Genomic DNA, 55,106 nt, shown 5'->3' on the forward strand with positions numbered 1-55,106 from the left:
GGCCACCTGTTGGTACAGGCCGATGGCTGTGGCGTTGGTTTCGTGGGTCAGCCAGTGCACCTTGATGCAGCCGGCGGCCTTGGCCGTGGCACAGACATGCTCGATCAACTGACGACCGATGCCCAGGCCGCGCTGCTGTGGGTCGACGTACAGATCCTGCAAGTAGCAGGCGTTCTCGATGCTCCAGTTGGAACGATGGTAGATGAAGTTGACCATGCCCACCGCCTTGCCATCGACCCAGGCCAGTGTCGAATGGGTGGGTTCGCTGGGGTCGAGCAGCCGCTGCCAGCTGTTGGCGCTGACCTCCTCGGCCAGGGTGGTTTCGTAGAAGCGCAGGTAGGCCTGCCACAGCGGCAGCCAGGCGGCGTGATCTTCGGCGCGGACAGGCCGCAGCGTGACGGTGGACATGGGCATTCTCCTTTAGAGCGAGCGCATATGCGCGGCAAGTGATTGGTCGAGTGGGTCGCGGCTGTCGGCCAGGCCGGCGTGAACGCCCTGGATGTCCGCCGCGCTGCGGTTCTGGCTGAGCTTGCGCGCGCCCTGTAGGCGGGCGATCGGCAGGCGGATGCCGACGATGGCGCGCAGCATGCCGTCGATGTAGTCGGCTGGCGCATCGGCCACCGCCCAGGGCTCGCTGCGGCCCTGCTCGTGCAGGTCGGTCAGGCGGCTGACGATCTGCAGCAGCGACTCGGCGTCGTGCATGACATCGACCGCACCGTAGGCATGCACCGCGACGTAGTTCCAGGTCGGCACCACCTTGGGATCGTCGTGCTTGCTCGGGTAATAGCTGGGGCTGACGTAGGCATCCGCACCTGCAAACACCAGCAGCGCCTCGCCGCCGCGCTGCAGGTCCTGCCACTGGCGATTGGCTCGCGCCAGGTGGCCGTAGACCGTGCCGAACTCGCCCTCATCGGTGTCCAGCAGTACCGGCAGGTGAGTGGCCAGCAGGCCGTGGTCGCCGTGGCTGATCAAGGTGGCGAGGCGGGCGCTCTGCATGTGCTGGTGCAGACGCTGAAGGTCGTGATCCTGGAAGGGTTTGGCGATGTGCATGATGAAAGTCCTTGTTCGATGGGGACCATCCTAGGCAGGCTATTGGTCTGCTGTAAGAGCCATTGAAGTCTATTTTCATAGGTCCAATTTCATGACTGAGCGCGCACTCGTATCGTCTTTCGACCCAGCCGGAATCGTTTTGGACCGGCGCCGCGGGCTCAGCCAGCAGCTGTATCAGGCGCTGCGCGCAAGGGTGCTGGATGGCCGCCTGAGCAGTGGTACGCGCCTGCCGGCCACCCGTGACCTGGCTTCGATGCTGGCGCTGTCGCGCAACAGCGTGGTGCGTGCCTACGATCAGCTGTATGCCGAAGGCTTCATTGAAAGCCGAGTCGGCGATGGCACGTATGTGAGTCGGCTGGAAAAACTGTCCACACAGTTATCAACAAGGTTATCCCAGGGGTTATCAACAGGTTTATCCACATTTTCGTCTTCTGATACTGAGTATTTATCCAGCTCGACGCGTTCCACTGCGCCGCTCGAGCGCCTTGCCAGCCATCATCTTTCACTGCCTCGAACCGATGCACCGCGGGCATTTCGACTGGGCATGCCGGCAGTCGATCTGTTTCCGTTCGAGGTCTGGGCCAAGCTACAGGCGGGTTTCTGGCGAAATCCCGATCCCGCTGTGCTCGGCTATGGTGATCCGGCGGGCGAGCCATTGCTGCGCGAACTGATCGCCGCCTACATGCGTCGCTCGCGCGGGCTGTCGTGCACCGCTGAACAAATTGTGATCACCAGTGGTGCACAGCAGGCCATCAGCCTTTGTGCACAGCTGCTGTTGCAGCCGGGCGATGAGGTGGCTGTGGAAAACCCAGGCTATCGTGCGGCTCGGCATGCGTTTGCCCTGGCCGGTGCTTCGCTGCGCGGCGTGCCGGTGGACGAGCAGGGGCTGGAATGCGAGCGGCTGGCGGATTGGCCTGATTGTCGATTGGTCTATGTGACGCCCGCGCACCAGTACCCGACCGGCGTCACCCTGAGCCTGGCGCGGCGCCTGGCGTTGCTGGCTTGGGCCGAGCGCCACGACGGTTGGATCGTCGAGGACGACTACGACGGCGAGTACCGCTACAGCGGCGCGCCGTTGGCCCCGCTGGCGGCGCTGGACAGGCAGCAGCGGGTGATCTACGTCGGCACCTTCGGCAAGATCGCCTTTCCGGCCATGCGCTTGGGCTACCTGGTACTGCCGCCGCGACTGGTCGAGCCGTTCAGCCAGGCACGCGCGCTGGCAGTGCGACACTCCGAGGTCGGTACTCAGTGTGTGATGGCGCAATTCATGGCTCAGGGACACTTTCAGCGTCACATTCGACGCATGCGCCGGGCGGCCCTGGCCCGTCGCGACGTGCTCAAGTCGGGCTGGCCCAAGGATGTTTCTGGGTTGGGCACCATGCCGGAAGTGGCGGCAGGCCTGCATGTGAAGGTGGATGTGGATAGCGTTGCCCGGGAAACGCAACTGGTGGCGCAGGCCGAGGCGGTGGGGGTGGAAGTGCAGGCGCTTAGCCCGTATTGGCTTGAGAACGGCGAAGCGCCTGTGGATAAGTGCGCGGGTCTGGTGCTGGGTTTCGCCGCGGTACCCGAGCCGGAGATCGCCGAGGCCTTGCTGCGGTTGCGCAAGGCCTGGCGCTAGTCACCGGCGTTGGTACGACTCAGGTTCCCGACTTGATCCGCGTCCAGGCGCGGGTGCGTGCCCGCTCTGCCTCTCGGCTCAGCGGCTTGAGGGTGTACAGCTTGGTCATCGCCTCGGCCGTTGGGTACAGGTTCGGGTTGTTGCGAATGTCCGGGCTTACCTTGTCGGTAGCGTCCTTGTTCGGGTTCGGGTAACCGACGAAGTCGCTGATCGGCGCGATCACCTCAGGCCGCAGCAGGTAGTTGATGAAGGTGTGGGCATCTTCTGGGTTTGCCGCGTTTTTCGGAATCGCCAGCATGTCGAACCAGATTGGCGCGCCTTCCTTGGGCAGGCGCATGTCCACCACCACACCGTTCTTGGCTTCGCGAGCGCGGTTGGCCGCCTGGGAGAAGCTGCCGGAGTAACCCACGGCCACGCAGATATCGCCATTAGCGATGTCGGCCATGTACTTGGACGAGTGGAAGTAGGTGACGTACGGACGAATCTTCAGCAGCAGCGCCTCGGCCTTCTTGTAATCGGCCGGGTTATCGCTGTTGGGCGGCAGGCCCAGGTACTGCAGCGCCAGCGGCAGGATCTCCGAGGGGGAATCGAGCAACGCCACGCCGCATTGCTTGAGCTTGGCGATGTTTTCTTCCTTGAAGATCAGGTCCCAGCTGTCCACAGGCGCGTTGTCGCCTAGCGCAGCCTTGACCTTGGCTGGGTTGAAGCCGATCAGGATGGTGCCGTACATGTAGGGCACCGCGAAGCGGTTGCCGGGATCGTTGGCCTCGATCAGCTTCATCAGCGCCGGGTCCAGGTGCTGCCAGTTCGGCAGCTTGCTGCGGTCCAGCGGCTGGAACACCCCGGCTTCGATCTGCTTGGCGAGGAACACATTGGACGGCACCACCACGTCATACCCGGAGTTGCCGGTCAGCAGCTTGGCTTCCAGTGCTTCGTTGGTGTCGAAAATGTCGTAGACCAGCTTGACCTGGGCATCCTTCTGGAAGTCCACCAGGGTCTGCGGGGTGATGTAGTCGAACCAGTTGTAGACGCGCAGGGTGCGCTGTTCGGCCTGGGCCGCAGCACCGCCGACCAGCAGGCCGACAGCGATGAGTGGGGCAAGCAGACGCTTGAATGGACGCATGATCAGGCTCCTGTCTGGACGCGCTGGAAACCTTCCAGCACGTTGACCGCGTTGATACCGATTTCCTCGACGGCGTAGCCACCTTCCATCACGAACAGCGTCGGCTTGCCGAGCCGAGCGATGCGCTCGCCCATGGCCAGGTAGTCCGGGCTGTCCAGCTTGAACTGGGAAATCGGGTCGTCCTTGAAGGTGTCCACGCCCAGCGACACCACGATGACCTCGGCGTCGAAAGCGGCGATGCGCTGGCAGGCGTCTTCCAGTGCCGCGCTCCAGGCCGTCCAGTCGCTGCCCGCTGGCAAGGGATAGTTGACGTTGCAGCCCTCGCCGGCGCCTTCGCCGATTTCGTCGGCATAGCCCAGGAAGAACGGGAATTCATCGGTCGGATCGCCGTGGATCGAGGCGAAGAATACGTCGTTGCGGGCATAGAAGATGTCTTGGGTGCCGTTGCCATGGTGGTAGTCCACATCGAGGATGGCGACCTTGCCCTTGCCCTGATCGAGGAAGGCCTGGGCAGCGATGGCGGCGTTGTTCAGGTAGCAGTAGCCGCCCATCACCTCGGCGGCGGCATGGTGCCCTGGCGGACGGCACAGGGCGAAGGCCGAGTGAGCGCCGTTGTGGATGGCGGCTTGAGCCGTCAGAGCCACTTGGGCTGCGCTGTAGGCGGCCTGCCAGGTGCCGGCGGTAATGGGCGCGCCGCCGTCGAAGCTGTAGTAGCCCAGTTCGCCATGCAGGCCGCGTGGCTTGATGGGGCGCAAGGTGCGTGCCGGCCAGGTGAAGGGCAGCAGGTCGCCCTCCTGGTTCATCGCCGCCCAGCGGGCCCAGGCACCTTCGAAGAAGTCCAGGTAGGCGGCGCTGTGGACGCGCAGCAGGGGTTCACGGCCGAAGTCGGTGGGCGCCTGGATCGGACCCAATTCGCGCTGCTTGACGCGGTCGAGTACATGATCGGCGCGTGATGGCATCTCGAAGCATGGCATCAGCTTGCCGTCGATCAGCTCGCAGCGGCCGTGGTGCAGGCGGTGATCGTCGGAATAGATCGTCAGCATTTGTTGTTCTCCGCAGGGACTGGCGTGAATTCATTGTGGTGGGCAAGCCAGAGGGGGTGAACGTCGCAAACGGCCAAAAGGGGATCGATGTGGCCACTGTCGATGGCCGGATCGGGGCCATGGGGGATCATTCAGGCCGCGTCCAGCGGTTTGGATCAGCCGCGAAAATGACTGGGCGCCACGCCGCTCCAACGCTGGAAGGCATGCCGGAAGCTGGCCGTCTCGCTGAAACCGAGCGTCTCGGCGATGCGGTAGATGGGCATGTGATCCTCGGCCAACAGCTGTTTGGCGCGCTCGAAACGCAGTTCGTCGAGCAACTGCTGGTAACTGCTGCCCAGCGCCTGCAAGTGGCGGCGCAGGGTACGCGAGGAGCAGTTCATCTGCTGCGCCAGGCCCTCCAGCCCAGGCGCCGCGTCGAGTTGCTTGAGCAGCAACTGGCGGATGCGCCCGAGCCAGGCCTGGCGTCCGGTGAACTCCAGGTTCAGGCGGCGGCATCGTTCGGCCATGGCCTTGTGGGTAATGGGGTCGGCGAGTGGCAAGGGCATGTCGAGCCAGCGCCGTTCGAAGGCGACGGCGTTGTCTTGCGCGCGGAATTCCAGGGGGCACTGGAATGCACCGGCATAGAGCGGATGATAGGCCGGGCGCGCGTGTTCGAAGCGGGCGGCCAGCAGGGGCAGTGGCCGGCCGAGCAGGTCATCGCAGATGACCTTGAGCGACACCATGCAGAATTCGGCGTTGAACGCTGCCAGGGCTGGCGGCTCGCGATAATCGCTGGCGCTGAGCCAGACGCGCTGGCCGTCGTCGACCAGGCGCAGTTGGAAGATTGTTCCCAGCAGTGCCGGAAAGCGCAGTGCCAGACGCAGGGCGTCACCCAAAGTGGCACTGGAGAGCAGCGCGTAACCGAGCATGCCATAGCAGGACACATGCATGCGCCGGCCCAGTTCCAGGCCGATTTCCGCGCGTCGCGCCACGGCGTTTGCGCAGACCTGCAGCTCCTGCTGGGTGGTGATGCGCGCGTCGGGATGCCCCAGGTCCGCCGGGCCTATGCCGCTGCCATCGAGCAGTTGCGTCGCGTTGCAGCCCTCTTCCTGGAACAGGTTGAGGATCAGCGAAACGGCGTTGAGGGTAGTGAGGTGACTGTGCAGCATGCTCGGCATCCCGGTGCGGTGAGGGCTATTGGCGAGCAAGTTGTGTGCCGCAGGACGCCGACGGGTCGGTGGAGGTGCGAAGCGTGGATAAAAAAAGGGCCCGGCGCTGTGCGCTCGGGCCCTGGAAAGGTTGAGAGGTGTCTAGTCCCTCGACCTGGTGAGACGGTTGCAGCGGTCGGGTTACGCTTTGAGCGGAACCAGACGGGGAGCGATCATGTTTTCCGGACGCAGGATGTCATCGAGCATGGCGTCGTCCAGCAGCTTCTCCTCGCGAACCAGTTCCAGCACGCCACGCCCGGTTTCCAGAGCGACGCGGGCAATGCGGGTGGCGTTCTCGTAGCCGATGTACGGGTTCAGCGCGGTGACCAGGCCGATGGAGTGCTCGACCAGTTCGCGGCAGCGTTGTTCGTTGGCAGTGATGCCGACGATGCAGTGCTCGCGCAGCATGTCCATGGCGCGCTGCAGCAGGCGGATCGAGTCGAAGATCTTGTAGGCGATCAGCGGCTCCATCACGTTGAGCTGCAACTGGCCGCCTTCGGCCGCGACGGTCAGGGCCAGGTCGTTGCCCATGATGGCGAAGGCCACCTGGTTGACCGCTTCGGGGATCACTGGGTTGACCTTGCCCGGCATGATCGAGCTGCCCGGCTGGCGCGCCGGCAGGTTGATTTCGTTGATGCCGGTGCGCGGGCCGCTGGACAGCAGGCGCAGGTCGTTGCAGATCTTCGACAGCTTGACCGCGGTGCGCTTGAGCATGCCGGAGAACAGCACGAAGGCGCCCATGTCGGAGGTGGCTTCGATCAGGTCGGCCGCCGGTACCAGTGGCTGGCCGCTGATGGTGGCCAGGCGCTGCACGGCCAGGGCCTGATAGCCCGGGTCGGCGTTGATGCCGGTGCCGATGGCGGTGCCGCCCAGGTTGATTTCGGTGAGCAGCTCAGGCGCCAGCGAACGCAGACGGTTGAGGTCTTCGGTCATGGTGGTGGCGAAGGCGTGGAATTCCTGGCCGAGGGTCATCGGGACGGCGTCTTGCAGCTGGGTGCGGCCCATCTTCAGGACGTGGTCGAATTCCTTGCCCTTGGCCGCGAAGGCCTGGATCAGGCTGTCGAGGCTGGCCAGCAGGGCGTCGTGACCCAGCAGCAGGCCCAGGCGGATGGCAGTCGGGTAGGCGTCGTTGGTCGACTGCGCCATGTTCACGTCGTTGTTCGGGTGCAGGTACTGATACTCACCCTTCTGGTGGCCCATGGCCTCCAGCGCAACGTTGGCGATGACCTCGTTGGCGTTCATGTTGGTGGAGGTGCCTGCACCGCCCTGGATCATGTCGACCACGAACTGCTCGTGATAATCGCCTTTGATCAGGCGGGCGCAGGCTGCGCTGATGGCAGCGTGCTTGGCATCGCTCAGGTGGCCCAGCTCACGGTTGGCGTCGGCAGCGGCCTGCTTGACCATGGCCAGGGCCACGACCAGCTTCGGGTAGTGCGACAGCGGAACGCCGGAGAGGTGGAAGTTGTTGGCAGCGCGCAGGGTCTGGATGCCGTAGTAGGCATCGGCAGGGACTTCAAGGGTACCAAGCAGGTCTTTTTCGACACGGAACGATGCAGCGGAGGACATGACGGATATCATCTCGGGTTGGCCCCGGCACTAGCCGGAATGCCGCCAATCCTAGGGATCGACGGGTTTTGCGGCCAATGCTGATGCACGCTAACCTATGCACAAACGGCATACGGTTTGATGTGACGCCGATTGACAATCGAACGTGTCCCATTTTGGTGCACGCCTGCGGAGCTTCTCGATGAACCTTGAAAGCAAGTGGCTGGAAGACTTCAGTGCCCTGGCCTCGACGCGTAGCTTCTCTCAGGCGGCAGAGCGCCGTTTCGTCACCCAGCCGGCCTTCAGCCGCCGCATCCGCAGCCTGGAAGCTGCGCTCGGGCTGACCCTGGTGAACCGCTCGCGCACGCCCATCGAACTGACCGAGGCCGGACAGCTTTTTCTGGTCACCGCTCGAACCGTTGTCGACCAGTTGAGCGAAGTTCTCCGCCACTTGCACCATTTGGAGGGCGGACAGGGCGAGGTCATCCAGGTGGCCGCCGCGCATTCCCTGGCCTCCGGCTTCTTCCCGCGTTGGGTGGCGCAGTTGCGCAACGACGGGCTGAACATCGCCACCCGGCTGGTGGCCACCAACGTCGGCGACGCCGTGCATGCCCTGCGTGAAGGCGGTTGCGACCTGATGCTGGCGTTCTATGACCCGGATGCCGCCTTGCAGATGGATGCGGAGATCTTTCCGTCCTTGCACATGGGCACCACCGAGATGCTGCCGGTGTGTGCGGTGGGGGCGGATGGCAAGCCGCTGTTCGACCTGGAAGGCGAGGCCAGCGTGCCGCTGCTGGCCTACAGTGCCGGTGCGTTCCTCGGGCGTTCGGTGAGCCTGCTGCTGCGCCAGCGCAACCTGCGCTACACCACGGTGTACGAGACGGCGATGGCCGACAGCCTCAAGAGCATGGCGCTCGAAGGCATGGGCATCGCCTGGGTGCCGCGCCTGTCGATGCGCGGCGAGCTGGAGCGCGGGGAACTGGTGATCTGCGGCCCCAGCCAGTGGCATGTGCCGCTGGAGATTCGCCTGTACCGCTGCGCGCTGGTGCGCAAGGCCAATGTGCGGTTGCTGTGGCGCAAGCTCGAAGGTGTCGCACAGGGCGTGGCAATTGACTCGAAAGTCAGCGCAACCCCCGAAAAATAAGGCCGACAGATGGTCGGCAGGGGTGCCTGTGCGGCGCTGGGTTACGGTATACTGCGCGGCCCCTGGACCGGTTGGATCCGGTCATGAACAGCAAACAAGCCACGCCGTCCCGCGTGGCTTGTTGTTTTTTGACGGCGCCCCCGGGCGCACAAGCGAAGAGGCTCGACGATGAGTGCACTGGTTGGCGTGATCATGGGCTCCAAGTCCGATTGGTCCACCCTTAGCCACACCGCCGATATGCTGGAAAAACTCGGCATTCCCTACGAGGTGAAGGTGGTGTCCGCCCACCGCACCCCCGACCTGCTGTTCCAGTACGCCGAACAGGCCGAAGGCCGCGGCATCGAGGTGATCATCGCTGGCGCTGGCGGTGCTGCGCACCTGCCCGGCATGTGCGCCGCCAAGACCCACCTGCCGGTGCTCGGCGTGCCGGTCCAGTCGTCGATGCTGTCGGGTGTCGATTCGCTGCTGTCGATCGTGCAGATGCCGGCCGGTGTGCCGGTCGCGACCCTGGCCATCGGCAAGGCCGGCGCGATCAACGCGGCGCTGCTGTCGGCGAGCATCCTGGGCGCCAAGTACCCGCAGTACCATGCGGCGCTCAAGCAGTTCCGCACCGAGCAGACCGACACCGTTCTGGACAACCCGGACCCACGCCAGGCTTGAGGCTGACGATATGAAGATCGGTGTAATCGGTGGCGGCCAACTGGGCCGCATGCTGGCTCTGGCGGGTACGCCGCTGGGCATGAACTTCGCTTTCCTCGACCCGGCGCCGGATGCCTGCGCGGCACCGCTGGGCGAACACCTGCGCGCCGACTACGGCGACCAGGACCACCTGCGTCAGTTGGCCGACGAAGTCGATCTGGTCACCTTCGAGTTCGAAAGCGTCCCGGCCGAAACCGTCGCCTTCCTCTCGCAGTTCGTGCCGGTCTACCCGAGCGCCGAGGCGCTGCGCATCGCGCGCGATCGCCTGTTCGAGAAGAGCCTGTTCCGCGACCTGGGTATTCCCACCCCGGCCTTCGCCGACATCCTCTCGCAGGCCGACCTCGACGCTGCCGTGGCCAGCATCGGCCTGCCGGCCGTGCTCAAGACTCGCACCCTGGGCTACGACGGCAAGGGCCAGAAAGTCCTGCGCACGGCGCAGGACGTGGCAGGCACGTTCGCCGAGTTGGGCAGCGTGCCCTGCCTGCTGGAAGGTTTCGTGCCGTTCACCGGCGAAGTCTCGCTGGTGGCCGTGCGGGGCCGTGACGGCGAGACGCGCTTCTATCCCCTGGTGCATAACACCCACGACAGCGGCATCCTGCGCCTGTCGGTGGCCAGTGTCGCGCACCCGTTGCAGGCCCTGGCCGAAGACTACGTCGCACGCGTGCTCGAGAAACTCGACTACGTCGGGGTCATGGCTTTCGAGTTCTTCGAGGTGGACGGCGGTCTGAAGGCCAACGAGATCGCCCCGCGGGTGCACAACTCCGGGCACTGGACCATCGAGGGCGCCGAGTGCAGTCAGTTCGAGAACCACCTGCGCGCCGTCGCCGGCCTGCCGCTGGGCTCGACCGCCAAGGTCGGTGAGAGCGCCATGCTCAACTTCATCGGCGAGGTGCCGGCCGTGGACAAGGTGGCGGCCATCGACGATTGCCACCTGCACCACTATGGCAAAGCGTTCAAGGTCGGTCGTAAAGTCGGCCACGCCACGCTGCGCTGCAAGGACATGGCTACCCTCCAGGCGAAGATCGCCGAAGTCGAGCAACTGATCGGCGGCTGATCGAACTTCGCCGGGCGCTCGCCCTCTGAAATGGCAACACGCCAAAGCGCTGCACGGGCTTTGGCCTGTTCCATCTTTATTGCGGAGGGATTGCCATGGGCATCATCGGAACTATCTTCATCGGCCTGATCGTCGGCCTGCTCGCGCGTTTCCTCAAACCGGGCGACGACAGCATGGGCCTGATCATGACCATCCTGCTCGGCATCGCCGGCTCGCTGGTGGCCACCTACGGCGGCCAGGCGCTGGGTATCTATCATGCCGGCCAGGCGGCGGGCTTCTTCGGCGCGCTGGTCGGCGCCATCGTGCTGCTGGTGATCTACGGATTCATCAAGAAGCGTTGAACACAGGCTAGAATGCGCGGCAATTCATCCGAGTTGCCGAGCATTGCCATGCGTGCGTCATTCCTGTTTTCCCTGTTGCTGGCCAGCACCCTGGCCCATGCCGAGCTGCCCGAGACCGATTGGCTTGAACTGATGCCCAAGTCGGACCAGAAGGCCCTCGAGCAGATGCCTGAAATCGACCACAACTCGCCTGAAGCGCTCGGCACCTTCACCGCCAAGGGTGGCCTGAAGCAGAGCAAGGGCCTGCCTGCGGTGATGTACTCGACCAAGACCGTGGCGGCGATGAATGGCCGGCAGATCCGCCTGGGCGGTTATCCGGTGCCGCTGGAAAGCGACGCCAAGGGCAACAGCACGTTGTTCTTCCTGGTCCCGTATCCGGGCGCCTGCATCCACGTGCCGCCGCCACCACCGAACCAGTTGGTGCTGGTGCGCTATCCCAAAGGCCTGAAGATCACCGATATCTACACGCCGCTGTGGGTCAGCGGCGCGTTGAAGATCGAGAAGGTGAGCAACGACCTGGCCGACGCGGCCTACGCGCTGGACGCGGCGAAGGTGCGGGTGGTGGAAGACGCCGACCTCTGAGTCGCCGTAGGGCTCAGAGCGCTTCGCTGATCAGTTCCACTTGCAGCACATGGCCCGCGCCGGGCGCCAGGGTGACCACGTCGTCCCACACGTTCGCCGTCTCGATGCACAGCATGCGCTGCCAGCCATCGTCGGCCATGTCCGGCAACTCGCGGGCTCGGTCGGTCCAGGGGTTCCAGATCACGGCGCTGCGCGAGCCGCTGGCACGCAAGATGACACGGCGGTTCCAGCGCGGATCGACGATCGCCAGTTGCTGCGGCGTGTTCAGGTAGATACGGTCGGTTTCGCCCGCAAAGCGCAGCACGCTGTGCTGGGTGCGCGGCTCCCAGTTCTCCAGGGTTTCGATGTAGGTCAGGCCCTCGACGCCCTCCACCTGCACCTCGCGCACGTCACTCACGGCGAAGTAGCTGTGCAGCGCCTGGCTCAGGGTGACGGGCGCCTCGCCCAGGTTGCGACTGGACAGTGCGACGCGCAATTGCGTGCCCAATTCGATCACCAGGCGCAATTCGACGGTGTGCGGCCAGTCGGGCAGTTGGCCCTGGGCCTCGGGCAAGTCGAATTCGATACGCAGCGTTTCATCACGCTCCTCGACACCCAGCAGTTGCCAGTCGCGGCCACGCACCAGGCCGTGGGCCGGTGCTTCGCTGCCTTGGTACATCGCGCGGACCGAGTCAGGATTGCGCTGGAAGTTGCTGAACCAGGGCCAGCACACCGGCACCCCGGCGCGCACCGACTTGCCTGGACGGAACAAAGCCTGGTCGCTCAGCCACAGCAGCGGCGGCTCGCCGAGGCGCTGGTAGCTGAGGATCTGCGCGCCCTGCTGGGCGATGAGAAGTTCGGCGTGCTGGCTGACGATGCGCCAGCAGCTGAGTTCGCCGTGTTGCTCGGTGTCGACCGTGAAGGTTGCCATGCGGCCCTCATTCAATGCGGGTGAGGCCGTTGGACCTCGATGCCGACGTCGAGTTTACCGCGCGGCGGGCTTCAGCAGCGCGGTACGGAGCGGGTGCGGCCGCTGCCGTCGATGGCGACGAAGACGAATACCGCTTCGGTGACCTTGCGCCATTCGCTGGACAGCGGGTCGTCGCTCCACACCTCGACCATCATGCGGATGGAGCTGCGCCCGATTTCCAGGGTCTGGGTGTAGAACGACAGTTGCGCGCCCACTGCCACCGGCACCAGAAAGGCCATGCGGTCGATGGACACGGTGGCCACGCGTCCGCTCGCGACGCGGCTGGCCATGGCGGTGCCAGCCAAGTCCATCTGCGCGACCAGCCAGCCGCCGAAGATGTCGCCGAAGCCGTTGGTTTCACGCGGCAGCGCGGTGATCTGCAAGGCCAGGTCGCCCTGCGGGATGGGATCTTCTTGTTCGAGCTCAATCATGCCGTGGGGCCTCTGACCCGTGAAGCTTCATTGGTTGGCGCGGTGGTGGACGCCCTGAAAACGATTCAGCGCGAAACATACTACGCTGATCTGGCTGTCGGCGGCGGCCAAAGGAAAACGCTGAGGAACCGTCTGTCCAGTGTGACCGGCGTTTTCGCACAACGTCCCACATCGTAGCCAACCTTTTCCTACAACGGGCCAGTATATAGACGGGATTGGCCAGCGACGACAGCGCAATGGTGAATAACTGTAGGGTTTTTGTATCGCTATGAGCAGCGCTTAGCAATTTGCTATCTTCGCCCTTCCCGCACCAGCAGCCGCGCCACAAGCGGCCTGTCCTATAAAAGAGAATCTCCATGACCGCCGTGCCCAACCCCCTCGACCAGCCTTCCCGGCCGCTGACCCGCAGCGACTACAAGACCCTTTCGCTGTCGGCGCTGGGCGGCGCGTTGGAGTTCTATGACTTCATCATTTTCGTGTTCTTCGCCACGGTGGTCGGCAAACTGTTCTTCCCTGCCGACATGCCCGAATGGCTGCGCCTGATGCAGACCTTCGGCATCTTCGCTGCCGGCTACCTGGCGCGGCCACTGGGCGGCATCGTCATGGCCCACTTTGGTGACCTGCTCGGGCGCAAGAAGATGTTTACCTTGAGCATCTTCATGATGGCGCTGCCGACGCTGATCATGGGCCTGCTGCCGACCTATGCGCAGATCGGCCTGTGGGCACCGATCCTGCTACTGCTGATGCGCGTGGTGCAGGGCGCGGCGATTGGAGGCGAAGTGCCGGGGGCCTGGGTGTTCGTCTCCGAGCACGTGCCCGAGCGCAACACCGGGTATGCCTGCGGCACGCTCACGGCGGGGCTGACGGCGGGCATCTTGCTGGGCTCGCTGGTGGCCACCCTGATCAACACCCTGTACACCCCAGAGCAAGTGGCCGACTACGCCTGGCGTATTCCTTTCCTGCTCGGCGGCGTGTTCGGCCTGTTCGCGGTGTACCTGCGGCGTTGGCTGCATGAAACCCCGGTGTTCGCCGAAATGCAGCAGCGCAAGGCCTTGGCCGAGGAACTGCCACTGCGTGCGGTCCTGCGCGATCACCAGGGCGCGATCGTTCTGTCGATGTTGCTGACCTGGCTGCTGTCGGCGGGCATCGTGGTGGTGATCCTGATGACCCCGGCATTGCTGCAGAGCCTGTACCACATCAGCCCCACCGATGCGCTCAAGGCCAACAGCGTGGCCATCGTTCTGCTCAGCCTGGGTTGCATCGGTGCGGGTAGTCTGGCGGATCGCTTCGGCGCCGGGCGGGTGTTCGTGCTCGGCAGCCTGGGGCTGCTGGCCTCGTCCTGGGTCTTCTACCACAGCCTGCCGACGCGCCCGGACCTGCTGTTTCCACTGTATGCCGTCACCGGTCTGTTCGTCGGCCTGGTCGGCGCGGTGCCCTACGTGATGGTCAAGGCGTTCCCGGCAGCGGTGCGGTTCAGTGGGCTGTCGTTCTCCTACAACGTTGCCTACGCCATCTTCGGCGGCCTCACGCCCATGGTGGTGACCGGGCTGCTCAAAGTCAGCCCCATGGCGCCGGCCTACTATGTGGCGGGGCTGTGTGCGGTGGGCCTGGGGGTAGGGCTGTACCTGCTCGCACGAAAACGCTGACGACCCGACATGATGAAGGGCCTTCGCAATGATGGCCTTTCATCCATTTGTCACAATTAGGTCATATCGTGTTCATGCGGCGTGCCGATACTGGGCCCCGTTCCATCCGACATCCCCCATTCCTGCTAGGAGTAAGGCATGAAATTGAAGCGTTTGATGGCGGCCCTCACCTTTGCCGCCGCTGGCGTCGCAGCCGCCACCGCGGTCGCCGCTGTCGATCCTGCTATCCCGACCTACACCAAGACCACGGGTGTGTCGGGCAACCTCTCCAGCGTCGGTTCCGATACCCTCGCGAACCTGATGACTCTGTGGGCCGAGGCCTACAAGAAGGAATATCCGAACGTCAACATCCAGATCCAGGCTGCTGGCTCGTCCACCGCACCACCTGCGCTGACCGAGGGCACCGCCAACCTCGGCCCGATGAGCCGCAAGATGAAGGACGTCGAGCTGCAGGCCTTCGAGCAGAAGTACGGTTACAAGCCGACCGCCATTCCGGTCGCTGTCGATGCCTTGGCCGTGTTCGTGCACAAGGACAACCCGATCCAGCACCTGACCATGGAACAGGTCGATGCCATTTTCTCTTCCACCCGCCTGTGCGGTGGCAAGACCGAGGTCAAGACCTGGGGCGACGTGGGCGTGACCGGCGACCTGGCCAGCAAGCCCATCCAGCTGTTCGGGCGCAACTCGGTGTCCGGCACCTATGGCTACTTCAAGGAAGAGGCACTGTGCAAAGGCGACTTCAAGCCTAACGTCAACGAACAGCCCGGCTCGGCGTCGGTGGTGCAGTCGATCAGTTCCTCGCTGAACAGCATCGGCTACTCGGGCATCGGCTACAAAACCGCCAGCGTGAAGACCGTTGCCCTGGCCAAGAAAGGCAGCAGCGAGTTCATCGAAGACACCGAAGAGAACGCCCTGAACGGCAAGTATCCGCTGTCGCGCTTCCTCTATGTGTACGTGAACAAGGCGCCGAACAAGCCGCTGGCACCGCTGGAAGCCGAGTTCGTCAAGCTGGTGCTGTCCCAGGCCGGCCAGCAGGTGGTGGTGAAGGATGGCTACATCCCGCTGCCGGCCAAAGTCGTCGAGAAGACCCTGAACGACCTGGGCCTGGCCCACAAGTAAGACGATGACCCGGAAGCGATCGGTCTTCAGCCGCCGATCGTTTCCACCGCCTTTTCAGTCCGGCGCCAGATACCTGAGCGGCGGGCTTTTTTGCGTCATTGTGTTGTCATGTTTCTGTAATACGGTGCCACTAGGGTGTGCCCATGAACGATCTGGCCAATTCTGCGATGACCCCCAATTCCCCTCCCGTGCGCATTGATTTCAATACGCCCGAGCTGCAACGCAAACGCCGTCTGCGCGCGTTGAAGGACCGCCTGACCCGTTGGTATGTGCTGGTGGGCGGGCTCGCCGTGCTGGCCGCCATCACCCTCATCTTCTTCTACCTGGCTTACGTGGTGTTGCCGCTGTTCCAGGGCGCCGAGCTGACCCGCAAGCCAGCCTTGCAGCCTGCCTGGCTGCAGCAGGATGCCAGCAAGCCGCTCGCGCTTGCCCTCGAGGAGCAGAATCTGGTGGGCATGCGGGTGTCCGATAACGGCCAGGCGCTGTTCTTCGATAGCCGTACGGGTGCCGAGCTCAAGCGCGTCGAGTTGCCGGTCCCGGCCGGCGCCAGCGTCAGCTCGATCGGCAGCGACCAGCCGGGCAGCGCGCTGATGGTACTGGGCCTGTCGGACGGCCGCGCGCTGGTGTTCCATCACAGCTACAAGATCACCTACCCGGACAACAAGAAGACCATCACCCCCGATATCGACTATCCGTATGGTCAGGAGCCGATCCTGCTCGACGAGCAGGGTCGCGCGCTGGAGCACGTCACCCTGAACCGCAACGGCGACACCCTGTTGTTGGCCGGTTCGACCGGTGCGCAGTTGCAGGTGCTGTCGCTGTCGAGCAGCGAGAACATGATGACCGGCGAGGTCACCCATGAGCAGACCCGCATCGTGCTGCCGCAGATGACCGAGACGGTGAAGAACCTCTTCATCGACCCTCGTCAGCAGTGGCTGTACGTGATCAACGGGCGGGCCACGGCGGACGTCTTCAGCTTGCGCGACAAGAGCCTGAACGGCCGCTACACCCTGCTCGACGATGGCAACGCCGCCATCACTGCCAGCGGTCAGCTGGTCGGTGGCATTTCGCTGATCCTCGGCGACTCCAAGGGCGGCCTGAGCCAGTGGTTCATGGCCCGTGACCCGGATGGCGAGTCGCGCCTGAAGCTGATCCGCAGCTTCCAGCTGGGCAAGGCGCCGATCGTGCAGATTGATGCCGAAGAGCGGCGCAAGGGCTTCATCGCCCTGGACAGCGACGGCAAGCTCGGCGTGTTCCATAGCACCGCGCACCGCACCTTGCTGGTGGAGCCGGTGGCCGAGGGCGCCGGGCTGCTGGCGCTGTCGCCGCGGGCCAACCGCATCATGATCGAGCAAGGGGGCAAACTGCTGCCGCTGAGCCTGCGCAACCCGCACCCGGAGGTGTCCTTCAGCGCGCTGTGGGGCAAGGTGTGGTACGAGAACTACGACGCGCCGAAATACGTCTGGCAGTCCACGGCTTCCAACACCGACTTCGAGCCCAAGCTGAGCCTGTCGCCGCTGACCTTCGGCACGCTCAAGGCGGCGTTCTACGCGATGATCCTGGCCGCGCCGCTGGCCATCGCCGCTGCCATCTACACCGCCTACTTCATGGCGCCGGGCATGCGCCGCAAGGTCAAGCCGGTGATCGAGCTGATGGAGGCGATGCCGACGGTGATTCTCGGCTTCTTCGCCGGCCTGTTCCTGGCCCCGTATCTGGAAGGCCATCTGCCGGGCGTATTCAGCTTGTTGCTGATCCTGCCCATCGGCATCCTGGTCACCGGCTTCGCCTGGAGTCGCCTGCCCGAATCAATCCGCCTGCGCGTGCCGGACGGCTGGGAGGCGGCGATTCTGATCCCGGTGATCCTGGCGATCGGCTGGCTCGCACTGCACCTGAGCCCGGCAGTGGAAAGCGCGTTCTTCGGCGGCGACATGCGCCTGTGGATCCGCGAAGAGCTCAAGCTCAACTACGACCAGCGCAACGCCCTGGTGGTGGGAATCGCCATGGGCTTTGCCGTCATCCCCAACATCTATTCCATTGCCGAGGACGCTGTGTTCAGCGTGCCGCGCAGCCTCACCTTGGGTTCGCTGGCCCTGGGCGCGACGCCTTGGCAAACGCTGACCCGCGTGGTCATTCTGACCGCCAGCCCCGGCATCTTCTCGGCGCTGATGATCGGCATGGGCCGGGCAGTGGGCGAGACCATGATCGTGCTGATGGCCACCGGCAACACCCCGGTGATGGAGCTGAACCTGTTCGACGGCATGCGCACCCTGGCCGCCAACGTGGCGGTGGAAATGCCCGAATCGGAAGTCGGTGGCAGCCACTACCGTGTGCTGTTCCTCGCCGCCCTCGTGCTGCTGCTGTTCACGTTCGTGATGAACACCTTGGCCGAGCTGATTCGCCAGCGTCTGCGCAAGAAATACTCGTCGCTTTGATAGAAAGGTAGAGATCCGTGAAACAGGATTCCCTCAAAGGCTGGTTCAAGAGCGGTGCGCCCGGCGTGTGGATCAGCGGTGGCGCGGTGGCCATGGCGGTGATCATGACCCTGGGCCTGCTCGCCGTGATCGCCGTACGTGGCCTGGGCCACTTCTGGCCGGCCGATCTGATCCAGGCCACCTACAAGGTGCCCGGGCAGGCCGACGTGGTGATCGTCGGCGAAGTGGTGCAGAAGGAAGAAGTCCCTCGCGTGCGCCTGAAGGATGCCGGCTTGCCGGTGCCCGAGAATGGCCCGGAGTTCATGACCCGCGAGCTGGTCAAGGTGGGTAACCGCGACCTCAACGGCAGCGACTTCACCTGGCTGGTCGGCGACTGGCTGGTGGACCAACGCCGGCCGACCGACCTGATGGCCCTGGAGCGCCGCGAGTGGGGCAACTTCTATGGCTACCTGGTGAGCGTCAAGGAGCAGGGCCGTGTGGTCGCTTCTGGCCCCAGCGCCTGGAACGAACTGCAGGCGCGACTCAAGCGCGCCGACGCGCTCAACGACCAGCTTGTCAGCCTGGAAAAAAAGGACATCGGGTCGATCAACCATGGACTGGAACGCCTGCGCCTGCACAGCCGCAAGCTGGAATTGCAGGGCAAGCTGGACGCGGCAGCCCAGGCCGATATCGAGGCCGAGCGTGCCGAGCTGACCAGTCGTTACAAGACCATCGAAGAGCGCCTGACCGAGCTGCACCAGGCCTTCGCCCGTGACAGCCTGGTGGCTCGCGACGGCAGCGGCCGACAGGTCGAGATCAACTTGAGCAAGGTGGTGCATGCCATCCAGCCCAACAACATGTCGACCCTGGCCAAGCTGGGTGCTTATTTCAGCAAGGTCTGGGAATTCCTCAGCGACGACCCGCGCGAGGCCAACACCGAAGGGGGGATCTTCCCGGCCATCTTCGGCACGGTGATGATGACCTTGATCATGGCGGTGATCGTCACGCCATTTGGCGTGCTGGCGGCCGTTTACTTGCGCGAGTATGCCCGGCAGGGGCCGGTCACTCGCCTGATCCGTATCGCTGTGAACAACCTGGCAGGGGTGCCGGCGATCGTCTATGGCGTGTTCGGCCTGGGTTTCTTCGTCTACGTGCTCGGTGGCTCCATCGACCGCCTGTTCTTCCCCGAATCGCTGCCGGCGCCGACCCTGGGCACGCCGGGCCTGCTGTGGGCCTCGCTGACGCTGGCGCTGCTGGCCGTGCCGGTGGTGATCGTCGCCACCGAAGAGGGGCTGGCGCGCATTCCACGTACCGTGCGCGAAGGTTCGTTGGCACTCGGTGCGACCAAGGCCGAGACCTTGTGGAAGATCGTGCTGCCGATGGCCAGCCCGGCGATGATGACCGGCATGATCCTCGCCGTGGCCCGCGCCGCCGGCGAAGTGGCGCCGCTGATGCTGGTGGGTGTGGTGAAGCTGGCGCCGTCGCTGCCGGTGGATGGCAACTACCCTTACCTGCACCTGGACCAGAAGATCATGCACCTGGGCTTCCATATCTACGATGTCGGCTTCCAGAGCCCCAACGTCGAGGCGGCGCGGCCGCTGGTGTACGCCACCGCCCTGTTGCTGGTGCTGGTCATCGCGACCCTCAACCTGTCGGCGGTATGGATCCGCAACCACCTGCGCGAGAAATACAAGGCACTCGACAGCTGATCCCGCCCGCAAGCGGCAAGCCGATTCGACGCAGGCCCCTATTTGCAGCGTGCAGCTCAACGCTCGCAGCTAAAAAACCGGAGTACGACCATGCAACACGATACTCATAACCACGGCATCGACATGTCGGCCCTGGGGCGCAACAAGCAGAGCCTGCGCCTGGCCGAAGAAACCGTGGCCATCGACGTGCCGGGTCTGTCGCTGTTCTACGGTGACAAACAGGCGCTGTTCGATGTGCAGATGAACATTCCCAAGCAGCGTGTCACTGCCTTCATCGGCCCGTCCGGTTGCGGCAAGTCGACCCTGCTGCGCACCTTCAACCGCATGAACGACCTGGTGGACGGTTGCCGCGTCGAAGGCGCCATCAACCTCTACGGCCACAACATCTACCGCAAGGGCGAGGACGTGGCCGAGCTGCGTCGTCGAGTGGGCATGGTGTTCCAGAAGCCCAACCCGTTCCCCAAGACCATCTACGAGAACGTGGTCTACGGCCTGCGCATCCAAGGCATCAACAAGAAGCGCGTACTGGACGAAGCGGTGGAGTGGGCGCTCAGGGGCGCGGCGCTGTGGGATGAGGTCAAGGACCGCCTGCACGAGTCGGCGCTGGGCCTGTCCGGTGGCCAGCAGCAGCGTCTGGTGATCGCCCGGACCATCGCCGTGGAGCCGGAAGTGCTGTTGCTCGACGAACCCTGCTCGGCGCTGGACCCGATCTCCACGCTGAAGGTCGAGGAGCTGATCTACGAGCTCAAGTCCAAGTACACCATCGTCATCGTCACCCACAACATGCAGCAGGCCGCACGGGTTTCGGACTACACCGCGTTCATGTACATGGGCAAGCTGATCGAGTTCGGTGACACCGATACGCTGTTCACCAACCCGGCCAAGAAGCAGACCGAAGACTATATTACCGGCCGCTATGGCTAAGCGCCCTTGGGCGCAGCTGCACGCTTTGAGCTGCAAGCCACAAGTCAAGGCACCTAGCGCGGCGTAAGGGAACCACAGGAACTACTTGAAGCTTGCAGCCAGCAACTTCGCGGAGCGAACGCATGATCAACAAAGACAGCCTCACCCATCACATTTCCCAGCAGTTCAATGCTGAGCTCGAAGAGGTGCGCAGCCATCTGCTGGCGATGGGCGGCTTGGTCGAGAAGCAGGTCAACGACGCTGTGACTGCGCTGATCGAAGCCGATTCGGGGCTTGCCCAGCAGGTGCGTGAGGTCGATGAACAGATCAACCAGATGGAGCGCAACATCGACGAAGAGTGCGTGCGCATCCTCGCCCGGCGTCAGCCGGCGGCGTCCGACCTGCGTCTGATCATCAGCATCTCCAAGTCGGTGATCGACCTGGAACGCATCGGCGACGAGTCGACCAAGATCGCCCGACGCGCTATTCAATTGTGCGAAGAAGGCGAGTCGCCGCGTGGCTACGTGGAGGTGCGGCACATTGGCGATCAGGTGCGCAACATGGTGCGCGACGCGCTGGACGCCTTCGCCCGCTTCGACGCTGACCTGGCGTTGTCGGTGGCGCAGTACGACAAGACCATCGACCGCGAATACAAGACCGCCCTGCGTGAGCTGGTCACCTACATGATGGAAGATCCACGCTCGATCTCGCGGGTACTCAGCGTGATCTGGGCACTGCGCTCCTTGGAGCGCATCGGCGACCACGCGCGCAATATCTCGGAATTGGTGATCTACCTGGTGCGCGGTACCGATGTACGCCATATGGGCCTCAAGCGCATGAAAGCCGAGGTTGAAGGCGACCCGTTGGCCGCGCTGGAAAAGGCTAATGTTCCGGGGCAATCTGACGATAAATAGTATTGCCCCCGTGCATCGACGCCCGGCCCAAGCCGGGCGTTTTCGTTGGTGGCAGATGCTGCAGGTACCCGCGAACTGTCTTGAAACGTCCCGGCGTGAACAGTGCTTTGGCAAATTGCCATCATTCGGCGGTAAGCTAGTCGGGATTCAAGAGGAGTATCGATGAGTAAAGTCAATGTGCTGGTCGTGGACGATGCGCCGTTCATCCGCGATCTGGTAAGAAAGTGCCTGCGCAATGCCTTCCCCGGCATGGTCATCGAAGACGCGGTCAATGGCCGTAAAGCTATGGCCATGCTGACCAAGGAACGCTTCGACCTGGTCCTGTGCGACTGGGAGATGCCGGAAATGTCCGGCCTCGAACTGCTGGCCTGGTGCCGCCAGCAGCCTGAGATGAAAGCCATGCAATTCATCATGGTGACCAGCCGTGGCGACAAGGAGAACGTGATCCAGGCTATCCAGGCCGGCGTCTCCGACTTCGTCGGCAAGCCGTTCACCAATGAGCAACTGCTGACCAAGGTGAAAAAGTCGCTGCAGCGCATCGGCAAGCTCGAAGGACTGATGTCGGCGGGACCTGCGCGGGTGAATTCGGCATTCGCCAACGATTCGCTGAGCGCCCTCACCGGCGGCAAGCCTGAGGCGGCCAAGGTCGCGGCAGCGCCGACCGCAGCGGCCAAACCGCTGATCAATGCGCCGGCCCCGCAGAGCGCCGCCGCCGCCGCTGCCGCAGCGCCGAGTGGACGTGGCCAGGGCCAGTTGCGCCTGTCCAGCGGCAACCAGCCCTGTGTGATCAAGGCGCTGAGTCTGAAGGAAGCCCTGCTGGTGGTGCGTCGCAGCGCGGTGCTGCCGCAGGTGCTCGAGGGCGCGGTGCTTGATCTGGAGCAGGGCGAGAGCGCTGAGGTGGCGCGTCTGAACGGCTACCTGCACGCCGTCGCCGCGCTCGAGCCCAAGCCCGAGAGCGACTGGTTGCAGTTGACGTTCAAGTTCGTCGATCAAGATGCGCAGAAGCTCGACTACCTGTCGCGGCTGATCGCTCGCGGCACTGCGCAGAAGCACTTCATTCCCGGCGCCTGATCCGTCCGGCTGCTCGCGATCGTTTGCCGCTCCCCTACAGGAGCGGTGTTTCAGTCCAGTTTGACCACTTTGGACAGCACGATCTTCGGGCCTTTCATCTTCTTGATGATGATGCGCAGGCCTTCGACTTCCAGCACTTCCTCTTCCTCAGGCACGCGCTTGAGCGATTCGTAGACCAATCCGGCGAGGGTCTCGGCCTCGATATGATCGAGGTCGACGCCCAGCAGGCGTTCGACCTTGAACAATGGCGTGTCGCCACGCACCAGCAGCTTGCCCGGTTGGTAGGCGAGGATGCCGCGCTCGGCCTTGCGGTGTTCGTCCTGGATATCGCCGACCAGCACTTCCAGCACGTCCTCCATGGTCAGGTAGCCGATCACCTTGCCATCGGCTTCCTCGACCAGCACGAAGTGCGCGCCGCCCTTGCGGAACTGCTCCAGCAACTGCGACAGCGGCATGTGCCGCGAGACGCGTTCCAGAGGGCGTGCCAGCTCTTGCAGGTCGATGCGCTCGGGCAGGTGGTCGAGCTCGGCCAACTCCAGCAGCAGGTCCTTGATGTGCAGCAGCCCGGTGAATTCCTCGCGCTCGGCGTCGTACACCGGGTAGCGGCTGAACTTGTGGCGTCGCAGCATCGCCAGGATGGTCTTGAGCGGCGCCTTGGCGTCGATTACCACCATGTCTTCGCGCGAGTTGGCCCAGTCGACCACCTCCAGTTCGCCCATTTCCACCGCCGAAGCGAGCACGCGCATGCCTTGGTCGCTTGGATCCTGGCCACGGCTGGAGTGCAGGATCAGCTTCAGTTCCTCGCGGCTGTAGTGGTGCTCGTGGTGCGGCCCGGGCTCGCCCTGGCCGGCGATGCGCAAGATGGTGTTGGCGCTGGCGTTGAGCAGGTAGATGGCCGGGTACATCAGCCAGTAGAACAGGTACAGCGGTACCGCCGTCCACAGCGACAGCAGTTCAGGCTTGCGGATCGCCCAGGACTTGGGCGCCAGCTCGCCGACCACGATGTGCAGGTAGGAGATGACGAAGAAGGCGATGAAGAACGACACGCCCTTGATCAGCTCCGGGCTGTCGACGCCCAGGTAGGCCAGCAGCGGTTCGAGCAGGTGGGCGAACGCCGGCTCACCGACCCAGCCCAGGCCCAGGGAGGCCAGGGTGATACCCAGCTGGCAGGCCGACAGGTAGGCATCGAGTTGATTGTGCACTTTGCGCAGGATGCTGCCGCGCCAGCCGTGCAGTTCGGCGATGGACTCGACGCGGGTCGCGCGCAGCTTGACCATGGCGAACTCGGCGGCAACGAAGAAGCCGTTGAGCACAACCAGGAACAGGGCAAAAAGGATCATGCCGAAATCGGCGAACAGTGACGCGAGGTTGAAACCAGGGGAAGGGTCCATGATGGAGTTTTTACGGGGTCCGTCTTCGATAGGGGGAGAAAAAAAGTGCCAGCTCAAGCTGGCACAGGGGATCCAATGTAGCGGCTGGTGCCGCAAAAGCAAAGGGGACTGATGTCATTGCCAAGCGTCAGCGGCTGGCGCCGACTAATTGTGCCGGGGCGAAGTGACAGGTGAAGGTGCTGCCGTGACCGGGCACGCTGCTGATCTCCAGCTTGCCGCGATGGCGCATCAGCACGTGCTTGACGATCGCCAGGCCCAGGCCGGTGCCACCGGTATTGGACGCGCGGCTGGAGTCGACGCGGTAGAAGCGTTCGGTCAGGCGTGGCAGGTGCTTGGCGTCGATGCCCACGCCAGAGTCCTGCACGCTCAAGTGCGCACCTTGCTCGTCGGCCCACCAGCGAATACGGATGTTGCCGTCTTCTCCGGTGTACTTCACGGCGTTGAACACCAGGTTGGAGAAGGCGCTGCGCAGCTCCGATTCGCTGCCCTTAAGGCGCACGCCGGGCGCCGCCTCCAAGGTGATGTGCTGACGCTTGGGGCCTGACAGCGCCTGGGCGTCGCCCTTGATCGACTGCAACAGCGTGTCCACGGCCACCGGCTGGTTGTCGGAGGGGTAGTCGGTGGCTTCGAGCTTGGCCAGCAGCAGCAGGTCGTTGAGCAACGTCTGCATGCGCGAGCCTTGCTGGCTCATCTGCTGCAGGGCGCGGGCCCAGCGCGGATTCACATCCTCGACGTTGTCCAGCAGGGTCTCCAGGTAGCCGGTGATCACAGTCAGGGGGGTGCGCAGCTCGTGGGAAACGTTGGCGACGAAATCCTTGCGCATCTGTTCGAGCAGATGGATACGGGTGACGTCGCGCACCAGCATCAGGTGCTCGTTGTTGCCATAGCGGGTAATGTTCAGTTGCACGCGCAGACGGTCGTTGATGGGCGAGGGGATTTCCAGCGGTTCGACGTAGTTCTCCGCTTCGAAGTACTCCTTGAAGCGTGGATGGCGCACCAGGTTGGTCACCGGTTGTCCGCCGTCCTGAGGGGTCTTGAAGCCCAGCAGGGTCTCGGCGGCGCGGTTCCACCACTCCAGGTTGCCGTCGCTGTCGAGCATGATCACCGCATCGCGCAGGGCCGCGGTGGACTCCTGCACCCGGTCGATCACCGCTTGCAGGCGGCCGCGCACGCGCTGATCGCGGCGTTGCAGGTGATAGATGCTGTCGAACACTTCGCCCCACAGCCCGTAGCCGTCGGGCGGTGCCTCGTCGGGTTGATGGTTGCGCAGCCAGTCGTGCAGGCGCAGCAGTTGCTTGAGGGTCCAGCCCAGGTACAGCGCCAGGCCGATGGCCAGGCTCCAGCCGTACTCGCCGCTGGCCAGGCCACCGACCAGGCAGACGGTGATCAGCAACAGCAGATGACGAATCAGGGTCGCATGCCAGTTCTGGTTCAATTGGGGGATCCTTCGGATCCAGCGGCTAGTTGCGAGCGGCGAGCTGCAAGTAGAGGCGGATCGGTGGTGCATTCACGTCCATTTATGGGCTTGGCGCTTCGCTTTTCAGCTCTTGGTGGAGAAGCGGTAGCCAGTGCCGCGTACGGTTTGTACCAGATTTTCGTAGGCTTCACCCAGCGCCTTGCGCAGGCGACGGATGTGCACGTCGACGGTCCGCTCTTCCACATAGACATTCCCGCCCCAGACCTGATCGAGCAGTTGGCCACGGGTGTAGGCGCGTTCCTGGTGGGTCATGAAGAATTGCAGCAGCCGGTATTCGGTCGGGCCCATTTCGGCGGGTTTGCCGTCGATGGTCACGCGGTGGCTGATCGGGTCGAGCAGCAGGCCGCCAACTTCGATGGGCGCCTCGCTGTCGCTCGGGCCGGTGCGGCGCAGCACGGCTTTCAGGCGGGCTACCAGTTCGCGGGGCGAGAAGGGTTTGGTGATGTAGTCGTCGGCACCGACTTCCAGGCCCTGGATCTTGTTGTCCTCTTCGCCTTTGGCGGTGAGCATGATGATCGGAATATCGCCCGTCAGTTCGTCGCGCTTGAGGCGGCGCGCCAGCTCGATGCCGGAGGTGCCGGGCAGCATCCAGTCGAGCAGGATCAGGTCCGGCTTGCGGTCGACGATGATGGCATGGGCCTGCTGGGAGTTCTCCGCTTCGAGGCAGTCGTAGCCGGCCATTTCCAACGCAACGGCGATCATCTCGCGAATAGGCGCTTCGTCGTCGACGATCAGAATGTTCCTGCCAACCATGCTCAAACCTCTCCCATCTATGGTGTCTTGGCCCGCATTAGATAACGGAATTATTGCAGCTGTGTGACAGGGCGTTGGCCATTCTGGCGACATTGCATGAACGGAGGGGCCTCGCGGCGTGGCGGCGGTACCACTGAAAATCCGGTGCGGAAGGGATGGACTACGGCTTGTCGGCGCGGCAGCCCACTGGCGATTGCGGCGCAGGCCGGTGCCTGCGCCGGCCAGGCGTTCAGCGCAGTGCGTAATCCAGCACCACGCCGATGAAGATCAACAGCCCCGCCCAGTGATTGTGCAGAAACGCCTTGAAGCAGGCGTCGCGCTGCCGTGTGCGGGTCGACCAGAACTCCCAGGCGAAACAGGCCAGCGCCGCCAGCAGCCCCAGGTGGAACCACCCTCCGAGCGCGAAGCGGCTGCCGGCCAGCAGCAGACAGCCCAGTGACAACACCTGCAGCGTGAGGATGATCACCCGGTCGGCGTCACCGAACAGGATCGCGGTGGACTTCACGCCGATCTTCAGGTCGTCGTCGCGATCGACCATGGCGTAATAGGTGTCGAACGCCACCGTCCACAGCAGGTTGGCGATGTACAGCAACCAGGCGGCGGCAGGCACCTCGACGCCGGCCGCCGTGAAGGCCATGGGAATGCCCCAGGAATACGCCGCACCCAGGACCACCTGCGGGTAGTAGGTGTAGCGCTTCATGAACGGGTAGCAGAAGGCCAGCGCTGCGCCACCGAAGGACAGCCAGACGGTGCTGGCGTTGGTGCACAGCACCAGCAGGAAACTGATACCGGTCAGCACGGCGAACAGCAGGACCGCTTCGCGCGGTTTCACCCGACCGCTGGCCAGAGGGCGATCGGCAGTGCGTTTGACGTGACCGTCCACCTTGCGGTCGGCGAAATCGTTGATCGCGCAGCCCGCCGCTCGCATCAGCGCTACGCCCAGGCCGAAGATCAGCACATTGGCCAGCGTCGGTGAGCCGTTGCCAGCGATCCACACCGCCGACAGCGTGGGCCACAGCAGCAGGTAGATGCCGATGGGGCGATCCAGGCGACTGAGCTGCACGAAGTCCCAGGCCCGGGGATGCAGGCGGTTCAGCGATTTGAGCAGGTTCAGGTACATCAGGACGACACCTCTTGCTCAGCCTGCCACAGTGCCGGCAGGAAGACCTCGGCGACCAGCAGGTCGAGGCCGTCGCGAGAGAAGCGCGAGCGTCGCCCCCACAGCCCGGCGCTGGCGCTGGGCGCGGGCAGCCAGGCTTCGGGATAGCGGCACACTTCGATGGGCTGGCGAACGAACGCCTGGTCGCAGAACAGCAGCTCGCCCAGCGAGCGGCTGCCCAGCGTTTCCAGATCCAGGCCACCACGCTCCAGCGCTGCACGGCTGGCGACGCTGCGGGCGAACACCCAGGGCTGATCGTGGCCGCGCAGGAACACTTCGCGGACCCAACCCTGGGCGCCGGGCTCCAGGCTCAGTGCCTCGCATTCGTCGGCACGCAGCGGCTGCCAGCCTTCGCTCAGGGGCGTCACGCAGAAGTGATCGTCGGACAGGCGTGTCAGGCGGCGGGTCAGGGAGCCCTCGTCGAACAACCAGTCGCGGGTGCGCGGGTCGAGCTCGCTCGCCAGCTGTGAATACGCCAGCCACGCGACAGCGGCTGCTTGCGGGGATTCGTACGGCACGTCGGTATGCTTGCTACATCCAGAGAGGCGGCGAGCTTAGCATGATTGCCCGGTAGGCTTGCATCCTGCCCGCCGGGCCAGTAAAAAGCCCCCATGAATTGCGCGGTGAGTGCAGTGCGGGCCTGCCCGCGCAGCCGTCACCCGACGCAACACGACGCCTGACCGAGGATCACCAATGAAGAAGTGGCAATGCATCGTCTGTGGCCTGATCTATGACGAAGCCGAGGGCTGGCCGGACGACGGCATCGCGCCCGGCACCCGTTGGGAAGATGTGCCAGACGACTGGCTGTGCCCGGACTGTGGCGTAGGCAAGAGCGACTTCGAAATGATCGCCATCGGCTGATCGAAGACCCTTTCAGAGAGGAACCCCGACATGACGTCACCTGTAGTGATCATCGGCACCGGCCTTGCGGGCTACAACCTGGCCCGAGAGTTTCGCAAGCTCGACAGCGAAACGCCGCTGCTGCTGATCACCGCCGACGACGGGCGTTCCTATTCCAAGCCGATGCTGTCCACCGGCTTCGCCAAGCAAAAAGGCGCCGACGAGCTGTGCATGGCAGAGCCCGGCGCGATGGCCGAGCAGCTCAACGCCGAGATCCGCACCCATACGCGTATCAGCGGTATCGACCCCGGCCACAAGCGCCTGTGGATCGGCGAGGAGGCTGTGGCCTATCGCGACCTGGTGCTGGCCTGGGGCGCACAGACGGTACAGGTACCGGTAGAAGGCGATGGTGGGCAGCACATTTTTCCGATCAACGACCTGGAGGATTACGCACGCTTTCGCGCCGCGGCTGTCGGCAAGCGGCGCGTCCTGGTGCTCGGCGCGGGGTTGATTGGCTGTGAGTTTGCCAACGACCTCACCTTGGGTGGCTACCAGTGCGAGGTGGTCGCGCCGTGCGAGCAACTGATGCCGACGCTGCTGCACCCCGCTGCCGCGCATGCAGTGCAGGCTGGCCTGGAGCAGTTGGGCGTGCGCTTTCATCTCGGACCGGTGCTGACGCGACTGCAGTGTGTCGACGAGGGTTTGCAGGCGCAACTGTCCGATGGCAGCGTGATTGCCTGCGAGCTGGTGGTATCCGCCGTGGGCCTGCGGCCTCGCACCGATCTGGCGGCGGCGGCTGGGCTGCTGGTCAATCGAGGCGTGGTTGTGGATCGCCAGTTACGCACATCCCACGCCAACATCTTTGCCCTGGGCGACTGCGCCGAGGTCGACGGTCTCAACCTGCTCTACGTCATGCCCTTGATGACCTGCGCCCGCGCCTTGGCGCAGACGCTTGCCGGCAATCCCACGGGCGTGAATTACGGGCCGATGCCGGTGACGGTGAAGACGCCAGCATGCCCGCTGGTAGTGTCGCCCCCGCCACTGGGGCGAGAGGGGACTTGGCGTATCGAAGGGCAGGGCAACGACCTGAAAGTGCTGTGCCACAGCGCTGAAGGTGAACTGCTCGGCTATGCGCTCACGGGCACGGCGGTCATGGAAAAACTGGCCTTGAATCGACAGTTGCCGCCGCTGTTGGCGTGAATGGCGTCCGGAGTGTCCTTTGCGTCGTGTTCTAGACGCGACAATGGCCGCGCAGATACTGGCGCGCCACCGGCCTGCATGCCATTCTCACTGGCGTCTGCCGCAGACTAGAGCCTGTGGCGCCTTGGGCGCTGCATTCGCAGGCAGTACGGCATAACAACAAAAAATCCCGTCTAAGAGGCTTCACTATGCGTAAACCAGAACTCGCCGCCGTCATCGCTGAAAAGACCGACTTGACCAAGGACAAGGCCAATCAGGTCCTGAACGCGATTCTCGACAGCATCACTGGCGCGCTCGACAAAGATACCGTCACGTTGGTTGGTTTCGGTACCTTCGAAAAACGTCATCGTGGTGCGCGCACTGGCAAGAACCCGCAGACTGGACAACCGGTCAAGATCAAGGCCAGCAATACCGTGGCGTTCAAACCGGGTAAGAACCTGCGTGACACCGTCATGACCTCCGGCAAGCCGGCTAAACCGGCGAAGAAAGCCAAGTAACCGACAGACATTCCAGTGTCATCCAGACGGGCGCCTATTGGCGCCCGTCGTATTTGGCACAAACACCCCTGTGCGCACTGGCGTAATCGGTTCGATAAAAGGCTAGAATCCGCGCTTCGGTCACTTTTCCATCGAGGCACCCTGATGAAGTTTCGCTTTCTGCTCTGGGCCATGGGGCTGCTGATGGCCCGGGCCAGCCGCAACAATCCGGCGTTTCAGCAACAGCTTCGCGGCAAGGACCTGGTGTTCCAGATGCAGACGCTGGACGGCAAGGTGGCGCGGCACTTCAAGGTCAGTGGCGAGCGCATCAGCAGCAAGGGCGGCCTGCATCCTGATCCCGCCTTCGCCATCGCCTTCAAGGATGCGGCGTTCGGCTTCGCCACCTTGCAGGCGAGCAACAAGCAACTGGCCTTCATGCAGGGCATTCAGGACAAGAGCATCCAGATCAAGGGCAACCCGGCCCTGGTGATCTGGTTCCAGGGCCTGATGAAGTACCTCAAGCCGCGCAAGAAGGCGTGAGGCGGTCGCGCACGGTCAGTGCGGGGTGTGGAATTGCGAGGCCAGTTCGCGCAGCAGTGCTTCGGCCTCCAGCACCTTGCTGACCACCTCCTCGGCCTTGTTGCGTGTCAGCCCCAGGCGTTCGAGCAGCGCCTCGGGAATCTCCTCCTGCGGCCCTGCGCCGATGCCCCGCGAGCGCAGCAGCGAAGTGGCCAGGCACACCAGGTTGGGATAGGCCGAATAGTCCCCTTCATAGCTTGGATCGTGCTGGAAGCGCAGCGCCGTGGACAGCTCGTCCGGCATGTCCCACAGCTTCATCAGCCAGGCACCGATCTGCTCGCGGCTGATGCCCAGCAGGTGCTGTTCGACGTAGCTGTGATAGAGGTGCGGGTTGACCTCCAGATGGCGACAAATCAGCGAGAAGTGCGGTGGGAACACGTGGGCCAGCAGCAGGTAACCGAAGTTGTGCAGCAGCCCGGCCAGGTAGGTAAGCCCCGCCTCTGGACGCTCGGTACGTGGCATCGCGCGGGTCAGGCCTTCGATCACCGCGGCGGTGTAGATCGATTGCTGCCAATATGGGGTGGCCTGCTGCGGATTGTCCTTGGGCAGGCTCAGGGTTTTGCCCAAGGCCAGACCCAACGCCAGGTTGATCACCAGATCGAAGCCCAGCACCCGCACGATGGCATCTTCCACCGAGCGGATCTTGCCCGGTGAAGCGTAATAGGGCGAGGCGGCCCAACTGACCACCTGAGCCGCCAGCGCCGGATCGGTTTCCACCACGCCGGTGATGTCGTCGAGGCTGGCATTGGGGTCGACGCGCAGCTTGATGATCTTCTGCGCGGTGTCGGCCAGCGGCGGGATCTCGATGGTCTGTTCGAGGCGTTGCTGGATGCGTCGGGCGGTGAAGGCCTGAACCGCATGGGAAATCTCGCGGGTGTCGTCGTGCGGACGGTCGAGGTTGCGGCGGATGCCCTCGACTTCCACACCGAAGCTGCCGGCACTGGCCTTGCTCAGCATGCGCTTGAAATCGTCTCGGGCAATTTCCAGCAGCAGACCGGTTTCTCCCGATTGGATCAGCAGCGCATCGGCGCTCAGTAGCCGTTCATCGTACAGACAGGGGGAACTGGTCAGCGCGGGCAGCCCAGGCAGGGCCTTGAGCGAATGCTTGTCGAGCATCTTCCTCAGGCGCTCCACCGGGACCGCGGTCAGCGTGCGGCCGGTGAGCTCTTCGAGACGCTTGAGGTCGAGCAGTTGGCTCTGTGCGAACAGCACCATGAGTGCGCCGACTTCATCGTCCAGCAGGATCGCCTGGACACGCGAACTGGCAGGCAGGTGTGGGTGCTCCGGCACCTCGCGGTAGCCGATGCCAAGTTTTTCCAGCAGCAGCCGGATGACCGGCGGGGCGTGCGGGTGTGCGGTATCCAGGGCCACTTCAGTCATGGTCTGTTTTCCAATGTGTCTTTTTCAAATGCGAAGTATAACCATCCTGCGCCCCAAGCTGGGGCGCGAATGGGACCAAGGTCACACTTGGCCGTACTGTTGGCCGTGACGCAACCAGCGGTCGAGCAGTGGGCTGACATGCTCCGGCCAGCGTGACAGCAGGGCCTGCGCCGCATCGCGCACCGCGGGCAGGAGATCGGCATCGCGCATCAGGTCGGCCACCTTGAACTGCAACAGACCAGTCTGCCGGGTGCCGAGCATTTCTCCAGGCCCCCGCAGTTCCAGATCCTTTTCCGCGATGACGAAGCCGTCGTTGGTTTCGCGCATGATGCCCAGGCGTTCGCGACCGATCTGCGACAGCGGCGGATGATAGAGCAGTACGCAGTGGCTGGCTGCGCTGCCCCGGCCAACCCGGCCGCGTAGCTGGTGAAGCTGAGCCAGCCCCAGGCGCTCGGGGTTCTCGATGATCATCAAGCTGGCGTTGGGCACGTCAACGCCCACTTCGATCACCGTGGTGGCGACCAGCAATTGCAGCCCGCCCGCCTTGAACTCGGCCATGACCGCAGCCTTTTCGGCAGGCTTCATGCGTCCGTGGATCAAGCCCACGCGCAGCTCGCCCAATGCGCTGCCCAGTTCCTCGAAGGTGCTTTCGGCCGCCTGGCAGGTCAGCTCTTCGGATTCTTCGATCAGCGTGCACACCCAGTACGCCTGGCGACCCTCGGCGCAGGCAGCGCGCACGCGTTCGACCACCTCGAATCGACGGCTGTCGGCTACCAGCACCGTATTGACCGGCGTTCGCCCGGGAGGGAGCTCATCGAGAATGGAGGTGTCCAGGTCGGCGTAGGCGCTCATGGCCAGGGTGCGCGGGATGGGGGTGGCGGTCATGATCAACTGGTGCGGACAGAGCAGACCATTCACGCCTTTCTTGCGCAGGGCCAGGCGCTGCTGCACGCCGAAGCGGTGCTGTTCATCGATGATCGCCAGGGCCAGGTTGCGAAATACCACTTCCTCTTGGAACAGCGCGTGGGTGCCGACCACCATCGGTGCGCCGCCGGCGATCTGTTCGAGCGCGCTGGCGCGGGCCTTGCCCTTGAGCTTGCCGGCCAGCCAGGCGACCTCGATGCCCAGCGGTTCGAGCCAACGCTTGAAAGTGAGGTAATGCTGCTCGGCGAGAATCTCCGTAGGCGCCATGAGCGCGACCTGGTAACCCGCCTCCAGCGCCTGCAGGGCGGCGAGCGCAGCGACGACCGTCTTGCCGGCGCCGACATCGCCCTGGACCAGGCGCATCATCGGCTCAGGCTGGCTGAGGTCGTAGGCGATCTCGTTGCCGACACGCTGTTGTGCACCGGTGGGGGCGAAGCCGAGATTGGCCAGGTAGCGCTCGGGCAGGCGGCTGGCCTTGGGCAGCGCCGGTGCCCGCAAGGCTCGCAGGCTTTCGCGCAGGCGCTGCTGGGAAAGCTGATGGGTCAGCAACTCCTCGAAGGCCAGCCGGTGCTGAGCCCAGTGCTGGCCTTCGGCGAGCTCGTCGAGGTCGGCGTCGGCAGGCGGGTTGTGCAGGTAGCGGATCGCATCGTCCAACGGCGCCAGGTGATAGTCGCGGGCCAGCTCGTCAGGCAGCCAGTCGGGCAGGCTGCGTGGCCCGAGCTTGCTCAGGCTGAGTTGGCAGAGCTGACGCAGACGCTGCTGCGTCAGGCCTTCGGTGGTCGGGTAGATCGGCGTGAGGGTCTGCTCGACTGGAGGCGGCGGCTCGTCGCCGTTGAGCGCCCGATATTCGGGATGGTAGATCTCCAGGCCCGAGGCGCCGGGGCGGGCCTCACCGTAGCAGCGCAGGTGGGTGCCGCGTTTGAGGCCCTCCTTCTGCGCATTGCTGAAATGATAGAAGCGCAGGCTCAGCACGCCGGTGCCGTCGCCCAGGCGCACGACCAGACTGCGGCGCTTGCCCATGGTCACATCGGCGCCGCTGACCACACCTTCGATCACCGCGTCCTGGCCAGGACGCAGCGCGCCGATGGGCACCACGCGGGTGCGGTCCTGATAACGCAGGGGCAGATGGAACAGCAGATCCTGCAGGTTCTCCAGCCCGACCTTGGCGAGCTTTTCCGCCATGGCCTCGCCGACGCCCTTGAGCTCGGTGACCGGAACCTTCGACAGCTCGGTCATGGGATCAGGCCGGCTGTTGCGTGGGCGTCTTGGCCACCGAGCACAGGCGGATCGAGTCGGCGAGGATCTCGATGGCCTTGGGCCGTGGGAAGCTGGCACGCCAGGCGATGGCCACGGTGCGGAACGGCGCCGGGGCGGTGAGCGGGCGTACTTCGATCACACCGGGTGCATAGTGGTGACTGTGCACGGCAGACAGCGGCAGGATGGAGACGCCCAGGCCGGAGGCGACCATGTGACGGATGGTTTCCAGCGAGCTGGATTCCACCGTGGTGTGCTTGGAGGCATCCGCACCCTTGTTCAGGGTCGGGCAGGCTTCGAGCACCTGGTCGCGGAAGCAGTGACCTTCACCGAGCAGCAGCAGGCTCTTGTCGTTGAGCAGAGCGGTGTCGATGGTCTTCTTCGCGGTCCATGGGTGATCGGCCGGCATGAGCGCGCAGAACGGCTCGTCGTACAGCGGCAGGGTGAGCACGTCGGCCTCGTTGAACGGCAAGGCGATGATCACTGCATCCAGCTCGCCGTTGCGCAGCTTCTCGCGCAGCACGTGGGTGAAGTTTTCCTCGATGTACAGCGGCATCTGCGGCGCGACCCGGTGCAGCTGTGGAATGAGGTGGGGGAACAGGTAGGGGCCGACGGTATAGATGGCGCCGACCTTCAGCGGGGCGGTGAGCTGGTTCTTGCCGGCCTGGGCCAGTTCGCGGATGCCCTGGGCCTGCTCCAGCACCTTCTGCGCCTGGGCGACGATGCTTTCGCCGACAGGCGTGAGGCGCACCGCACTCTTGCTGCGCTCGAAGATCAGCACCCCCAGCTCGTCCTCGAGCTTCTTCACACCGACCGACAGGGTAGGCTGGCTGACGTGGCAACGCTCAGCCGCGTGGCCGAAGTGTTGCTCCTGGGCGAGTGTGACGATGTAGCGGAGTTCTGTGAGGGTCATAACGTGCGTCCATGAAGTTGCGGCCCCAGCATAGCGGGTGCAATCGATAGACGCACGTTATCAGACTTGCGGCTGTGTGACAGATTCAATGTGTCAGCGCTTGTCCAGCGAGAAGACAAAGGGCGCGACCACTTCGATCTGACCGTTGTTCAGCAACTCCGGCGGCGGCTTCGGCACCGTGCCCGCGCGGCGGATCATGTCCATGGTCGCCCGGTCCAGCGAAGCGCTGCCTGAACCTGCTGCCATCGAGTAGGACAGAATCTTGCCGTCGGCATCGACCACGAAACGCAGCCGGTTGATGCCTTGCAGGCCGCGGCGGCGCGCGTCCTCCGGGTACTTCTTGTATTTGGCCAGATGGCGCAGCAGGTCACTCTGCCAGTTCGGCAGGGCATTGCTGTTGGACGCGATACTTGGCTGCGGTGCGGCCGACTTCTGCGGTGGCGCATTGCTGGGCGGCGTATCGGCGACCTGCTCCTTGGCGGGAGGCTCGTCCTTCGGCGGCTCGGGCTTCTTCTCAGGCTTGGGCGGCTGCGGCTTGACCTTGGGCTTTGGCGGCTTGTTGATGGCGATCTTCGGCTTCGGCGCCTCGGCGACCTTCGGCAGCGGCGGCTCTTCGACCGGCGCCGGCGGCGGTGGGGCGACTTTCGGTGGCGGCGGCGGTGCCGGCTCCGGCAAAGGCGCCAATTCGACCATCATCGCTGCCGGAGGCAGTTCGATGGCTTGGGGCACCGTCCAATTGAGCATGAGCAGCACGGCGATCGCGTGCACACCCAGCACGATCGCCAGGCCTACACCGTAGCGCGCCAGGTTGGAGCGCGTCTTTGTCATTTCTTCGCTGCCGTCTCGAGTCCGACCAGACCGACCTTGAGATAGCCGGCCGCACGCATGGTGTTCATCACTTCCATCAGGTCGCCGTAGTCGACCCCTTTGTCAGCCTGGAAGAAGATGGTGGTTTCCTTGTCACCCTTGGTCTTGCCGTCGAGCATCGCGCCAAGCTGATCGGGTGTGGCCACCGGGTCATCGCCGACATACAGCTTCTTGTCGGCCTTGACGCTGACGAACACCGGCTTCTCCGGCCTCGGCGCCGGTTTGGCGGTGGAGGCGGGCAGATCGACCTTGATGTCGACCGTCGCCAAAGGCGCGGCGACCATGAAGATGATCAGCAGTACCAGCATCACGTCGATGAACGGGGTGACGTTGATTTCGTGGTTTTCGGCGAGGTCGTCGCCACCTTCGTTGAGATGCAGGCCCATGGCTTACCCCACTTTCACCATGTGCGGGGCGGCGCGATCGCCAGCCTGGTGGTCGAGGTCGCGGCTGACCAGCAGCAGGACCTGCGCCGAAGCGTCGGACACCTGCGCCTTGTAGCCGGCGATGGAGCGGGCGAAGACGTTGTAGATGACCACCGCCGGGATGGCGGCGACCAGACCCAGTGCCGTTGCCAGCAGGGCCTCGGCGATACCCGGTGCGACCACGGCCAGGTTGGTGGTCTGGGTCTTGGCGATGCCGATGAAGCTGTTCATGATGCCCCATACGGTACCGAACAGACCGACGAACGGTGCGGTGGAGCCGATGGTCGCCAGTACGCCGGTGCCGCTGCTCATGGCGCGGCCGCTGGCGGCCACCAGGCGTTCCAGACGGAAACTGACGCGTTCTTTGATGCCTTCTTTCTCGCGGCTGTTGGCCGACAGGCGCATTTCCTCGAGGGCGTCATGCACCAGGGTATGGGCCAGGGTGCCTTCCTTGTTGGCGACCGTGCTGGCCTCCTTGAGGCTGGCGGACTTCTTCAGCACGGCGATTTCGCCACGCAGACGGCGCTTGGCGCCCAGCAGCTCGAAGCCTTTGGCGATCCAGATGGTCCAGGTGATGATGGAGGCGATGGCCAAGCCGATCATCACGGCTTTGACCACCACGTCGGCGTTCTTGTACATGCCCCAGGGCGACAGGTCGTGAGCCATGCCCAGCGAGGTGTCCTCGACCAGCGCCTGAGTGCTGTCGTCGGCAGGTGCCGGGGCGTCGACGGGTGCGGCGGCGGTGTCTGTCGTCGACGGCTGGGCAGCAGTGGGGGCTGCCGGGGTCGCCGGGGCTGCGGCGGCTGGCGCGGCTGCGCCATTAGCGGCGGGCTCATCAGCCATGGCGGCCGGTGCCAGTACCAGGCTGAACATCAGCGCGGCGATGGCGCCCCAGGCGCGCGATGTGGTTGGCGAAGCGGAGGGTTGAGTACGAGTCATGCTGGCCGGACCTGATGAAGAAAAGAGGGTGACGTTCTTCACGGCCTCGAGACAGGCCGAGAATTTTTCAGGGCGCCATTATTGCAACTAATTCTTGTTAACAAAAGCAATACAGTAACTTTTTTTATACGTTCCATAGCCGCTGATCGTCAGAAGGGGCTAGCCTGAAGCTTTGGAATTGGAGTGTGTGATGTCCGATTTATCCGCAATGATCGTAGGCTGCGGTGATGTAGGCGGGCGGTTGGCTCGACAGCTGCTCGCGCGTGGCTGGCACGTGCATGGCCTGCGAAGGTCCGTCAATCAGCTGCCCAATGGCGTGCTGCCGGTGGCGGCGGACCTCGCCCAGGTGGAGATGCCAGCGGCTTGGCCCGAGGGCTCTTTCGATTACCTGGTCTACTGCGTGGCAGCCAGTCAGCACGACGAGCCCGGTTATCGTGCAGCCTATGTCGAGGGGTTGCGTAACGTGCTGTCGTGGATGGCGCAGCGGGCACAGCGGCCTCGCCGAATCCTCTTCGTCTCCAGCAGCAGCGTCTATGCCCAGAAGGATGGGGCCTGGGTCGATGAGCGTGCGGCTACCGAGCCAGAGGCCTATTCCGGTCGAGTCATGCTTGAGGCTGAAAAGCTGGCACTGAACAGTGGCATGCCCGCCAGTGTGGTGCGCCTCACCGGTATCTACGGCCCAGGCCGTGAATGGCTCTTGAGTCAAGTGCGTCAGGGCTACCGGGTTGCCGAAGAGCCGCCGTTGTACGGCAACCGAATCCATGCCGATGATGCCGCAGGTCTGCTGGCGTTTCTTCTGCAGGCCGATGCCGGTGGGCAGGTGCTGCAAGACTGTTATATCGGCGTCGATGACGATCCGGCGCCACTGGCCGACGTGGTCACCTGGTTGCGCCAGTACCTGGGCATCACGCAATGGTCGGACGAGCAGCGCGTGCGTCGTACCGGGAGCAAGCGTTGCAGCAACGCGCGTGCTCGGGCACTGGGCTGGGCGCCGCAGTATCCGAGCTACAAGGAGGGCTACGCCGCGATTCTGCTGGGTCAGGGTTGAGGCGGTGCCGCTTAGTTGCGCTGAAGTACCCACTGGCGCGGGCCAGGTGCCAGCTGTGGCATGTCATCGGGCTGGGCACGATTGACCGCGCGGAAGATCTCGAGTCGGTCGGGGCTGCGCCGGAAAATCCAAGGCCCGCCTTGTTGATCGCGCTCGAGCCATAGGCTGTCGTTGCCATTGCCGATGGTGGCGCAGTCGCCGGCCAGGCACAGCGCATAGCGGTCAAGCGCAGGCAAGCCAGTGACGCTGCCGTCATCGCCGAAGCGGACCTTGGCGCCTTGGCCCGGTCCTTCGGTGATCGTCCACTCACCGCCCAGGTAGGTCTGGTATAGCGTCTTTTCGAAGCTGCTGCCTACAGTTGCATCGGCCGCTTCGGGCGAGGTACTGCGTATGAACGTCTGACGGGCGCCGCTGGCGTCGGTCGTTTGCAGCTCATTGCCGCTCAGGCTCAACTGTTCGCTTTGGCCGCCTTCGAACGTGGCTTGCCATTGCTTGTCGTTGGCGAGCAAGCGGCCATCGACGGTCTCCACGCCATTCATGTAGCTGGCCTGTTGACCGGCGACATTGATCTTCCATTCGAAGACCGGACCATTGCTAGCCAGCGCGTTGCGCAGGCTCTCGCCCTTGGCCGCTGCATCGATCGCTTTCTGATTGATCCAAGTACCGTTGTAGTCTTCGGGTTTGTGGCTGGCGCAGCCGCCCAGAATCAGGGCTGCCAGCGCGAGGGGCAGGGCATGGCGCATGAGGGGAACCTTCAGGCAGGAGGAGCGGCAGGCGAGTGCCTGCCGCTTGGGCATCACTCGATGACGAGGATGGCGTCCATCTCGACTTGCGAGCCTTTTGGCAGCGCGGCTACGCCGATCGCGGCGCGCGCGGGGTAGGGCTGCTCGAAGTAACGGCCCATGACCTCGTTGACCTTGGCGAAGTGGCTGAGGTCGGTGAGGAAGATGTTCAGCTTGACGATGTCCTTGAACGACCCACCAGCCGCTTCAGCGACCGCCTTGAGGTTCTCGAAGACCTGCACGGTCTGGGCCTCGAAGCCTTCGACCAGTTCCATGGTCTTGGGGTCCAACGGAATCTGCCCCGACATGTATACGGTATTGCCAGCCTTGATCGCCTGGGAGTAGGTGCCGATGGCGGCCGGGGCCTTGTCGCTGTTGATGACGGTCTTGGTCATGTTGACTCCTTGCGGTTGACGGACTACGCACGCGTGCGGGTAATGCGTACCACGCCGGTAAGGGTGCGCAGCTTCTTGATCACGCGCGCCAGGTGCACGCGGTCGCGCACGCTGACCACCAGCTGGACCACGCTGACGCGACCGTCGCGCTCATCCATGCTGATCTTCTCGATGTTGCCGTCGGCGGCATTGACGCTGCTCGCCAGCAGCGCGATCAGGCCGCGCTGGTGCTCCAGCTCGACGCGCAGTTCGACATTGAACTCGCCGGTGACGTCCTTGGCCCAGGAGAGCTGCAAGCACTTTTCCGGGTTGTGTCGGATTTCGCTGATATTTCGGCAGTCTTCCAAGTGAACGACCATACCTTTGCCTGCCGACAGGTGGCCCACGATGGGGTCACCTGGAATCGGTGTGCAGCACTTGGCATAGCTGAGCACCAGACCTTCGGTACCGCGGATTGCCAGTGGTCCTTCGGGCGATGGCAACTGCTCGCCCTCAGCGGACAGCAGGCGTCGGGCCACCACGTAGGCCATGCGGTTGCCCAGACCAATGTCTTCGAGCAAATCCTCGATCAATTCCAGGCGGTATTCGCTGAGGATGGCCTGCACGCGCTCGCTCGGGATCTTGTCCAGGCTGCTGTCGAAGCCGGTGAGCACTTTGTTCAACAGGCGTTCGCCGAGATTGATCGACTCGGAGCGGCGTTGCTGTTTGAGGGCATGACGGATGTGGGTGCGGGCCTTGCCGGTGACCACGAAGTTGAGCCAGGCCGGGTTCGGGCGCGCGCCGGGCGCGCTGACGATCTCCACCGTCGAGCCACTTTGCAGCGGTTCGGAAAGCGGCGCCAGGCGACGGTTGATGCGGCAGGCGATACAACTGTTGCCCACGTCGGTGTGCACGGCGTAGGCGAAGTCGACGGCCGTGGAGCCTTTGGGCAGCTCCATGATTCGGCCTTTGGGGGTGAAGACGTAGACCTCGTCGGGGAACAGGTCGATCTTCACGCTCTCGATGAATTCCAGCGAGTTGCCGGCCCGCTGCTGCAACTCAAGAATGCCTTTGACCCACTGACGGGCACGGGCGTGGTTGCCCTTGGGCTGCTCATCCTCGTTGGACTTGTACAGCCAGTGTGCGGCGATGCCGTTGTTGGCCATCTCTTCCATTTCGCGGGTGCGGATCTGGATCTCGATGGGTACGCCATGCATGCCGAACAGCGTGGTATGCAACGACTGATAGCCGTTGGCCTTGGGAATGGCAATGTAGTCCTTGAAGCGACCCGGCAGGGGTTTGTACAAATTGTGTACAGCGCCCAGTACGCGATAGCAGGTATCGACCTTGTCGACCACGATGCGGAAGGCGTACACGTCCATGATTTCGGTGAAGGCGCGGCGTTTGCCGCGCATCTTCTTGTAGATACCGTAGAGGTGCTTCTGTCGCCCACTGACCTCGCCGGCGATGCCGTCTGCTGCCAGGCAATTGGCCAGGGAGGTTTCGATCTTGGCGACGATTTCCTTGCGGTTACCGCGCGCGCTCTTGACCGCTCGATGAATCAGCGCTGAGCGCATGGGGTGCATGGCCTTGAACCCCAGGTCTTCGAATTCCACGCGCACGGTGTGCATGCCCAGGCGATTGGCGATGGGGGCGTAGATCTCGAGGGTTTCCTTGGCGATGCGCCGGCGTTTTTCCCCGGACAGCACTTCAAGGGTGCGCATGTTGTGCAGACGGTCGGCGAGCTTGACCAGGATCACGCGGATATCGCGGGCCATGGCCATGGCCATTTTCTGGAAGTTTTCGGCCTGCGCTTCGGCTTTGGTCTCGAAGTTCATCTGGGTCAGCTTGCTGACCCCGTCAACCAACTCGGCGACGGTTTCGCCGAACTGCTGGCTGAGGGCTTCCTTGGCGATGCCGGTGTCTTCGATGACGTCGTGCAACATGGCTGCCATCAGGCTCTGATGGTCCATGTGCATGTCGGCGAGAATGCTGGCCACTGCCAGCGGGTGGGTCACGTAGGGCTCGCCACTGCGGCGGCGCTGCCCATCGTGTGCCTGCTCGGCATAGAAATAGGCCCGGCGAACCAGGTTGACCTGTTCGGGACCTAAGTAGGTCGACAGCCGCTCGGCAAGGGCTTCTATACCCGCCATGATTTCACCTCTTGCACAGGAAGAGGATCGGGTGCCGCGCGACGTCGACAGGGCATGAATCAGACGGCCTCGTTGTTCTCGTCCTCGAACGCGGCGAACACCGGATCCTCGGTGACGATCTCTTCAGCGGCGATGAATTCATTGGTCACGATGCCTTCGGCGATTTCGCGCAGGGCAACGACGGTCGGCTTGTCGTTTTCCCACGCCACGCGTGGTTCCTTGCCGCCGGTGGCCAGTTGGCGGGCGCGCTTGGTCGAGAGCATGACCAGCTCGAAGCGGTTATCCACGTGTTCCAGGCAGTCTTCAACAGTTACGCGGGCCATGGTGTTCCTCAGTAGCAGATGCGTTAGGCGTACAGCCCAGAATGGGCAGGCGGACTCGATAGTTTAAAAAATCACCAGCCAATAGGGAAGGACTGTTTCGCTCCACGCCCGGGTTTCGCCGGGCAGTGCCCACGAAACAGGCGCCGCAGACGGCCTTTTGCACGACGCTGACGATAACGCCTCCCGCCCCGCGAACACAACAGCCTCAACGCATCGCGTCACGCAGCCGCGGCGTCAGTTCCTCGAACAGGGTCTGCACCGAGCGCAGGGCCCGGCAGTCTGGGCGGGTGAGCAGCCATAACTGGGTGTCGCAGCCTGGCAGCGGGCCGCTCAGGGCCTCGACACCGGGCAGGGTGTCGACCATGTAGTCCGCCAGCGCGGCCACGCCCATGCCGCTACTGACCAGTTGGGCGATGGTCGACATGCCACTGCATTGGTAGCGCGGAACGAGGTCGGGGTGGTGCTGAGTGCGCCAGATGACCGTGGGGTGTTCGTGCATGCTGTCGTCCGGGGCGATCCAGGGCACGTTGTTCGGCGACTCGGTCAGGCGCTCGCTAAACGCCGCGTGGCCGCAGATCACGTAGGAGGTCGACCCCAAACAACGCCCGACCAGATGTTCCGGCGGCGTGTTGGTCAAGCGCAGGGCGATGTCGGCGTCGCGACGGCTCAGATTGGCGAAGGAATTGGAGGTGCCCATCTCCAGCGAGAGTGCCGGGTAGTTGGGCATGAACTCGACCAGCGCCGGCAGCAGCAGACTGTGCAGCACCGCTTCGGTACAGGTCAGGCGCACGGTGCCGCTGACCACCTGTTCGCCGCTGGTCAGCGCGATTCGCGCCGCATCGAGCGCTTGTTCGGCACGTTCGGCCTGCTCGGCCAGGGCCTGGGCAGTGTCGGTCGGCAGATAACCCTTGCGGCTCTTGACGAACAACGCAGTCCCCAGCGCCGATTCCAGTCGACGGATGGAGCGAAACACCGTGGAAACATCGACCTTGAGCAGCTCCGCTGCTTTTGCCAGCGAGCGACCGCGCTCCAGCGCCAGCACCAGGGCCAGGTCGGCATGAGAGATTTGATATTGCATGGTTGCACGCTCTGCTTGCTGGTCTGCCAATGTCTGTTGCATTGGAGCCCACTTTATAGTGCAACGACTGGCGTGAATCAATGTGGCGCCGCGCAACGCAATGCCCCTCGAATGGGGTCGTTAGAACAACAACCAGCGCAACCCTCGTCGCCTTCCAGGCGTCCTCCTTATCCCTGAATCGTCGCTTTTGATCACAGGATGTACAGCCATGACGTCGGTCTTCTCGTGCACCCGTTTCCGCGACATGATGCCTGCCGACAAGGCACGTCCATGAGCACTCGCAAGCCGCCCCTGATCGGCGTCAGCGCCTGCCGCCAGCAGGTCGGCCGGAACTCTTCGCACACGGTAGGCGCCAAGTACGTCGAGGCCGCAGCCTTTGCGGGACTGCCGCTGATCCTGCCGGCCCGCGATACCCCCGACGAGCCGCACGCGCTGCTGGCGCACCTGAACGGCATTCTTTTCACTGGCTCGCCTTCAAATGTCGAGCCGCATCATTACAATGGCGCCCCCAGCGCGGTCGGCACTCGGCATGACGCTGCGCGCGATCGTTTGACACTGCCGTTGCTGCAGTCGGCGATTGCCGCAGGCGTGCCGGTGCTGTGCATTTGCCGGGGCTTTCAGGAGCTCAACGTGGCCTTGGGCGGAACCTTGCATCCGCGTGTGCATGCGTTGCCCGGCCATCTTGACCACCGCGAGCCCGAGGAGGCGCCGCTGCACGTGCAGTATGGCCCCCGGCATCGGGTCGACAGTGCGCCGGGCGGCCTGTTCGAGCGCCTGGGCCTGGCGGCGCAGTTCGAGGTCAACTCGCTGCACAGTCAAGGTATCGACCGTTTGGCGTGCGGCCTGCGAGTCGAAGCGCGGGCGCCGGATGGCTTGATCGAAGCGGTATCGATGCCGGGCGCACCGGGGTTCGTCCTCGGCGTGCAGTGGCACCCGGAATGGCAGCTCGCCGAAAACCCGGTCTCCCTACGTCTGTTTCAGGCGTTTCGCGAGGCCTGTATCGCCCATGCTGCAGGGGAGGGCGCGCGTTAGAAGGCATTCTGACGCGGCCCCAAGGTCGCGGACGACTCACCCCAGCAGCAAGCTTTCAATGAGTGGAAGCGGGCCTTGCGCGCAAGGTCTGTGAAAAAACAATACCAATAGCAACGGCAAATACTCATGAGCGAATACACAGAAACCGGCCGCCCTCCCGATGCGGCCGCCGATGCAGGCAGTACCGCCCAAGCCCCAGGCAAGGGCCTGGCCAAGGGCCGCCTGGGCCTGCTGGCCAGCGTCGTGCTGGGCATTTCCACCATCGCGCCGGTCTACACCCTGACCGGCGCGCTCGGCCCGACCGTGCGCGAAGTCGGCGCCCATCTCCCCGCCGTGTTCATCGTCGGTTTCCTGCCGATGCTGCTGGTCGCGCTGGGCTACCGCGAGCTCAACGCCGCCGAGCCCGACAGCGGCACTTCCTTCACTTGGTCAGCCCGCGCGTTCGGTCCGATGATCGGCTGGATCGGCGGGTGGGGGTTGGTGGTGGCGACCACCATCGTGTTGTCGAACCTGGCGGGCGTCGCGGTTGATTTCTTCTACCTGTTCATTGGCCAGATCAGCGGCCACCATGAGCTTGCCGCGCTGGCAGACAACTTGCTGATCAACGTCAGCACCTGTTGCGCCTTCATCGCCTTGGCGGTGTGGATCTGTTGCCGAGGCATGGGCACCACCATGACCGTGCAATATGGTCTGGTCGCCTTGCAACTGCTGGTGCTGGTGGGCTTCGGTTTTGCCGCGTTCGGCGAAACCACCGCACCGCCGCCCTTGGAATTCGACTTCGCCTGGTTCAACCCTTTCGGTGTCGAATCGTTCTCGGCCTTCGCGGCCGGGCTATCGTTGTCGATCTTCATCTTCTGGGGGTGGGACGTGTGCCTGACCGTCAGCGAAGAGTCGGTCGGCAGCGATGAGGTGCCTGGCAAGGCTGCCACCTGGACCGTACTGCTGATATTGGGGCTGTACCTGTTCACTGCCATCGCCACGTTGCAGTTCGCCGGCATCAGCGACAGTGGCCTGGGGCTGGGTAATCCGCGTATCCAGGAGAACGTTTTCGCCCACTTGGCCGGCCCGGTGATGGGGCCGCTGGCGATCCTGATGTCGATCGCCGTGCTGGCCAGTACGGCGGCCTCGTTGCAGTCGACCTTCGTCTCGCCGGCGCGCACGCTGCTTGCCATGGGCTATTACGGTGCGGTGCCGCAGCGCTTCGCCAGTGTCTGTCCGCGCTCGCAGACACCGCGTTACGCGACCGTCTGCGCTGGGCTGGCGGCGGCGGTGTTCTACGTGACCATGCGCACCCTGAGCGAGAACGTGCTGGCCGACACCATCACTGCACTGGGCATGATGATCTGTTTCTACTACTCGCTGACGGCCTTCGCCTGCGTCTGGTATTTCCGCAGCAGCCTGTTCGACAGCCTGCGCCACTTCTTCATGCGCGGCGTGTGTCCGCTGGTGGGCGGTGTGATCTTGTCGGTGATCTTCGTGCGCACCGCGCTCGACAGCGCGTCGCCGGACTTCGGCAGCGGCTCGCACGTGGGCGGGCTGGGGCTGGTGTTCGTGATCGCGGCGATCATCTCGGTACTGGGCATCGTGCTGATGATGCTGTCGCGGCTGCGAGCGCCGGCGTTCTTCCTCGGCGCGACCTTGCAGCAGCAGGCCAAGCTGCAATTGCACGACTGACCCAGGGGGCGCCAAGCGCCCCCGATGTCTTCAGCCGACCAACTGCTCGAGCAGCGCCGCATGGCGCTGTTGCTGTTTCTTGAGCAACAGGCGGTTGGCCCGGAACACTGATTGCAGATCGTCCAGCGCGTGGGCGAAATCGTCGTTGACGATGACATAGTCGAACTCGGCGTAATGCACCATCTCGTTGACTGCTTCTTTCATGCGGCCGGCGATGATGTCTTCGCTGTCCTGGCCGCGGCCGTCCAGTCGCTGACGCAGCGCCTCTCGGCTGGGCGGCAGAATGAAGATCGACCGCGCCTCGGGCATCAGCTTGCGTACCTGCTGAGCGCCCTGCCAGTCGATCTCCAGGATCAGGTCGAAGCCTTGGGCGAGGGTTTCCTGCAGTGCGCTGCGCGAGGTGCCGTAGAAGTTGCCGAACACCTCGGCGTATTCGAGGAAGTCGTCCTGGGCGATCAGCGTCTTGAAGGCCTCGTGGTCCACGAAGTGGTAGTTCACGCCGTGGGCCTCGCCGTGACGCATGGCCCGTGTAGTGTGTGACACCGAGACACGAATCTGCGTGTCCTGTTGCCTGAGGGCGGTGACCAGGCTGGTCTTGCCGGCGCCCGAAGGGGCCGAGACGATGTAGAGGGTGCCGCTGGTGTGGGTCATGGTCGGGGTAGCCTTACTCGATGTTCTGTACTTGTTCACGCATCTGTTCGATCAGCACCTTCAGATTGACGGCCGCTTGGGTGCTGCGTGGGTCGAAGGCCTTGGAGCCGAGGGTGTTGGCTTCGCGATTGAGCTCCTGCATCAGGAAGTCCAGCCGCCGTCCGGCCGCACCGCCGGACTTGAGCACCCGGCGTACTTCGGTGACATGGGTGCTCAGGCGGTCGAGCTCTTCGGCCACGTCGCTCTTCTGCGCCAACAGCACCATTTCCTGCTCCAGGCGCTGGGGCTCGAGCTCGGCCTGCATGTCGGCGAAGCGGTCGAGAATACGCTGGCGTTGCGCAGCCAGCATCTGCGGCACCAGCGCGCGCAGGGTGGTGACTTCGTGGGTCATGGCCTCCAGGCGTTCGTCGATCAGCCGTGCCAGCTCCTGGCCCTCGCGCTGACGGCCAGCCTTGAGCTCGGCGAGCGCTTCGTCGAACAGCGCCAGGGCCTCGGCGTTCAGCGCCTGTGGGTCGGCGGCATCGGCCACCAGTACACCGGGCCAGGCCAGCACTTCGAGGGGGTTGAGCGGTGCCGGCTGGTTGATGAGTCCGGCCACGGTTTCAGCGGCGGCGACCAGTTGCGCGGCGCGCTCGCGATCGACCTGCAGCGGCTTGCCGCTGCTCTCTTCACACAGGCGCAGGGTACATTCGACCTTGCCGCGCGAGAGCCCTTGGCGCAGGCCTTCGCGGACCGCGCCTTCGAGATCGCGCAGGGCCTCGGGCAGACGCAGATGCGGCTCCAGGTAGCGATGGTTGACCGAGCGCAACTCCCAGCTCAGGGTGCCCTGGCTGCCGGCGCGCTCGACGCGGGCAAAGGCGGTCATGCTGTGCACCATGGGGAGAACCTCGCGAATTTCGGGATGACGGAGCGCCTTTCGGCTGCAAGGCGCAGGATTGTAGCGCAGTGCGGCGACGGCGCCCAATCACGCCGCGCCGCGCACCGGTGACCAGAGCAGACAGGTCGACGGATGGCACGCCCGAGACATTAGGCATGTCCTCGTGCGTTTAGCAGCCCTATAATGGCCGCCTGATTCGCATTCCAGTACAGGTATCCCAGATGAAACGTCCAAGTGGTCGCGCCGCCGATCAGCTTCGCTCGATCCGCATCACCCGCAACTACACCAAGCACGCCGAGGGGTCGGTACTGGTCGAGTTCGGTGACACCAAGGTCATCTGCACGGTCAGCGTCGAGAACGGCGTTCCGCGTTTCCTCAAAGGTCAGGGCCAAGGCTGGCTGACTGCCGAGTACGGCATGCTGCCGCGCTCGACTGGCGAGCGGAACCAGCGCGAGGCCAGTCGTGGCAAGCAGGGTGGTCGCACCCTGGAGATCCAGCGCCTGATCGGCCGCTCCCTGCGCGCCGCGCTGGACATGAGCAAGCTCGGCGATATCACGCTCTACGTCGATTGCGACGTCATCCAGGCCGATGGCGGTACCCGCACGGCGTCGATCACCGGTGCCATGGTCGCCCTGTGCGACGCGCTGGCGGTGATCAAGAAGCGCGGCGGCCTCAAGGGCGGCAACCCGCTCAAGCACATGATCGCGGCTGTCTCGGTAGGCATGTACCAGGGTGAGGCGGTGCTGGACCTGGACTACCTGGAAGATTCCGCCGCCGAGACCGACCTCAATGTGGTCATGACCAGCGCTGGCGGCTTCATCGAAGTGCAGGGCACTGCCGAAGGCGCGCCGTTCCAGCCTGAAGACTTCAACGCCATGCTGGCACTGGCCCAGAAGGGCATGACCGAGATCTTCGATCTGCAAACTGCCGCACTGGCCGACTGAGCGCTTCCCAAGAGGACCATCGATCCATGAATGAGCCAAATTCACCGATCGGAACCGTCAGCGCCGAAGCCCGGCAATGGGCGATGTTCTGTCACTTCAGTGCGTTTCTCGGGCTGGTGATGCCGTTGGGACATCTGCTCGGGCCGTTGGTGATGTGGCTCTGGAAGCGCGAAGCGGACCCCTTCGTCGATGCCCAAGGCAAGGAGGCGCTGAATTTCCAGATCACCGTCACCCTGGCCGGGTTCATCTGCTTCCTGCTGATGTTCGTGGTGATCGGTATCGTGCTGTTCGCCATCCTCGCGGTGGCGACGCTGATTCTGATCATTCTGGCCGGCGTTCGCGCGAACGAAGGCAAGGCCTACCGCTACCCGTTCATCTGGCGTCCGATCAAGTAACCGCTACGTTCAAGGTAGCTGCAAACCGCCGGCTGCCTTGTGCAACGCCCTCAGGTGTTCGCCGATCTGCTTGACGTTGGTCTCGATAGCGGCAATTTCCTTTGCTCTCGCGGGCTCCAGCAGTGCTCTCACCTCCTTGTCCAGATCGGTGCTCAGGCGCAGCAATTGCGCCTGACGCTCGCTGCTGACTTTCTCCAGATGCGCGCGCTCTTGCGGTTGCGGCAGACCATAGCCCTGCGACTCCAGCAATTCGGCCGGCCGGCTGAGGAAGCCGCTGTTGGCGAGCATCTGCTGCAGAGTCGCATTGGCTTTGTCGATGCTGCCGTCTTTTAATGCAGCCGCGTTCAGATAACGCTGCTTGACCTCATCCTGTGCCAACAGCAGTTGGCGACGCAGGCTGGCCTGCTCCAGCAGTAGCAGGGCCGCGCTGGTGCGCAGATTGGCCTGGGCGAACCAGGGCCGACGCTGTTCGGCGTCCTGTGCAAGCCAGTCCTCCACGGCGGTCTGCTGGATCGGGAGCTGTTTTCTCAACACCTCGAACATCGCCTGGTAGCGGTCTCGATAGGAGTCGAACCGATAGCCCAGGCGCAAGGCTTCGCGCGGATCGTCGAGCACGTGGGTATCGGCCAGGCCGCGGCCCTTGAGCACTTCCAGCAAGCCGTTGGGCATGATCGAATCGAGGTCGCTCAAGCGTGGATCGGCGGTGCCGCTGCGCATCAGCTTGAGGGTTTCCACCGCACAGTTGTTGGACAGGAAGTAGTAGTTGCCGTCATAGCTCCAGTGCATTTCCGCTGCCTGGCGCACCAGGTCCTCGATCTGCTGACGATCAAGCTTGAGCGGCACCGACGACAGGCTGCGCAGTTCGGTCTTGGTGTATTCGTCGATGACCTGGCCCAGCGGCAACACGAACAGCCGCGAGGGGTAGGCGCCGATCAGGCCGTCCCAGCTGGACAGTTGCACATCGTTGACGAAGGCACGGTAGGAAAGCACCAGGTGGCGGTCCAGGTCCAGGCGGCAGTCCGGACCGCGTGGCCGGCCTGGGGCGCAGATCACCAGCCGCAGCATGCTGTGCCCCCAGCGGCTCACCCAGTTCTGGTTGGCTTCGGCGAGCAGGTAGTCGACCTGGTAGACACGCTCGGGATCGATATCGCCCAGCGGCTCGCGGGCGAAGTCGCTGCCGGCATTCAGGAAGGGCAGGCCCTGGGCGCAGGTGTCTTGCGCCGGTGCCCAGGCGAAATGCTCGCGCAGGTATTGGTTCAGCGCCGGCCGGCGACAGCCGTAGCTCGGGTCGAGGAGGAAGTACTCCATGTTGACCGCGATGAACTCCTTGGGGCTGCTCAACTCGTAGGCGTCGGGCGTGCGCACCAACTGGCCGTTGTGCTGTTCGCGCTCGCCGCGACGGCCTACGTATTGTGGCCAGCCGGCCAGATCGAGCAGGCGCGGGTCGTCGCTGAGGGTGAAGCGGCGCTCGGTCTCGCCACGGCATTTCTGCGGTAGGCCGATATCGCCGAGCGTCGTGTACTGCCGCTTGCAGCGGGCGATGCGTGAGCGCTCGGCACCTTGCCATAGACGTGCGCGGTCATAGATGTGGGTCAGTTCGTGGAGCACGGTGGCGAGCAGTTCTTCGCGGACCGTGCCATGGGGACGCTGGGTCTTTTCAGTGGCGGCGCTGCCGTCGACCAGACCAGGCAGCAAGCGGCGATTGAGTTCCAGGCTGGCTACGGGGGACGCCTGCCCGTAGGCATCGGCCGGCATGCGGTCGCTCCAGCTGACGTCAATTCGCCGATCCAGGCGCTGCTTGAAGGTCGGCGGCAGCTTGGACAGGGCCTCGTCGAGCAAGGCCTGGGACGCCTGCCGTTGGTGAGCGTCGAGACCGTGAGTCTGCAAGTCCAGTCGCAGGTCCGCCAGGGCGGGCGTGCCGAGCAGCGTCAGGGCGCAGCCGAGCAGCCAGGCACGCGCGCGCTTCACAGCGAGAGGATGGCTTCGGCCAGAACCTGATCGCTGGCGTCGCGTGCCTCGGGCACACGGTCGCGCAGGGTGTCGAAGGCCGCCTCGAGCTGAGCGCCGCGGATATCGCCGTTGCTGGCGACGAAGCTGGCCGCATCGTCACGGGCTTCGCGCACGACCTTGGAGTCGCGGATCGAGGTGGTGGTGTCGGAGGTGAAGTCGATCGAGCGGCCAAAGGCACGCACGATGATGTTGCTGGTGGCCACCAGGGTCTGTGCCTGGGCCAGGTCGGCCAGCAGCAGCATGCCGAGGGTGGCGGCGATCAGCGGTTTACGCATGGAGCATCTCCGAAGAATACGAGGAGTCAGGGGTGATCATTGGACGAGAATTGCCTCTGCCAGTTCAAGGTCGTCGTGATTGCCAAGCCAATGATGGCGGCGCAGTTCGACTAGCGCAGCCTGGAGACGGGCGCTGCGTATCTGTCCGCCACTGGCGACGAACGTGGCGGCGTCATCGCGGGCCATGCCGACGATCTTGCGATCGAACGGCGCGGTGGTCACTTGGGTGGTGACGTAGCCGGTCATGATTGGAAACTGAGTGGTGACGTCCATGGCGTGGACGCTTCCCACACTGGCGAAGGCAAGCAGCAGGGTTATCAGGTAACGCATGGGCTTAACGTTCTGTCGGCTGGGCGAGGCTTGCAGTGCAGTCGGTGTGTAATGCCGACTGCGCGATCCTGGAGGCGTAATCAATAGGCCAGGATGGACTGGGCCAATTGTGCATCGCTCGCTTGCAGCGTCGGCACCTGCTCGCGGATGTGGGCAAAGGCGCTTTCCAGCTTGGCGCCGCGAATGGCGCCCTGACTGCCGACGAAGCTGGCGGCGTCGTCGCGTGCGGCTTCGACAATTTTCTTGTCACGCAGCGACGAACTGGCGTCAGAGGTGGCGTCGGTGGACGCTGCGACCCCGCGAACAACGGTATCGGTGGTGACCACGAAGCTGCTGGCCTGGGCGGTGCTGGTCAGGGCCAGCAGCAGGGCTGCGCCGAACAGGGATTTACGGGACATGGATGGTGCTCCTGCGAAGGGACGGTTCTGGTTACTCGGACGCTTGCGGGACCGCACAGGATACCTGTGGGCACACTGACACGCGCGGACACGCTAACAGGCGGGCGACGCAAGCGTACCACGGGGCTTTGTTTCAGGATGTTAAGGGACGGTCGCTTCAAACTGTTTCGGTTATTTCGGATTTCATTCGAACTGTACCTGTTCAGCACGGTTTTACCATTCCCAATAAAAAACCCGTCACAGTTGCCTGTGACGGGTTTTCAAGAATGCAATGCCGATTAGTGCCGGCACGCCAGCGCTTAGCGCCAGAAAGGCTTGCTCAGCTCTTGGTAGCGCTGCGATTCGCTGATACCCGCATCAGCGAGCAGGCGTGCATCCAGGCGAGCGAGTTGACGACGGCTGGCGATGCGGCGTTGCCACAGCAGCAGGGTCGAAACGACGCGCAGTGGCGCCGAGGCTTTGGATTCAGTGTTGTTGTCGAAAACCAGACCGGAACTGAGGGTACGTTCCATGATGTGTCATCCTTCCGCTTATGGCGGGACTAGATAGTGATTTAACTGGTGTCAATGATCCTCTCGTCTTGTCCAGTACAGTAGATACAGTTCAACAGTATTGAGTGGGCTCAGTTAACTGTTTGTGGGCACTGTTGCACTCCAAATTGGCGCAACTGTATTGGTGTGCGCCATTGTGGTGCGAATTTGGAGGGGTTAAGTCTTTTGAGTGAGTATGGGCGGGGGTTATTGCAGTACAGTAGTACAGTTTTATTCGTCTGGCTTGGGCCAACTGTTTTATGCCGGTCACCGCAGAGTGCGTCCGCGATGACCGTCGCTAGAAAGCGTTCTGATCAGCCTGCCAGCATCCGCCCGTTCTCTTCCAGGTTTTCGTGCCAGCTCAGCGCCTCGCGCAGAATGTGCGGCGTATGCCCTCCGCGCGCGCAGGCCCGTTCGAAGTAGTCATTCAGCGCCGCGCGGTAGTCAGGGTGCACGCAATTGTCGATGATGACCCGGGCGCGCTCGCGCGGTGCCAGGCCGCGCAGGTCGGCAAGCCCTTGTTCGGTGACCAGGATGTCGACGTCATGCTCGGTATGATCGACATGGCTGACCATCGGTACCACGCTGGAGATCGCCCCGCCTTTGGCGATCGACTTGGTGACGAACACCGACAGATGCGCGTTACGGGCGAAGTCACCGGAGCCGCCGATGCCATTCATCATCCGCGTGCCGCAGACATGGGTGGAATTGACGTTGCCGTAGATGTCGAACTCCAGCGCCGTGTTGATACCGATGATGCCCAGGCGACGGACCACTTCGGGGTGGTTGGAAATTTCCTGAGGACGCAGCACGAGCTTGTCTTTGTAGCGTTCGAGGTTGCCGAACACGTCGGCGTTGCGCCGGCTCGACAGGGTGATCGAGCTGCCCGAGGCGAAGCGCAGTTTGCCTGCGTCGATCAGCTCGAAGGTCGAGTCCTGCAGCACTTCGGAGTACATGGTCAGGTCTTCGAACGGCGATTCGATCAGCCCGCACATCACTGCGTTGGCAATGCTGCCGATGCCAGCCTGCAATGGGCCGAGGCTGTTGCTCATGCGCCCGGCGGCCACCTCGCGCTTTAGGAAGTCGATCAGGTGATTGGCGATGCCCTGGGTCTCGTGATCCGGCGGCAACACAGTGGAGGGCGAGTCGGGCTGGTCGCTGATGACGATGCCGACGATCTTCGCCGGATCGATCGGGATAGCGGTGCTGCCGATGCGGTCATCGACCTTGACCAGCGGGATCGGCGTGCGGGTTGGACGATAGGTAGGAATATAGATGTCGTGCAAGCCTTCGAGATTGGGGTTGTGCGACAGGTTGATCTCGATGATGACTTGTTTGGCGAAGATCGCGAAGCTGGCCGAGTTGCCCACCGAGGTGGTCGGCACGATGTGACCTTGTTCAGTGATCGCGACGGCTTCGATGACCGCGATGTCCGGTAGCGTCAGTTGCTTGTTGCGCAACTGCTCCACGGTTTCGGACAGGTGCTGGTCGATGAACATCACCTGGCCGTCGTTGATCGCCTTGCGCAACGTGCTGTCGACCTGGAACGGCATGCGCCGGGCCAGCACGCCGGCCTCGGTCAGTTGCTTGTCCAGGTCGTTGCCCAGGCTGGCGCCGGTCATCAGGCTGATCTTCAGTGGCGATTGTTTCGCCCGTTCTGCCAGTGCATGGGGCACGGCCTTGGCTTCGCCGGCGCGGGTGAAGCCGCTCATGCCGACGGTCATGCCGTCCTCGATCAGGCCAGCGGCATCGGCCGCACTCATTACCTTGCTGTGCAGGGAGGACAAGCGGATACGATCACGGTACATGGGGTGTCATCTCGGGCTACTTGGCTACTGCAGCGCAGTCTAGTGATTTCGCCCGGGGCCGTCCCGCGACCATGGTCGTATGAGAAGCCCGGTCGTAGAGCCGTTGATCTGGATCAGCAAAACGACAAGGCCCCAGGAAAGATCTTCCTGGGGCCTTCTTCATGTCGCTCGGTTCAGCAGGAAAAGTGCTACTCCACGGCCTTGACCATGTCTTCGATGACCTTCTTCGCGTCACCGAACACCATCATGGTCTTGTCCAGGTAGAACAATTCGTTGTCGAGCCCGGCATAGCCGCTGGCCATGGAGCGCTTGTTGACGATGATGGTCTTGGCCTTGAAGGCCTCGAGAATCGGCATGCCGGCGATTGGCGACTTGGGATCGTTCTTCGCCGCCGGGTTGACCACGTCGTTGGCGCCAAGCACCAGCACCACGTCGGCTTGCCCGAACTCGGCGTTGATGTCTTCCATTTCGAAGACCTGGTCATAGGGGACTTCTGCCTCGGCCAGGAGCACGTTCATATGGCCAGGCATGCGCCCCGCCACCGGGTGGATGGCGTACTTCACGGTCACGCCGTTGTGCGTCAGCTTCTCCGTCAGTTCCTTCAGCGCATGCTGCGCGCGCGCTACCGCCAGGCCGTAGCCGGGGACAATGATCACGCTGTCGGCGTTGCTCAACAGGAAGGTCGCGTCATCGGCCGAGCCGGATTTCACCGGGCGCTGTTCCTGAGTGCCCGCCGAGGCGCCAGCACCGGCATCGCCACCGAAGCCACCGAGAATGACATTGAAGAACGAGCGGTTCATGGCCTTGCACATGATGTACGACAGAATCGCACCGCTGGAGCCGACCAGGGAGCCGGCGATGATCAGCATCGAGTTGTTCAGCGAGAAGCCGATACCCGCCGCCGCCCAGCCCGAGTAACTGTTGAGCATCGAAACCACCACCGGCATGTCGGCGCCGCCGATGGGGATGATGATCAGCACGCCCATGATGAAGGCCAGCACCAGCATCAGGGTGAACGCGCTGTAATGGCCGGTAAAGGTAAACAGCAGGCCCAGGGCCAGTGTCGTGATACCCAGGATCAGGTTCAGCTTGTGCTGGCCTGCGAACTGGACCGGAGCGCCTTGGAAAAGGCGGAACTTGTACTTGCCCGACAGCTTGCCAAAGGCGATGACCGAGCCGGAGAAGGTGATAGCGCCGATGGCGGCGCCGAGGAACAGTTCGAGCCGGTTGCCGGTCGGGATCGGATCGCTGATGAGCGCGACGATGCCCAGCGACTGCGGTTCCAGCACTGCAGCGATCGCGATGAAG

55 protein-coding genes (2 of these 55 cut by a window edge) are annotated in these 55,106 nt (G+C 63.8%); 22 read left to right on the forward strand and 33 right to left on the reverse strand.

All coding sequences use genetic code 11. The annotated features are described in order from the left end of the window. Together Q7C30_RS13315 and Q7C30_RS13320 are read right to left on the reverse strand one after the other, a co-directional pair. Window positions 1–408 carry the 5' portion of a GNAT family N-acetyltransferase gene (locus Q7C30_RS13315; protein ID WP_039582407.1) on the reverse strand. It extends 39 nt beyond the left edge of the window, so only the first 408 of its 447 coding nucleotides appear in the window; it begins with the start codon at window positions 406–408; its stop codon lies beyond the left edge, outside the window. Window positions 409–420: 12 nt separating this feature from the next. Next, window positions 421–1,050, reverse strand: coding sequence for an FMN-binding negative transcriptional regulator (locus Q7C30_RS13320; RefSeq protein ID WP_317871770.1), 630 nt, complete (start codon window positions 1,048–1,050; stop codon window positions 421–423). 91 nt (window positions 1,051–1,141) lie between these two features. On the opposite strand from Q7C30_RS13320, the gene Q7C30_RS13325 reads away from it, so the two are divergent. Next, the gene (locus Q7C30_RS13325) at window positions 1,142–2,668 is read left to right on the forward strand and encodes a PLP-dependent aminotransferase family protein (protein WP_317871771.1); all 1,527 of its coding nucleotides are present in this window, start codon (window positions 1,142–1,144) and stop codon (window positions 2,666–2,668) included. 19 nt (window positions 2,669–2,687) lie between these two features. Here Q7C30_RS13325 and Q7C30_RS13330 read toward each other — a convergent pair whose 3' ends face one another. The 4 genes from Q7C30_RS13330 to aspA form a co-directional block, all read right to left on the reverse strand. Beyond that, window positions 2,688–3,791 carry a polyamine ABC transporter substrate-binding protein gene (locus Q7C30_RS13330; RefSeq protein ID WP_317871772.1) on the reverse strand — a complete coding sequence of 368 codons (1,104 nt, stop codon included), beginning with the start codon at window positions 3,789–3,791 and terminating at the stop codon, window positions 2,688–2,690. A gap of 2 nt (window positions 3,792–3,793) precedes the next feature. Next, on the reverse strand, window positions 3,794–4,834 hold the full coding sequence (locus tag Q7C30_RS13335) for a histone deacetylase family protein (RefSeq protein WP_317871773.1): 1,041 nt from the start codon (window positions 4,832–4,834) through the stop codon (window positions 3,794–3,796). Between the two features lie 155 nt (window positions 4,835–4,989). Further along, on the reverse strand, window positions 4,990–5,982 hold the full coding sequence (locus tag Q7C30_RS13340) for an AraC family transcriptional regulator (RefSeq protein WP_295483287.1): 993 nt from the start codon (window positions 5,980–5,982) through the stop codon (window positions 4,990–4,992). Window positions 5,983–6,162: 180 nt separating this feature from the next. Continuing rightward, a complete protein-coding gene (aspA, locus tag Q7C30_RS13345) occupies window positions 6,163–7,587 on the reverse strand; it encodes an aspartate ammonia-lyase (RefSeq protein ID WP_039582414.1) in 1,425 nt (474 codons plus the stop codon). Between the two features lie 181 nt (window positions 7,588–7,768). Between aspA and Q7C30_RS13350 the strand changes: the two genes are divergently transcribed. The 5 genes from Q7C30_RS13350 (at window position 7,769) to Q7C30_RS13370 (ending at window position 11,386) form a co-directional block, all read left to right on the forward strand. After that, window positions 7,769–8,710 carry a LysR substrate-binding domain-containing protein gene (locus Q7C30_RS13350; protein WP_317871774.1) on the forward strand — a complete coding sequence of 314 codons (942 nt, stop codon included), beginning with the start codon at window positions 7,769–7,771 and terminating at the stop codon, window positions 8,708–8,710. A gap of 168 nt (window positions 8,711–8,878) precedes the next feature. After that, window positions 8,879–9,370 (forward strand): 5-(carboxyamino)imidazole ribonucleotide mutase, encoded by a 492-nt coding sequence (gene purE, locus Q7C30_RS13355; protein WP_029612250.1) that lies wholly within the window; start codon window positions 8,879–8,881, stop codon window positions 9,368–9,370. A gap of 10 nt (window positions 9,371–9,380) precedes the next feature. Continuing rightward, window positions 9,381–10,463, forward strand: a complete 1,083-nt coding sequence (locus Q7C30_RS13360; RefSeq protein WP_295483294.1) for a 5-(carboxyamino)imidazole ribonucleotide synthase — start codon at window positions 9,381–9,383, stop codon at window positions 10,461–10,463. A gap of 95 nt (window positions 10,464–10,558) precedes the next feature. Continuing rightward, window positions 10,559–10,804: a GlsB/YeaQ/YmgE family stress response membrane protein gene (locus Q7C30_RS13365; RefSeq protein WP_039582420.1), complete on the forward strand. Its 246-nt coding sequence runs from the start codon at window positions 10,559–10,561 to the stop codon at window positions 10,802–10,804. A gap of 48 nt (window positions 10,805–10,852) precedes the next feature. Next, window positions 10,853–11,386: a DUF3299 domain-containing protein gene (locus Q7C30_RS13370; RefSeq protein WP_162889481.1), complete on the forward strand. Its 534-nt coding sequence runs from the start codon at window positions 10,853–10,855 to the stop codon at window positions 11,384–11,386. Between the two features lie 13 nt (window positions 11,387–11,399). On the opposite strand, the gene Q7C30_RS13375 is transcribed toward Q7C30_RS13370, so the two are convergent. Both Q7C30_RS13375 and Q7C30_RS13380 read right to left on the reverse strand, forming a co-directional pair. Next, entirely contained in the window at window positions 11,400–12,296 is an 897-nt protein-coding gene (locus tag Q7C30_RS13375; protein ID WP_317871775.1) for a D-hexose-6-phosphate mutarotase, read from the reverse strand. Between the two features lie 71 nt (window positions 12,297–12,367). Then, window positions 12,368–12,766, reverse strand: a complete 399-nt coding sequence (locus tag Q7C30_RS13380) for an acyl-CoA thioesterase (RefSeq protein ID WP_029612256.1) — start codon at window positions 12,764–12,766, stop codon at window positions 12,368–12,370. 356 nt (window positions 12,767–13,122) lie between these two features. Between Q7C30_RS13380 and Q7C30_RS13385 the strand changes: the two genes are divergently transcribed. From Q7C30_RS13385 to Q7C30_RS13415, 7 genes are all read left to right on the forward strand, one after another. Beyond that, window positions 13,123–14,412 carry an MFS transporter gene (locus Q7C30_RS13385; protein ID WP_317871776.1) on the forward strand — a complete coding sequence of 430 codons (1,290 nt, stop codon included), beginning with the start codon at window positions 13,123–13,125 and terminating at the stop codon, window positions 14,410–14,412. 138 nt (window positions 14,413–14,550) lie between these two features. Continuing rightward, a complete protein-coding gene (locus tag Q7C30_RS13390; protein WP_029612258.1) occupies window positions 14,551–15,531 on the forward strand; it encodes a phosphate ABC transporter substrate-binding protein PstS in 981 nt (326 codons plus the stop codon). A 143-nt stretch (window positions 15,532–15,674) separates the two neighbouring features. After that, the gene (locus tag Q7C30_RS13395; RefSeq protein ID WP_304483159.1) at window positions 15,675–17,963 is read left to right on the forward strand and encodes an ABC transporter permease subunit; all 2,289 of its coding nucleotides are present in this window, start codon (window positions 15,675–15,677) and stop codon (window positions 17,961–17,963) included. Between the two features lie 17 nt (window positions 17,964–17,980). After that, complete coding sequence (gene pstA / locus Q7C30_RS13400; RefSeq protein ID WP_295483303.1) at window positions 17,981–19,651, forward strand: phosphate ABC transporter permease PstA; 1,671 nt, start codon at window positions 17,981–17,983, stop codon at window positions 19,649–19,651. 90 nt (window positions 19,652–19,741) lie between these two features. Continuing rightward, window positions 19,742–20,575 (forward strand): phosphate ABC transporter ATP-binding protein PstB, encoded by an 834-nt coding sequence (pstB, locus tag Q7C30_RS13405; protein ID WP_317871777.1) that lies wholly within the window; start codon window positions 19,742–19,744, stop codon window positions 20,573–20,575. 122 nt (window positions 20,576–20,697) lie between these two features. Beyond that, on the forward strand, window positions 20,698–21,468 hold the full coding sequence (phoU, locus tag Q7C30_RS13410) for a phosphate signaling complex protein PhoU (protein ID WP_039582427.1): 771 nt from the start codon (window positions 20,698–20,700) through the stop codon (window positions 21,466–21,468). A gap of 162 nt (window positions 21,469–21,630) precedes the next feature. Continuing rightward, window positions 21,631–22,539 (forward strand): response regulator, encoded by a 909-nt coding sequence (locus Q7C30_RS13415; protein WP_317871778.1) that lies wholly within the window; start codon window positions 21,631–21,633, stop codon window positions 22,537–22,539. A 50-nt stretch (window positions 22,540–22,589) separates the two neighbouring features. On the opposite strand, the gene Q7C30_RS13420 is transcribed toward Q7C30_RS13415, so the two are convergent. From Q7C30_RS13420 to Q7C30_RS13440, 5 genes are all read right to left on the reverse strand, one after another. Next, on the reverse strand, window positions 22,590–23,930 hold the full coding sequence (locus tag Q7C30_RS13420) for a hemolysin family protein (RefSeq protein WP_317871779.1): 1,341 nt from the start codon (window positions 23,928–23,930) through the stop codon (window positions 22,590–22,592). Window positions 23,931–24,057: 127 nt separating this feature from the next. Next, on the reverse strand, window positions 24,058–25,365 hold the full coding sequence (phoR, locus tag Q7C30_RS13425) for a phosphate regulon sensor histidine kinase PhoR (RefSeq protein ID WP_039582429.1): 1,308 nt from the start codon (window positions 25,363–25,365) through the stop codon (window positions 24,058–24,060). A 105-nt stretch (window positions 25,366–25,470) separates the two neighbouring features. After that, window positions 25,471–26,160 (reverse strand): phosphate regulon transcriptional regulator PhoB, encoded by a 690-nt coding sequence (phoB, locus tag Q7C30_RS13430; protein ID WP_003253341.1) that lies wholly within the window; start codon window positions 26,158–26,160, stop codon window positions 25,471–25,473. Window positions 26,161–26,389: 229 nt separating this feature from the next. Then, window positions 26,390–27,280, reverse strand: a complete 891-nt coding sequence (gene ubiA / locus Q7C30_RS13435; protein WP_029612267.1) for a 4-hydroxybenzoate octaprenyltransferase — start codon at window positions 27,278–27,280, stop codon at window positions 26,390–26,392. Further along, window positions 27,280–27,837, reverse strand: a complete 558-nt coding sequence (locus Q7C30_RS13440) for a chorismate lyase (RefSeq protein WP_317871780.1) — start codon at window positions 27,835–27,837, stop codon at window positions 27,280–27,282. The genes ubiA and Q7C30_RS13440 overlap by 1 nt, the downstream gene beginning before the upstream one ends. Before the next feature lie 175 nt (window positions 27,838–28,012). On the opposite strand from Q7C30_RS13440, the gene rubA reads away from it, so the two are divergent. The 4 genes from rubA (at window position 28,013) to Q7C30_RS13460 (ending at window position 30,375) form a co-directional block, all read left to right on the forward strand. Next, window positions 28,013–28,180 (forward strand): rubredoxin RubA, encoded by a 168-nt coding sequence (gene rubA / locus Q7C30_RS13445; RefSeq protein WP_029612269.1) that lies wholly within the window; start codon window positions 28,013–28,015, stop codon window positions 28,178–28,180. Between the two features lie 30 nt (window positions 28,181–28,210). Beyond that, complete coding sequence (locus Q7C30_RS13450) at window positions 28,211–29,359, forward strand: FAD-dependent oxidoreductase (protein ID WP_317871781.1); 1,149 nt, start codon at window positions 28,211–28,213, stop codon at window positions 29,357–29,359. A gap of 188 nt (window positions 29,360–29,547) precedes the next feature. Next, window positions 29,548–29,856, forward strand: coding sequence for an HU family DNA-binding protein (locus Q7C30_RS13455; protein WP_029612270.1), 309 nt, complete (start codon window positions 29,548–29,550; stop codon window positions 29,854–29,856). A gap of 144 nt (window positions 29,857–30,000) precedes the next feature. Then, window positions 30,001–30,375, forward strand: a complete 375-nt coding sequence (locus Q7C30_RS13460; RefSeq protein WP_029612272.1) for a hypothetical protein — start codon at window positions 30,001–30,003, stop codon at window positions 30,373–30,375. Window positions 30,376–30,390: 15 nt separating this feature from the next. Here the strand turns inward: Q7C30_RS13460 and Q7C30_RS13465 are convergent, their stop codons facing one another. The 6 genes from Q7C30_RS13465 to exbB all read right to left on the reverse strand — a co-directional run bounded on the left by Q7C30_RS13465 (window position 30,391) and on the right by exbB (window position 37,116). Further along, on the reverse strand, window positions 30,391–31,794 hold the full coding sequence (locus Q7C30_RS13465) for an HDOD domain-containing protein (protein ID WP_317871782.1): 1,404 nt from the start codon (window positions 31,792–31,794) through the stop codon (window positions 30,391–30,393). A gap of 81 nt (window positions 31,795–31,875) precedes the next feature. After that, a complete protein-coding gene (gene recG / locus Q7C30_RS13470; RefSeq protein ID WP_039582439.1) occupies window positions 31,876–33,954 on the reverse strand; it encodes an ATP-dependent DNA helicase RecG in 2,079 nt (692 codons plus the stop codon). A 4-nt stretch (window positions 33,955–33,958) separates the two neighbouring features. Further along, on the reverse strand, window positions 33,959–34,885 hold the full coding sequence (locus tag Q7C30_RS13475; protein WP_029612275.1) for a hydrogen peroxide-inducible genes activator: 927 nt from the start codon (window positions 34,883–34,885) through the stop codon (window positions 33,959–33,961). Between the two features lie 93 nt (window positions 34,886–34,978). Beyond that, on the reverse strand, window positions 34,979–35,713 hold the full coding sequence (locus tag Q7C30_RS13480; protein WP_317871783.1) for an energy transducer TonB: 735 nt from the start codon (window positions 35,711–35,713) through the stop codon (window positions 34,979–34,981). After that, window positions 35,710–36,138, reverse strand: a complete 429-nt coding sequence (gene exbD, locus Q7C30_RS13485) for a TonB system transport protein ExbD (RefSeq protein ID WP_039582442.1) — start codon at window positions 36,136–36,138, stop codon at window positions 35,710–35,712. Before exbD ends, Q7C30_RS13480 begins: the two co-directional genes overlap by 4 nt. Before the next feature lie 3 nt (window positions 36,139–36,141). Continuing rightward, entirely contained in the window at window positions 36,142–37,116 is a 975-nt protein-coding gene (gene exbB, locus Q7C30_RS13490) for a tonB-system energizer ExbB (RefSeq protein WP_039582443.1), read from the reverse strand. A gap of 190 nt (window positions 37,117–37,306) precedes the next feature. Here exbB and Q7C30_RS13495 point away from each other — a divergent pair, with 190 nt between their 5' ends. After that, window positions 37,307–38,164, forward strand: a complete 858-nt coding sequence (locus Q7C30_RS13495; RefSeq protein ID WP_317871784.1) for an SDR family oxidoreductase — start codon at window positions 37,307–37,309, stop codon at window positions 38,162–38,164. Window positions 38,165–38,175: 11 nt separating this feature from the next. Here Q7C30_RS13495 and Q7C30_RS13500 read toward each other — a convergent pair whose 3' ends face one another. From Q7C30_RS13500 to Q7C30_RS13520, 5 genes are all read right to left on the reverse strand, one after another. Beyond that, entirely contained in the window at window positions 38,176–38,907 is a 732-nt protein-coding gene (locus Q7C30_RS13500; protein WP_317871785.1) for a hypothetical protein, read from the reverse strand. Window positions 38,908–38,960: 53 nt separating this feature from the next. Then, window positions 38,961–39,341, reverse strand: a complete 381-nt coding sequence (locus tag Q7C30_RS13505) for a RidA family protein (protein WP_029612280.1) — start codon at window positions 39,339–39,341, stop codon at window positions 38,961–38,963. Window positions 39,342–39,364: 23 nt separating this feature from the next. Beyond that, window positions 39,365–41,473 (reverse strand): bifunctional GTP diphosphokinase/guanosine-3',5'-bis pyrophosphate 3'-pyrophosphohydrolase, encoded by a 2,109-nt coding sequence (spoT, locus tag Q7C30_RS13510; RefSeq protein WP_029612282.1) that lies wholly within the window; start codon window positions 41,471–41,473, stop codon window positions 39,365–39,367. A 59-nt stretch (window positions 41,474–41,532) separates the two neighbouring features. Next, entirely contained in the window at window positions 41,533–41,796 is a 264-nt protein-coding gene (gene rpoZ, locus Q7C30_RS13515; RefSeq protein WP_003253383.1) for a DNA-directed RNA polymerase subunit omega, read from the reverse strand. Window positions 41,797–42,001: 205 nt separating this feature from the next. Next, entirely contained in the window at window positions 42,002–42,874 is an 873-nt protein-coding gene (locus Q7C30_RS13520) for a LysR family transcriptional regulator (RefSeq protein ID WP_317871786.1), read from the reverse strand. Window positions 42,875–43,144: 270 nt separating this feature from the next. Here Q7C30_RS13520 and Q7C30_RS13525 point away from each other — a divergent pair, with 270 nt between their 5' ends. Beyond that, window positions 43,145–43,906: a gamma-glutamyl-gamma-aminobutyrate hydrolase family protein gene (locus tag Q7C30_RS13525; protein WP_317871787.1), complete on the forward strand. Its 762-nt coding sequence runs from the start codon at window positions 43,145–43,147 to the stop codon at window positions 43,904–43,906. 126 nt (window positions 43,907–44,032) lie between these two features. Beyond that, complete coding sequence (locus Q7C30_RS13530) at window positions 44,033–45,580, forward strand: APC family permease (protein WP_317871788.1); 1,548 nt, start codon at window positions 44,033–44,035, stop codon at window positions 45,578–45,580. A 30-nt stretch (window positions 45,581–45,610) separates the two neighbouring features. Here Q7C30_RS13530 and gmk read toward each other — a convergent pair whose 3' ends face one another. Beyond that, window positions 45,611–46,231, reverse strand: coding sequence for a guanylate kinase (gene gmk, locus Q7C30_RS13535; RefSeq protein ID WP_317871789.1), 621 nt, complete (start codon window positions 46,229–46,231; stop codon window positions 45,611–45,613). 13 nt (window positions 46,232–46,244) lie between these two features. Beyond that, a complete protein-coding gene (locus Q7C30_RS13540; RefSeq protein ID WP_317871790.1) occupies window positions 46,245–47,108 on the reverse strand; it encodes a YicC/YloC family endoribonuclease in 864 nt (287 codons plus the stop codon). A 221-nt stretch (window positions 47,109–47,329) separates the two neighbouring features. On the opposite strand from Q7C30_RS13540, the gene rph reads away from it, so the two are divergent. Beyond that, window positions 47,330–48,052 carry a ribonuclease PH gene (gene rph, locus Q7C30_RS13545; RefSeq protein WP_029612290.1) on the forward strand — a complete coding sequence of 241 codons (723 nt, stop codon included), beginning with the start codon at window positions 47,330–47,332 and terminating at the stop codon, window positions 48,050–48,052. Between the two features lie 26 nt (window positions 48,053–48,078). Next, window positions 48,079–48,447 carry a DUF4870 domain-containing protein gene (locus Q7C30_RS13550; protein WP_317871791.1) on the forward strand — a complete coding sequence of 123 codons (369 nt, stop codon included), beginning with the start codon at window positions 48,079–48,081 and terminating at the stop codon, window positions 48,445–48,447. Window positions 48,448–48,456: 9 nt separating this feature from the next. Here Q7C30_RS13550 and Q7C30_RS13555 read toward each other — a convergent pair whose 3' ends face one another. The 7 genes from Q7C30_RS13555 to Q7C30_RS13585 all read right to left on the reverse strand — a co-directional run. Next, window positions 48,457–50,415, reverse strand: a complete 1,959-nt coding sequence (locus Q7C30_RS13555) for a DUF4105 domain-containing protein (protein ID WP_317871792.1) — start codon at window positions 50,413–50,415, stop codon at window positions 48,457–48,459. Continuing rightward, window positions 50,412–50,732, reverse strand: coding sequence for a DUF2388 domain-containing protein (locus tag Q7C30_RS13560; RefSeq protein ID WP_029612292.1), 321 nt, complete (start codon window positions 50,730–50,732; stop codon window positions 50,412–50,414). The genes Q7C30_RS13555 and Q7C30_RS13560 overlap by 4 nt, the downstream gene beginning before the upstream one ends. A 36-nt stretch (window positions 50,733–50,768) precedes the next feature. Further along, window positions 50,769–51,062: a DUF2388 domain-containing protein gene (locus Q7C30_RS13565; RefSeq protein ID WP_029612293.1), complete on the reverse strand. Its 294-nt coding sequence runs from the start codon at window positions 51,060–51,062 to the stop codon at window positions 50,769–50,771. 80 nt (window positions 51,063–51,142) lie between these two features. After that, entirely contained in the window at window positions 51,143–51,460 is a 318-nt protein-coding gene (locus Q7C30_RS13570; protein WP_317871793.1) for a DUF2388 domain-containing protein, read from the reverse strand. 299 nt (window positions 51,461–51,759) lie between these two features. Beyond that, a complete protein-coding gene (locus Q7C30_RS13575) occupies window positions 51,760–51,972 on the reverse strand; it encodes a DUF1127 domain-containing protein (protein WP_029612296.1) in 213 nt (70 codons plus the stop codon). 332 nt (window positions 51,973–52,304) lie between these two features. After that, a complete protein-coding gene (locus Q7C30_RS13580; RefSeq protein ID WP_317871794.1) occupies window positions 52,305–53,798 on the reverse strand; it encodes an acetyl-CoA hydrolase/transferase family protein in 1,494 nt (497 codons plus the stop codon). A gap of 188 nt (window positions 53,799–53,986) precedes the next feature. Further along, window positions 53,987–55,106 carry the 3' portion of an NAD(P)(+) transhydrogenase (Re/Si-specific) subunit beta gene (locus tag Q7C30_RS13585; RefSeq protein WP_039582462.1) on the reverse strand. It continues 332 nt past the right edge of the window, so 1,120 of the gene's 1,452 nt are visible here — the last part of the coding sequence; its start codon lies off the right edge, out of view; its stop codon occupies window positions 53,987–53,989.

The sequence above is a fragment of the Pseudomonas sp. RAC1 genome, assembly GCF_030658255.1.
GTDB lineage: Bacteria > Pseudomonadota > Gammaproteobacteria > Pseudomonadales > Pseudomonadaceae > Aquipseudomonas > Aquipseudomonas boreofloridensis.

Bases quoted from the DNA above. Each gene is read 5' to 3' on its own strand.
- Q7C30_RS13320 (WP_317871770.1), bottom strand. From the start codon at position 1,050: ATGCACATCGCCAAACCCTTCCAGGATCACGACCTTCAGCGTCTGCAC.
- Q7C30_RS13325 (WP_317871771.1), top strand. From the start codon at position 1,142: ATGACTGAGCGCGCACTCGTATCGTCTTTCGACCCAGCCGGAATCGTT.
- Q7C30_RS13330 (WP_317871772.1), bottom strand. From the start codon at position 3,791: ATGCGTCCATTCAAGCGTCTGCTTGCCCCACTCATCGCTGTCGGCCTG.
- Q7C30_RS13335 (WP_317871773.1), bottom strand. From the start codon at position 4,834: ATGCTGACGATCTATTCCGACGATCACCGCCTGCACCACGGCCGCTGC.
- Q7C30_RS13340 (WP_295483287.1), bottom strand. From the start codon at position 5,982: ATGCTGCACAGTCACCTCACTACCCTCAACGCCGTTTCGCTGATCCTC.
- aspA (WP_039582414.1), bottom strand. From the start codon at position 7,587: ATGTCCTCCGCTGCATCGTTCCGTGTCGAAAAAGACCTGCTTGGTACC.
- Q7C30_RS13350 (WP_317871774.1), top strand. From the start codon at position 7,769: ATGAACCTTGAAAGCAAGTGGCTGGAAGACTTCAGTGCCCTGGCCTCG.
- purE (WP_029612250.1), top strand. From the start codon at position 8,879: ATGAGTGCACTGGTTGGCGTGATCATGGGCTCCAAGTCCGATTGGTCC.
- Q7C30_RS13360 (WP_295483294.1), top strand. From the start codon at position 9,381: ATGAAGATCGGTGTAATCGGTGGCGGCCAACTGGGCCGCATGCTGGCT.
- Q7C30_RS13365 (WP_039582420.1), top strand. From the start codon at position 10,559: ATGGGCATCATCGGAACTATCTTCATCGGCCTGATCGTCGGCCTGCTC.
- Q7C30_RS13370 (WP_162889481.1), top strand. From the start codon at position 10,853: ATGCGTGCGTCATTCCTGTTTTCCCTGTTGCTGGCCAGCACCCTGGCC.
- Q7C30_RS13375 (WP_317871775.1), bottom strand. From the start codon at position 12,296: ATGGCAACCTTCACGGTCGACACCGAGCAACACGGCGAACTCAGCTGC.
- Q7C30_RS13380 (WP_029612256.1), bottom strand. From the start codon at position 12,766: ATGATTGAGCTCGAACAAGAAGATCCCATCCCGCAGGGCGACCTGGCC.
- Q7C30_RS13385 (WP_317871776.1), top strand. From the start codon at position 13,123: ATGACCGCCGTGCCCAACCCCCTCGACCAGCCTTCCCGGCCGCTGACC.
- Q7C30_RS13390 (WP_029612258.1), top strand. From the start codon at position 14,551: ATGAAATTGAAGCGTTTGATGGCGGCCCTCACCTTTGCCGCCGCTGGC.
- Q7C30_RS13395 (WP_304483159.1), top strand. From the start codon at position 15,675: ATGAACGATCTGGCCAATTCTGCGATGACCCCCAATTCCCCTCCCGTG.
- pstB (WP_317871777.1), top strand. From the start codon at position 19,742: ATGCAACACGATACTCATAACCACGGCATCGACATGTCGGCCCTGGGG.
- phoU (WP_039582427.1), top strand. From the start codon at position 20,698: ATGATCAACAAAGACAGCCTCACCCATCACATTTCCCAGCAGTTCAAT.
- Q7C30_RS13415 (WP_317871778.1), top strand. From the start codon at position 21,631: ATGAGTAAAGTCAATGTGCTGGTCGTGGACGATGCGCCGTTCATCCGC.
- Q7C30_RS13420 (WP_317871779.1), bottom strand. From the start codon at position 23,930: ATGGACCCTTCCCCTGGTTTCAACCTCGCGTCACTGTTCGCCGATTTC.
- phoB (WP_003253341.1), bottom strand. From the start codon at position 26,160: ATGGTTGGCAGGAACATTCTGATCGTCGACGACGAAGCGCCTATTCGC.
- ubiA (WP_029612267.1), bottom strand. From the start codon at position 27,280: ATGTACCTGAACCTGCTCAAATCGCTGAACCGCCTGCATCCCCGGGCC.
- rubA (WP_029612269.1), top strand. From the start codon at position 28,013: ATGAAGAAGTGGCAATGCATCGTCTGTGGCCTGATCTATGACGAAGCC.
- Q7C30_RS13450 (WP_317871781.1), top strand. From the start codon at position 28,211: ATGACGTCACCTGTAGTGATCATCGGCACCGGCCTTGCGGGCTACAAC.
- Q7C30_RS13455 (WP_029612270.1), top strand. From the start codon at position 29,548: ATGCGTAAACCAGAACTCGCCGCCGTCATCGCTGAAAAGACCGACTTG.
- Q7C30_RS13460 (WP_029612272.1), top strand. From the start codon at position 30,001: ATGAAGTTTCGCTTTCTGCTCTGGGCCATGGGGCTGCTGATGGCCCGG.
- Q7C30_RS13465 (WP_317871782.1), bottom strand. From the start codon at position 31,794: ATGACTGAAGTGGCCCTGGATACCGCACACCCGCACGCCCCGCCGGTC.
- recG (WP_039582439.1), bottom strand. From the start codon at position 33,954: ATGACCGAGCTGTCGAAGGTTCCGGTCACCGAGCTCAAGGGCGTCGGC.
- Q7C30_RS13475 (WP_029612275.1), bottom strand. From the start codon at position 34,885: ATGACCCTCACAGAACTCCGCTACATCGTCACACTCGCCCAGGAGCAA.
- Q7C30_RS13480 (WP_317871783.1), bottom strand. From the start codon at position 35,713: ATGACAAAGACGCGCTCCAACCTGGCGCGCTACGGTGTAGGCCTGGCG.
- exbD (WP_039582442.1), bottom strand. From the start codon at position 36,138: ATGGGCCTGCATCTCAACGAAGGTGGCGACGACCTCGCCGAAAACCAC.
- exbB (WP_039582443.1), bottom strand. From the start codon at position 37,116: ATGACTCGTACTCAACCCTCCGCTTCGCCAACCACATCGCGCGCCTGG.
- Q7C30_RS13495 (WP_317871784.1), top strand. From the start codon at position 37,307: ATGTCCGATTTATCCGCAATGATCGTAGGCTGCGGTGATGTAGGCGGG.
- Q7C30_RS13500 (WP_317871785.1), bottom strand. From the start codon at position 38,907: ATGCGCCATGCCCTGCCCCTCGCGCTGGCAGCCCTGATTCTGGGCGGC.
- Q7C30_RS13505 (WP_029612280.1), bottom strand. From the start codon at position 39,341: ATGACCAAGACCGTCATCAACAGCGACAAGGCCCCGGCCGCCATCGGC.
- spoT (WP_029612282.1), bottom strand. From the start codon at position 41,473: ATGGCGGGTATAGAAGCCCTTGCCGAGCGGCTGTCGACCTACTTAGGT.
- rpoZ (WP_003253383.1), bottom strand. From the start codon at position 41,796: ATGGCCCGCGTAACTGTTGAAGACTGCCTGGAACACGTGGATAACCGC.
- Q7C30_RS13520 (WP_317871786.1), bottom strand. From the start codon at position 42,874: ATGCAATATCAAATCTCTCATGCCGACCTGGCCCTGGTGCTGGCGCTG.
- Q7C30_RS13525 (WP_317871787.1), top strand. From the start codon at position 43,145: ATGAGCACTCGCAAGCCGCCCCTGATCGGCGTCAGCGCCTGCCGCCAG.
- Q7C30_RS13530 (WP_317871788.1), top strand. From the start codon at position 44,033: ATGAGCGAATACACAGAAACCGGCCGCCCTCCCGATGCGGCCGCCGAT.
- gmk (WP_317871789.1), bottom strand. From the start codon at position 46,231: ATGACCCACACCAGCGGCACCCTCTACATCGTCTCGGCCCCTTCGGGC.
- Q7C30_RS13540 (WP_317871790.1), bottom strand. From the start codon at position 47,108: ATGGTGCACAGCATGACCGCCTTTGCCCGCGTCGAGCGCGCCGGCAGC.
- rph (WP_029612290.1), top strand. From the start codon at position 47,330: ATGAAACGTCCAAGTGGTCGCGCCGCCGATCAGCTTCGCTCGATCCGC.
- Q7C30_RS13550 (WP_317871791.1), top strand. From the start codon at position 48,079: ATGAATGAGCCAAATTCACCGATCGGAACCGTCAGCGCCGAAGCCCGG.
- Q7C30_RS13560 (WP_029612292.1), bottom strand. From the start codon at position 50,732: ATGCGTAAACCGCTGATCGCCGCCACCCTCGGCATGCTGCTGCTGGCC.
- Q7C30_RS13565 (WP_029612293.1), bottom strand. From the start codon at position 51,062: ATGCGTTACCTGATAACCCTGCTGCTTGCCTTCGCCAGTGTGGGAAGC.
- Q7C30_RS13570 (WP_317871793.1), bottom strand. From the start codon at position 51,460: ATGTCCCGTAAATCCCTGTTCGGCGCAGCCCTGCTGCTGGCCCTGACC.
- Q7C30_RS13575 (WP_029612296.1), bottom strand. From the start codon at position 51,972: ATGGAACGTACCCTCAGTTCCGGTCTGGTTTTCGACAACAACACTGAA.
- Q7C30_RS13580 (WP_317871794.1), bottom strand. From the start codon at position 53,798: ATGTACCGTGATCGTATCCGCTTGTCCTCCCTGCACAGCAAGGTAATG.